This window comes from Lentilactobacillus raoultii (assembly GCF_900411375.1).
Lineage (GTDB): Bacteria > Bacillota > Bacilli > Lactobacillales > Lactobacillaceae > Lentilactobacillus > Lentilactobacillus raoultii.
The window spans coordinates 373675-427530 of sequence record NZ_LS422984.1; the positions used below are offsets into that span (position 1 = coordinate 373675).

The window sequence follows — 53856 nt, forward strand, 5'->3', positions numbered from 1 at the left end:
CTGGTAAATTTAATTTAACAGATCGGAGTCATTTTTTCACCCATTGGGTGAAAAAAGCCGCTGCCCAAATCATTAATTTGATCAGGTCAGCGGCCTCTTTTTATTTTTTTAGAGATTATCCAGGTTAAAAGTAATTTGATAATAGTGCAAAAGAAACGGCCGTTTTAATTTGACTGCGTCCTTTAAGATCTTTAAGCCAATTAGTTGGAAAAGTAACGGGTGCGTAAAGTAATGAAGCCAGCATAGAGGTGATCGAGCCGATTGTATCCGCATCATTGCCCAAGTTCACAGCCCGTTTAACTGCGACAAAATACTGTTCTGAATTAAATAAACACCAAAAAACTGAATTAAGTGTGTCAACAATGTAAGCTGAACTTTTGATGCAAGTACTTGGCTGACGTAAAAAATTAATGTCGCCTAATTGTTCAAAGTAAGTAACTTCATTTTTAAAAGTCGGCTTCTCCCGGTAGTAGGTTAGTGCTTCTTGAATCGCTCGTAGCATGGCGTACTTATTTGGATTTTGGATGGTCCGGATGATGACGTTGATTAAAATGCCAGAGGCGACTAAACTTCGAGGATGACGATGGGTTGTGGCAGTGAATTGATGAACCAAAGCGGCAACTTGATCGTCAAATTGATAATTTTGATGATCGGTTAAAATATAAAAGGCGAGTGGCATCATACGCATTAGCGCGCCATTACCATTATCCAATTCTTCAATGCCACCGCATAATTTTGGATCGACGCCGCTATCAAATCGCTTAATAGCTGCTTCAGTTGTTTTGCCAATGTCGAATGATTTGCCAAAGGGTGTATAGTCTCCAAAGTGATACCACTGGGAATAACGGGTCATCAGATCATTGAGGTTGAATCCAAGTGATAAGCTAACCAATGATGCAATAGATAACGACGTGTCATCTGACCAAGTCCCCTTAGGAACATCGAATGTCCGGTGACCGACCATGGTGTCAATCGGGTTCTCAAGTAGTTTTTCCCGCTTTTCGAATTGAAATGGAACACCAAGGGCATCACCCAAAGCGACAGCTGTTAAGGATTGAAATAATAGGTAGCTTGTAGAATACATGGAATTTACCTCGATACTTGTAATTTCTAATTAATAGCCGACATGGTTTTCTGGCAACGTCCAATTCTTAGTGCGTGGCGGCTATCTCTTTGATCCAGAAGGGGTAAGTTTTGGTTTCATATGAGACATCGTAAGTCTTGCTTCCTAGTTCCTCTCCGTCGATCTGGCCGTAGCGTGACTCATTCGTTTTTAGTTCGAAATGAACTCCAGAGAAATGATGAACAAATCTTAAATGAAGGTGCCGCTTTAATAATAGCATAAAAACAAATAGTGCGATTTGACGACGGGTGGGTTTTTCAACCACGATTAAGTCTAACGTATTTTTGTAAACAGAAGCTTGTGGGGCAATGTCAATGCCACCACCGAAATAGGCGTGATTCGTTGTGGTGACTAAAAAAGCATTTGGATAAATTTGGGTATCGCCATCTGGATGAGTGACTGTTAGTTTAAAGGGTTTGGCAGTCTGAACAGCGTGAATGACTGAAGCCCAATAAGCCAAGCCACTAAATCGCTGATAGTGTTTGACTAATGAGTGATTGGCGAGGTAGACGACCGTTGCGTCCAAGCCGATACCGAAATTATTAAGAAAATAGCCATCGGTTTGATTATCCTGATTGATAAAGTGACCAATGTTAATTTTGGTGGCTATTTGACAAGCGAGTAATTCTTCCAAGGCTTGCTGCCAATGACGAGGCACATTTAAAGCTCTGGCAAAATCATTTCCAGAGCCGATTGGAAGTAGCCCAATTGGAACCTGAGGGGTGTTAATTTGGGGGTGTTCAGTGTAAAATCTCATACATCCCAAAAGTGTTTCGTGAAGGGTCCCATCACCGCCGGCGGCAACCAATACCGCATCTGGATGATTAGTAGCGGTCACTTGATTAAGGATTTGCATAGCAATCGCAACGGCGTGACCGTCATATTCCGTGAAGTAGGCCCGGTAAGAAATTGATTTAGTTTTAAGAAATTTTTCGATTTTGGGCCAGGTCTTTCGGCCGTTATTTCCACCAGCAGTGGGATTGACAATAATAAAATACTCCATAGTTTAAGACCCCCATTACAATTTATTTTTTGAAAATATGTAAAAAAGAAGCTTGAAGATCGGCTGGTTACAGAATCCGATTCTCAAGCTTCTTTGTATATTAACCATTTTGGCTAATGAAACAATTAATGACTACCGTTCATAATGAGCATCGGCAAAATCATCGGATGACGCTCGGTTTTGTCATACAAAAATTCTTGTAAGTCATCAATAACCGCATTTCTAATTGAAGTCTCAGTGGCTTTTTTATTGTGCATGGCTTTTCTAATCGTCCTAAAGACGCGCTTTCTACCTTCATCGAGTAATTCACCCGACTCGCGCATATAAACAAATCCACGAGAAAGAATGTCCGGACCGGATTGAATTTCCTGATTATGGAGATTGATGGTGGCAACAACGACGACGATGCCTTCTTCGGAAAGAAGTTGACGATCGCGTAAAACAATGCTGCCAATATCACCAATCCCACTGCCATCGATATAAACGTCACCGGCTTGGAAATGGCCAGCTAAGCGAGCCGTATCTTTTGAAAGTGCTAAAACGTCTCCGTTTTGCATAATAAAACTGTGATCAAGTGGCACACCACATTGTTCGGCAAGTTCAGTGTGAATTTTTAACATTCGATACTCACCATGAATTGGCATGAAGAACTTGGGCTTCATTAAGCGAAGCATCAGTTTTTGTTCTTCTTGGCCACCATGACCAGAAGTATGAATATTGTTAACTTTACCATGGATAACGTTGGCACCGGCTTCTTCAAGCTTATTAATGACGTCATTAACGCTGGTTGTGTTACCAGGAATCGGGTTACTTGAAAAGATGACGGTATCGCCCGGCTGAATTGAAATCTGACGGTGAGTACCATTAGCAATTCGTGAAAGAGCTGCCATTGGTTCACCTTGGGATCCGGTACATAAAATCATGGTTTTATTAGCCGGTAGTGATTGTAACTGGTTAGCGTCAACAAAAGCGTCGTCCGGAATATCTAGATAACCCAATTCACGGCCATTAACAATTGCTGCATCCATACTACGTCCGAAGACAGCAATTTTACGACCACGAGCCAAAGCATTATCACAAGCCGTTTTGATTCGAGAAATGTTCGATGCAAAAGTGGCAAAGATAATTCGATCCTTTACCTGATCAAAAATATGGGAAATGGAATTACCAACCCATTTCTCAGATTTGGTCCATACCGGTTTTTCGGCATTCGTACTATCAGACATCAAGCAAAGAACACCTTCAGCACCCAAACGAGCCATTTCTTGTAAATCAGGCGGCTGATTGGTCACCGGTGTGAGGTCAAATTTATAATCACCGGTTTCGACAATCACGCCAACTGGCGTATGCACTGCAATCCCGACTGTATCAGGGATTGAGTGGGTAGTTCTAAAGAACGAGACCTTGGTCTTTCGGAATTTGAGGACGGATTTATCATTGATTTCATGGAGTTCTACAGAATTTAGTAAACCATGTTCTTCCAGTTTGTTTTTGATAAGTGCCATTGCTAATGGTCCCGCATAAATTGGGACGTTCAAAACTTTCATCAAGTAGGGAACCCCGCCAATGTGATCTTCGTGACCATGAGTAATCACAAGTGCTTTAATCTTATCTTTATTGTCAACTAAATATTTGTAGTCCGGAATCACGTAATCAACGCCAAGCAGATCATCTTCTGGAAATTTGATGCCGGCATCAATTAAAATGATTTCATCCTGAAATTGGACACCATAGGTATTTTTACCAATTTCACCAAGTCCGCCGACGCCATAAATTGCGGCCTCGTTATTTTTGACGTTCAGCTTCTTCATTTATTGTTGAACTCCGTTAGTTTGAAATTCGAATTGTTTTGTTCGTACTTCAAATGATCACCCTGAAGTGGTTCGACAAACTCAATGGCGTAATTGGTATTATCCTCCACGAGTCCGCGAGCCTCAACCTCTGTATCGGCCTCAAGATACAGAGTGCGGGTGGTTTCCCGACGTGGCGTTTGTTTTTGGTCGGGTTGATATAAAACTTTAAAAATCATAAAAAAACTCCTTTATTCATGTACTTTTTCGAAACGATTAGGTTTCTTTCCGAACAAGTGGTTGTGAGAACACAACTAATGTAGCTATTTTACCATAAGATAAAGAATAAGTATATCAACAGACTACGTTCACCCATTAAGAGGTGAATTCAGGTAGCAAAAGGGTGGTGGTGACGGTTGGCTCCTAGTCACCATCGGCCAAAATTGAGTAAGACATGTTAGAATTAAATTAGTGAAAAGGAATGGAGTCGATGAGCGATGATCTTGATAATCCAAATTATAATTGGGCTGATCGTGGCATTTGCGATTTATAATTTAAGCCATTATTTGTTCGTGACCAGGCCAAGTCGAAAACGGTTATTAATGGCACAACGGACAGTTAATAACGCAGTTGCCGAGGTGCTCAAACAGTTGGTCTCAGCGCAAAAATTAGCTCCGATTCGGGAGGAAGAACTTCATTCCGAAATGATTGCTAATATTTGGGGAAGGGGCGTCATGGCATTTGAATATCACTTGCCAATTGATCGGGTAAAGGTCCCAATTTCTGATATGAAAGAACTGTTAGCTGATGAACTAGCAAAATATGGTGATCAACATAAAATATATGCCCGTCGAAAGAAATCACCGGCCTTTGTGATTACCGATATTTGGCAGCTGGATGATCGATTGCACTTTGATGTGGCCTACTTAATTAATTTAACAACGGTTGAATACATTGATGATTTAAATCGGTTGCATTAGCGAGGTGAATGGTGTTGTTGGCGGTATTGGCCGGCTTCTTTTTGTCGATGAGCAATGATATCGAAAAGGGTTTTATCTTGAACTGGAAAATATAAGTTTTCTAAACTTTGAAGGAGGTCCATAATCTGTTGGCCTCTTTTTTCATTGCCAAAAAAGAGTTCCCAAATCGCAATGGTTAGCTGTTGACTAATGCGGCCGGACCAGCTTAAAAGCTGTTCATTTAGCGTATTAACTGAATTAATTAAGGATTTAGCAATTTTGTAAGCCTTTAGATTTAACTCGATTTGCAAAACGGTCAGATAAGCTGAAGCTAAAATGTCCGATAAATTGAAAGGATCATCAGTCTCTGAAATATATCGATGACAATTATCTTTGATCCGATTCATTATTTCTAAAATAACGGTCGGCTTCTTTTGGCCGGAAGCAATGGCTAACAAAATGTTGGCTAATTTGAGTTCTGAAATTGTCCAAACCTTGGTTTGAAGCATTTGTGACCAAAGAAGATCGACGTCTGGCGTGATTTGAATACTACCAGAATGGTAAGCATTTAGCAGAATGCTGCCGATGGTTGATACCCGTTTTAATGCGGGGTTGGAATTGTTTCGGTATTCGTGAATCAGTTTGCCCATTTGATGAAGATCCTGAACCAAATAGGCATGTCGGAAAGCAGCCATGGCAGTTTCAGATGAAGATTGCCGAAAATTATTTTGGATGAATTTGAATTCAGACGGTGAGACTGACAAATTATCCAAAATTGCTAAAAATTTAGTTGCACCTGGATAATCTCTAAAAAAATAAAAAGAGGCCGTTGACCTGATCAAATTAATGATTTGGGCAGCGGTTTTTTTCACCCAATGGGTGAAAAAATGACTCCGATCTGTTAAATTAAATTTACCAGAAAAAACCAACAAAAGGAGTCCTCTCTAATGACTTTATCGAAAATTCCGTTACAATTCAACTCTAAAATTGTGGTTCATACCGCCCGTCGCATTCAGTTAAAGTTAAGTGCGACCCACGTCTATCAAGCGGTTTTCCAGCGGATTCTCCTGAATATCCAGCAATTATAGGCAAAAGCAACTGAGCGTGGTCTAAAAAAATAAGATTTTAAAGGGGCTTATTTGGCGTGCTTTCAGCAGCTGGATAAAGCCCCTAATTCCTCAAAATGTGACGGTTAGTGACCAGTTAAGTTTTGTCAGCAATCAAAAGTGCCTGAAAAAATAAAAAATGGCCCTCAAAAGGACCAAATCAGGCAAATTTTAAAAGTAGAGATTATTCAGGTTGCACTAATATCACTTTCTCCATTTTCAAAGCGGAAAGCGAAGGATCTTGAAATAATCCCACTGTAAACTTCACTTTGAGTAAACCCCTTAATTTTTCTGATTTGTTGAACGGTTTGACCGATATTTTTCATTATAAAATCACCTTAATGTTTACTATATGCAACATTCTCTTAAAAGTTAACCCCTTTTTTAATAGTAAGATTCAAGTTAATTAATTAAAGGGATCGGGTGGTAAATGATGTCAATAATTACTGATCATCAATCTAATGTCCAATTAGTAAAAGATTTTGTCAGCAATTTTGTGAGTGCTTTCTGTGGCAACATGTTTTCAATCGCAATGGGATTAATGCTTTTGCACGAAACCGGGTTATCAATTAGTTTTGGTTTATCAATGATTATCGTTCCGCTAGTGGATATCTTGGGGTTGATCCCGATTGGCAATTTGGTTGACAGGTATCGGCATAAGCCAATTCTCGTCATTAATTTTGGCGTTCGAATTGGTGCCTTAATAGGCTACATGCTGATCATTAATCAATTTAACGGAACTGATAGATTAATGCCCACATTGATTTTTCTGATCATTAACTATACGACGGTTAGCATTAATAATAGTGGTTATCAGGCGTCGGTTCATGAGCTGGTCAACGAGGCACATATTCAAAAATTAAACGCGCTTTCCCAGTCAGCCACTTCAATGGCCATTATCTTTTCCCCATTAATCGCTGCACCCTTGTATGTCATTTTGGGATTTAAAACATTCTTAAAGTTTGAATTGATTGCCAATCTGTTCGCACTGATTGTTTTAGGAACGATGCGATTCAATGAAAAGAAAACGTTGGCAACTAATGAAAACAGGAAACGGCCAATGGTGTTGTTTAAAGAAGGGGTGTCCTTTCTGATGACAAGAAGGGAGTTGAGCGCGTTTGCAATTGGGGAAATGGTGATTAATGTCACTGCCCCCTTGATCAATATTGGTATCCCATTTATGGTGGTTCACCACCTGCATGCCGACAATTTGACATTAGGTATTTTTGAATCGGCGATCGCAGTCGGGCTGGTTATCGGCAATTTTGTTTTAACATTAGTTCCGACAATTAAGCGAATTGATTGGACGACCATCGGCGGCCTAAGCGCTTTTAGCATGGCTACAATTATCGTTGGCGTAATCTTTAATTTGCATTGGGACCTGTCGAGGTTACGAATTGTCGGCTCAGTTGTTTTAATTCTTATGGGGATTAGTTTGGCCATTCTAAATACACCAATGGCGACATATATCCAAAAGACGGTGCCCACAAAATTGTTGGGACGAGTTTCAATGACTCTAACGACTTTGGATATGGCTGTTATGCCACTTGGAACAGTTGGGTATACAGTTGTTTTTCAACAGTTTGCCAATGGCTTGATTTATGTTTTTAGCGGAAGCTTGTTAATGATCTATACTGGTTATTTTTGGCGACAATTAGCGGCTGTTTTCCCGGCTAAGAAACAGCTAGACCAAGTTAACCAGGTAAAAGCAAAAAGTTAATGAAGACTTTAATTTGATTATTAGTTTGATGGCTAATTTCCAGAAAAACAAATCAGATTAAACATTATTGAAATTTTTTTCATCGATGTGAAATTTGAAGGGCTATACTTACAAAAAGTAATCTGTTTGATGTGATATTGGCATCGTTAAAAAATTCACGGACTAACTAAAAAATCCGGGTAAGATCGAAAGTAAAGTTAAGCGTTACTTCTGATCCTATCCGGGTTTAGCTTTTAATAAATAAAGACCTCGTCATCTTCACGCTTAAATGGGTTGTCCTTATTAATGTGATCATAAAACAGCACGCCATGCAAATGATCAATTTCGTGTTGGCAAACAATGGCTGGATAATTTTTTAGCCGTACTTTATGTTCCCGGCCGTCAACATCCTGATAACGCAAGGTTATTCTGGCTGCTCGGGGAACGTATCCTGGAACGTCCCGATCAACAGAAAGGCATCCCTCACCTTCAGTTAGGGCCCCTCGTTGAACTGAATTAGAAACAATCACGGGATTAATAATGACATCTTTGAAAAGTGGGTGATCCTTTTCATTTTCATCATCGTTAGGGACCAAAACGGAGGCCATCATTTCAGAAACACCGACTTGGGGAGCGGCTAAACCGACACCGGCGCGGAGTTTATATTTTTCACACAATTCAGGATTTTGACTAACTTCAAGGTACTCCATTAAATCGTGGGCCAACTTTTTGTCGGCATCACTTAATGGGAACGTGACTTTTTTAGCTTCTTGGCGAAGAACGGGGTTACCGTCCCGAACAATATCATCCATTAAAAACAAATCAAAGACCTCCGAATAAATTTATCGCTAACGTTATTCTATCTTAATATTGGAAAAATTACTATAACTCTGGGAGTAGATTGATACCGGTGGCGTCTATTATAATTGATGATCAGTTTAAAGCGGTTATTTTGGCACTAAAAATCAAGCGATTAAAAAATGAATTAGACTGATTTTGGATCGAAATGTTATTGATAGGAATAGTCAAAATTTCACAATGTGTACTCGCACAAGCGATTTCAGACTTTATTTACAGAGAAAAAAGAAGTAAACAAAAAAACCTTTTTGAAAGCAATGTAAGGGCTTGCAAACTGACTGAAAAAATGCTAAATTTTAAGTGTGGTTTAGAAGTGATCTGTTTGTGCATCACCAGTTTAGTTTTACAGGAAAGGAAAGTGTTATCTATGGCAGCAAAGAGTAAGCATGTTGTTGATTTTGAACACATCAAATCGACGATGAGCGATCCATACAAGAAACCGGTTCAAGTCATTGACGAGTCCGGCAAAATCGTTAATCAGGAATTGTTTGACCAATTCAGCGACGATGAGCTGGTAACGTTAATGGAAAAGATGGTTTGGGAACGTGCCTTGCACGAACAAACGATGAACTTTTCACGTCAGGGTCGTTTAGGATTCTATGCGCCAACTTACGGTGAGGAAGCTTCCGAAATGGGAATTGCTCACGCAATGAAAAAACAAGATTACCTATTCCCTGCATATCGTGATCTCCCACAATTGATCCAACACGGTGCAACCGTTAAGGAAGGCTATTTATGGTCTAAAGGTCACTATCAATGTTACGACTATGTACGACGTGGTGTTCGTGCATGGATTCCTCAAATTATCATCGGTGCACAATATGTTCAATGCGCCGGTGCAGCATTGGGAATTAAAAAGAATGATGAAAAAGATACAGTTGCTTATGCCTTTACCGGTGATGGTGGAACTTCACAGGGTGACTTTTATGAAGGAATCAACTTTGCCAGTTCATTCCAAGCACCGGCTGTCTTCTTTGTTCAAAACAATGGTTGGGCAATTTCAGTACCGCGAAAGACACAAACGGCTGCTGAGACATTAGCTCAAAAGGGTGTTGCTTCAGGTGTTCCAGGTGTTCAAGTTGATGGGATGGATATTCTGGCAACTTATCTGGTAGCTAAGGATGCTCGTGATTTTGCTGCTTCTGGTAATGGCCCTGTATTGGTTGAAACTTTAACTTATCGTTTCGGTGCTCACAGTTCGGCTGGTGATGATCCAAGTCGTTATCGGACTAAGGAAGAAGAAAAACCTTGGTTTGATCGTGATCCACTTATTCGATTAAGAAAAGTATTAACAGACAAGAAACTTTGGGACCAAGAAAAAGAAGATAAGTTAGTCGCTCAATACAAGGATCAGTTCAAGCAAGATATGAAAGATGCTGAAGCTGCACCTAAGCAAAAGGTTAGTGACTTCTTGAAACACACATTTGAAGTACCTACCCCAGATGTTGCGGCCCAAATCAAAGAATTTGAAGCAAAGGAGTCGAAGTAATCATGGCTAAATTAACGTATATTAAAGCAATTACCGATGGGCTTGACCAAGTATTGCAAGATGATCCGAAGACCCTAATCTTCGGTGAAGACGTTGGTAAAAACGGTGGTGTTTTCAGAACGACCGTTGGCCTTCAAGATAAATACGGCACAGACCGGGTCTTCGATACCCCATTGGCTGAATCAGGAATTCTTGGATTATCAATTGGACTCGCATTAACCGGCTGGCGACCAATTCCAGAAATTCAATTTATGGGATTTACGATGGAAGCTGTTGATTCAATTGGTGGTCAAATGTCACGTAATCGTTTCCGAATGTCAGGAGACGTTTCGATGCCGATTACTATTAGAACGCCATTTGGTGGTGGTACCCATACCGCTGAACTTCACGGTGATTCATTGGAAAACCTGTTTGTTGGTATCCCAGGATTGCGGGTTGTGACACCTGCCAACCCATACGATGCTAAGGGAATGGTAATTTCAGCTGTTGAAAATAATGATCCGGTTCTCTTTATGGAAAACCTGAAATTATACCGTTCGATGAAGGATGAAGTGCCAGATGGCCATTACACCGTTCCGCTAGACAAAGCTAAAGTTGTTCGTGAAGGATCTGACATCACAGTGGTCGCTTACAGTGCTGAAGTTAATGAAGCATTGAAAGTTGCCGACAAATTAGAAAAAGAGAATATCTCGGTTGAAGTCGTTGATTTGCGATCATTATCACCAATTGATACTGAAACTATCTTCAACTCGATTGATAAGACTCATAAAGTAGTTGTTGCTCAGGAAGCTCAAAAGATGGCAGGAGTTGGCGCTCAAGTTGCTTCGGCAATTGCTGAAGATGATATTATGTCGCTTGATGCACCAATCGGTCGAGTTTCTGCTCCTGACAGTGTCTTTCCATTTGCGATGGCTGAAAACGATTGGTTGCCAAATGCAGACGATATCGAAGCCAAAGTACGTGAAATCTTAAACTACTAAAATTCTAAGTGAGAAAGGAAGTTAGATCCCATGGCTTATAAGTTTAAGCTCCCTGAATTGGGAGAAGGAATGGCCGAAGGCGAGATTGCGTCATGGTTGGTTAAACCAGGCGATAAAGTCAAAGAGGACGATCCGTTAGTAGAAATTCAAAACGATAAATCCGTCCAAGAGTTGCCATCCCCAGTTGCCGGTACTATTAAGAGTATTGATAAAGATGAAGGGCAAACAGCTGAAGTCGGTGATGTTTTGGTCACAATTGACGATGGCTCACCTGATACGGGTGATGAGTCAGCATCTTCAGCTCCGGCTTCGGCAGAAGCATCAGCTGCGCCTGAACCTGAAAAAGAAGCCGCACCGGCACCGGCTGCAGCTGCTGCGCCTGCTGCAACGGCTGCCCCTGCTGGTAATCCGACACTATCCAATCCAAATAAATTGGTTAAGGCAATGCCATCCGTTCGTCAATATGCTCGTGATAAGGGTGTTGACATTACGGCAGTTCCAGCAACCGGTAATCATGGTCAGGTCACAAAAACTGATATTGATAACTTTAATCCGGCCGCTGCACCAGCTGCTGCACCTGCAGCTTCATCGGCACAAGCCGAAACTGCTGCAACAAAAGCTACCGGTGGTCCAATCAAGCCTTACAAGTCAGCACAGCCTGATCTTGAAACCCGTGAACCAATGTCAATGATGCGAAAGATTATTGCCAAATCAATGCGGGAATCCAAAGATATTGCGCCTCATGTTACGTCATTTGATGACGTTGAAGTTAGTGCATTAATGGCTAACCGAAAGAAATATAAGGAAATTGCCAAAGATCGCGGCATTCATTTGACATTCTTGCCGTACATTGTAAAGGCATTGGTTGCTGTGATGAAGCAATATCCAGAGTTTAATGCCTCAATTGACGATACGACTCAGGAAATTGTTTACAAACATTACTACAATATTGGGATTGCCACTAATACAGATGATGGTTTGTATGTTCCTAACATCAAGAACGCCGATGCAAAGGGCATGTTTGAGATTGCTAAGGAAATTAGTGAAAACACTCAAGCTGCCTATGATAACAAATTGTCAGCCGATAAAATGAGTGGTGGTTCGATTACCATTAGTAACGTTGGCTCAATTGGTGGTGGCTGGTTCACACCAGTTATCAATCAGCCTGAAGTTGCAATTCTGGGTGTTGGTAAAATTGCTAAGGAACCGTACGTTGATCCTGAAGATGGCGAAATCAAAGTTGGCAATATGCTGAAACTTTCATTGAGCTATGATCATCGATTAATTGACGGTGCACTTGCTCAAAATGCATTGAACCTATTGAACAAGTTGCTTCATGATCCAGAGATGCTTTTGATGGAGGGATGATAGAATAATGGCTGATGTTCAAAAGAAAGAAACGGTGATCATTGGTGCCGGCCCTGGCGGCTACGTTGCCGCCATTCGAGCTTCAGAATTAGGGCAAAAGGTCACGTTAATTGAAAAATCTGATACTCTGGGCGGTGTCTGCTTAAACGTTGGCTGTGTTCCTTCCAAAGCATTGATTCAGGCTGGCCATCGTTTCCAAGAAGCTAACGATGCTTCGACGTATGGTATTACAACCCAACCTGCAACCATTGATTTCAAGAAGACGCAGGAATGGAAGCAGAAAAAAGTGGTTGATCGAATGACCAGCGGTGTCAAAATGCTTTTAAAGAAGCACAAGGTTGACGTCATTCAAGGCGAAGCGGTTCTTGACAGTGATACGCAGCTTCGGGTAATGCCCGTTGGCCCGCAACAATTTATGAGTGCCGATACCGGGTTAACCATTCAATTTGACAACTTAATTATCGCAAGTGGCTCTCATCCAATTGAGATTCCTGGATTTAAGTTTGATGGCCGAGTAATTGATTCGACTGGTGGTTTAAATCTACCAGAAATTCCAAAAGAGTTCGTAGTCATCGGTGGTGGTTATGTTGGAACTGAACTGGCTGGTGCTTACGCAAATATGGGGTCACATGTCACAATTATTGAAGGAACACCGTCAATTTTGGCTGGATTCTCAAAAGACATGGTTTCAATTGTTGAGAAGTCTTTGAAGAAGAAGGGTGTTGACATTATTACGAGTGCCACTGCCAAGTCTTCTTCACAGGATGCTAATAGCGTAAGTGTCACCTACGAAGCCGATGGTAAAGAAGCAACGATCAAAGCTGATTACTGCATGGTAACGGTTGGTCGTAAGCCAAATACAGACGATCTCGGACTAGAATACACCAAGGTTAAATTGAATGATCGTGGAATTGTTCAAACCGATGATCAAGGTCGAACTGACTCACCGCACATCTTTGCGATCGGTGATATTGCTTCTGGCCCAGCGCTTGCTCACAAAGCATTCTTCCAAGGTAAGGTTGCCGCTGGTGCAATTGCCGGTAAGAAGACGGCTAATGATTACGTTGGGGTTCCAGGTGTCTGCTTCACAGATCCTGAAATGGCCGTTGTTGGTTTAACCCAATCACAAGCAAAAGATCAGGGACTGGAAGTTTCAACAGCTAAATTCCCATTTGCCGGGAATGCTCGAGCTGTGTCACTTGATGAAGCTGAGGGCTTTGTTCGTCTGATTTATACCAAAGATGATAAAACAATTCTTGGTGGTGAAGTCGTTGGCCCTGGTGCCAGTGACTTGATTGCTGAGCTTAGCTTGGCAGTTAATGGTCGAATGAATGTTGAAGATATTGCATTGACCATTCATCCACACCCAACTTTGAGTGAACCAATTCAAGAAGCTGCGGATGTTGCGTTGGGGCTTCCAACCCACATTTAATGCTGAATTATCAGTTCATTACCAGTTGAAAGATTAAAGTTAAACGACTGATCGTCCTCGAGGCGGTGGGTCGTTTTTCTTTATATGTTATGTGTCATCATTATGGTTTAACATCCAAATAGGCCTTTATCTGTAATTTGAGATTTCTTATTTCACAAACTTTTGAAATAATTTATAATTAGAGTTGAAAACAATTTTTTGAAAAAATGATCTCATAGATAAACGATCGGAGACGGTTTCATGAATGAAAACTATTCGTATCCATTATTGGATGGTCTAAACGATAATGAGGTGATTAAGCTGGTCACTTTCTTTCAGCAGGTTGAGGCCGCTTATGAAAGGCCAAACGGCGTGAATCGACAGGCCTTTATTAACGCATACCGGACATTTACCACGATGATTCCTTCCAAAATGGAACAGAAACAATTAGCAGCTCAATTTGAGGAACGCTCCGGTTATAGTGTTTATCGAGTGGTTAAGCAGTCTAAACAACCTGGTAAAAATTTAAAAGTGAACGAGGCGTGATATGGAAACTAGTGAACTGGAACAAATTGATAAAACCGTTAAAGGATGGCTTCGGGAATCGCGTGACAATGTGTTACGAAAAATCGATACCCGTTTGACCGTTAATACCAAAACCAGTCGTCGTGACTTGGTAACTAATATTGATAAGCAAAATGAGAAATTTTTAGTTTCAAAAATACGAGAATTTGACCCAGATGCTAAAATTCTTGGAGAAGAGGGATTTGGTGATAAAGTGACTTCAAGTGAGGGTCGCGTTTGGATTATTGATCCAATTGATGGCACGATGAACTTTGTCAAGCAGCGCAATCACTTTGCCATTATGATTGCGTTGTATCAAGATGGCGTTGGCGAGTTGGGTTACATTCTGGATGTGATCGGCAACCGACTGCTTTCCGGGGGGCCAAAGCTGGGTGTCTTTGATAATGGTCAGCCACTTGCACCGATTGAAAACACATCATTAAAAGATGGCTTAATCGGGTTAAGTGGTCCAATGGTGTTAAACAATGATTTTAACATGGTCGATATTGCAGAAAAGTCTTTGGGAATGCGAATTTATGGCAGTGCAGGAATTGATATTATTTCGGTATTGCGTGGTGAACTGGTTGGCTACATTTCGTACCTTAAACCATGGGATTTTGGTGCTGGTAAGATCCTTTGTGAAACAGCCGGACTTGAGATCACAGCTATTGACGGCGGGCAACTAGGTATGTTATCATCAACAGCGGTATTATTAGCAACGCGAAATGCACATCGAGACGTTCTTACTATCGTTGGTAAGTGATTAGTCATACTGTGACGGGACCAGTGGTCACAGTTTTTTTATGCGAATCTCACAAGATGTGTCACATGCGAGTCTGATTTATTAATGAAGGGAAGCAAACAACTTGGATACAAAACTTAAAACACGGGATGACATCCGAAATATCGCGATTATTGCTCACGTTGACCACGGTAAGACAACTTTGGTTAATGAAATGTTGAAGCAATCGGATACTTTGGCTGCACATACGCAAATTGAAGATCGTGCATTGGATTCTAACGCCATTGAAAGAGAACGTGGCATTACGATTCTTTCGAAGAACACGGCCGTTAAGTATGGGGATAAACAGATTAACATTTTGGATACCCCAGGACATGCGGACTTTGGTGGTGAAGTTGAACGAATTATGCGCATGGTTGATGGTGTTCTACTGGTTGTCGATGCGTTTGAAGGGACCATGCCCCAAACACGGTTTGTGTTGAAAAAAGCGTTGGAACAACACTTAACGCCAATTGTTGTTATCAATAAGGTTGATCGTGAAGGCGCTCGGCCAGAAGAAGTTGTTGATGAAGTGCTTGATTTATTTATTGAATTAGGTGCTGACGAAGAACAGCTCGACTTTCCGGTTATCTATGCTTCAGCTATGAATGGCACTTCCAGTTATGATTCCGATGTCTCGACGCAGAAACATACGATGAAGCCAATTTTTGACACGATTATCAAGCGGATTCCAGCACCAATTGACAATTCTGATGAACCGCTTCAATTCCAAGTGGCCCTACTGGATTATAACGACTTTGTTGGTCGAATCGGGATCGGTCGTATTTTCCGTGGCCGGATTAAAGTAGGCGACAATGTCACGGTTATGAAACTTGACGGCTCTAAGAAGAACTTCCGAGTAACTAAGCTAATGGGCTTTATCGGTCTTAAGAAAGTGGACATCAATGAAGCCAAAGCCGGCGATTTAATTGCTGTTTCCGGGATGGAAGAAATTAACGTTGGTGAAACGGTGGTCTCACCAGATACACCCGAAGCTTTACCAATTTTAAGAATTGATGCGCCAACTTTACAAATGACATTTGGTACCAACACATCACCATTTTCCGGTCGTGATGGTAAATTTGTTACCGCACGTCAATTAGGTGATCGTCTTAAACGTGAATTGCATACTGATGTTTCCTTGCGGGTTGACGATACCGACCAACCTGGATCATGGATTGTTTCCGGCCGTGGTGAATTGCATTTGTCAATTTTAATTGAAACGCTGCGTCGTGAAGGCTATGAGTTACAAGCTTCTCGACCAGAAGTTATTTACCGTGAAATTGACGGTCAAATGTGTGAACCATTTGAATCAGTTCAGATTGATACGCCGGATGAATATACCGGGTCGATTATCGACACGCTTTCTCAGCGTAAAGCCGAAATGAAGAACATGGAAACAACGGATAATGGCCAGACACGTTTGACATTTTTGGCACCTTCACGTGGGTTGATCGGTTATTCAACTGAGTTTCTGTCATTAACTCGAGGCTATGGGATTTTGAACCATACCTTTGAGAAGTACCTACCAGTTATTAAGGGCTGGAATCCTGGCCGTAAGAAAGGGACACTGGTCTCAATGAACGCTGGTAAGGCAACGACTTACGCTATGATGGGAATTGAAAGTCGTGGTGAATTGCTAATTGATCCGGGAACCGAAGTTTACGAAGGCATGATTGTGGGTCAAAATAACCGTGAAAATGATATTACGGTTAACATTACTAAGGGTAAGAATTTGACTAACGTGCGGGCTGCCGGTTCTGATGATATGGCCCGAATCAAAACACCAACTCATCTCACACTTGAAGAGTCTTTGGAATTCTTGAATGAAGACGAATTGTGTGAAGTAACACCACATTTCATTCGACTCCGCAAGAAGATTCTGAATACTAATGCGCGTGAAAAAGAAGCTAAGAGAAGAAAACATGCTTAAGGCTTAAATATGGATTAAATCAAAATGTCGGGGCAATTTTTGCCTCGACATTTTGCGTTAGCAGCAAATTTGGTTAGTCTGTTTCATGTCAGTATCCCGATTACAGCCAGTGGTCCAACAATTTTTAAAATCTGGTATATCTTTTTGGAAGACACCAGTGGATAGGGCTGAGTATGCTATAATTAACACCAATGTTTACGGATATATTTTAAGGGAAAGTGGCGTGAAACTTCATGGGAAAAGTTCGTTTAAGACACCTGGATCTATTTATTTTTCTGCCATACATCATTCTCTGTGTGTTAGGGATTGTGATGGTCTATTCGGCCAGTGCAAATATTGGCATTCAAAATGGCGGTAGTCCTAAAAGTTACTTAATTAAACAGGTCATTTTTGTGATCATCAGTTTAATGCTGGTTTGTGTCACAACGGCTCTCAATATAAAAAAACTGCGCAGTCAAAAATGGCTTATCCGGATTGGTTACCTATTCATATTGGTATTAATCTGGCTACTGGTTATCGGCCAAACGGTTAACGGTGCAGCTGGGTGGATTCATATTGGCAGCATTAATATTCAGCCCGCGGAATTTGCTAAATTCTATTTAATTATGCTAATCGCAAATGCGGTTGCCAGTCATGAAGATGATTTACTGACATCAACGCGCAGCTGGTGGTATACGTTGCGGCATCCCTTATTCATTACAGCCATCATGCTGCTTATGATTTTCCTTCAACCGGATGTGGGGGGTGCCGCGATTAATTTCACGATTGTGTTCGTCATTCTGATTGCAAGCGGCTTTTCTTGGAAGCGCAGTGTCCTTTACCTAACGGGATTAGTTGCGGGCGCTTTTGCTTTTATGATGCTTGTATTGGTTCCCTTATCGGAGAGTGGTCACATTCACAGCTATCAATTGAGCCGAATTACAGCGTTTGTTAACCCGTTTAAACACGCCACTGGTGTTGGCCAACAACTTGTTAATTCTTTTTATGCCATTAGTAATGGTGGCTTATTTGGATCGGGACTTGGAAACAGTATTCAAAAAACGGGTTATCTGCCGGAGCCAAACACTGATTTTATTATGGCGATTTTAACGGAGGAATTGGGGGCTGTTACAACTGTTATTGTGATGGCCATCCTGGCGTTACTCATTTTTAGAACGGTTTTAATTGGCATTCGAAGCAACAGTCCTTATCAAAGTTTAATTTGCTATGGGGTTGCGACTTATTTAACGGTTCAGGCATTATTTAACATGGGTGGTGTCGTTGGGTTGCTTCCCATTACCGGTGTGACGTTTCCGTTTGTGAGTTATGGTGGTTCCAGTATGATTACACTGTCACTTTGTATTGGGATGGTCTTAAATATTAGTGGCCGCCAACGTTTTGAACGAGAAGCTTATCAACCGGCGACAAATTAACTTACTTAAGAGGGGGATGATCATTTGGCATTTGAAGTTCAACTGACGACCGGATTAATTATTTATTTACATTCGATTAAGTATGTTCGAAACTTGCGGAATTTTGGTCGTTTGTCCTATGTTTCAAAGCGAATGCGGTATGCTGTCATTTACGTTGATGCTGACGATAAAGAGACCGTGATTAAAAAATTGCAATCACTTAATTACGTCAAACAAGTGGTGCCTTCCAAGTTAAATGAACTGGTAAAAGAAGTTCAGGGAAAGGATCCAACAGCGCTGGATCGAAAGTTTGACGAGGATTTTGAAGATTAATGAGGAAATAAAATGCGAATTATCTCTGGAAAATACGGTGGCATTCGTCTAAATCCGGTCAAAAGTGACCGAACCCGGCCAACCACCGATAAGGTTAAAGAATCGTTATTTAGTATGACCGGTCCCTATTTTAGCGGTGGCTGCATTTTAGATCTGTTTGCCGGTTCGGGAGCGGTTGGAATTGAGGCAGTTTCGAGAGGCATGAACCGAGCAGTGCTGGTAGATCGTCAGTTTCAAGCGATTAAAACAATTAAAGATAACGTCCAAAAGATTCACGCTGAAGATCAATTTGAAATTATTAAAGGGTCTGCAGAAAAAGTTATGCAAAATCTTTCAAAACAGCACCAATTATTTGATATGGTCTATTTAGATCCGCCTTACAAAGCACAAAAACTCGTAGAAACGTTAACATCATTGATTGATCTGAAGTTGTTGGCAGAAGGGGCAGTTGTTATTTGTGAAACTGATAATCAAACTGAGTTGCCGGACCAATTGGCAGCGTTAGACAAGACCAAGCAAAAAAATTATGGACTAACGAATTTAACGATTTATCATTTTCAAACGAAACGGGGTTAGGTTATGGTAAATGCATTGTATGCTGGTAGTTTTGATCCAATCACTTTCGGTCATATCGATGTGATTCGACGAGCGGAGACGATATTTGACAAAGTTTTTGTTGCAGTCAGCATCAATACTCATAAACATGCGCTATTTACAACTGAAGAGCGAGCGGCCTTTATTAAACAGCTCTTTCAAGAAGATCAGCAGATCAGTGTCTTAACCTCAAGAGAGCTGACAGTTCAACTAGCCAAGCAACTTGGCGCTAAAGTGCTGGTTCGCGGTGTTCGCGGAAGTGGTGATTTGGATACCGAAATGTCAATTGCGGGGTTAAATCAAGGATTAGCACCGGAGATTCAAACGGTCTTTTTACCGACTGCCGGTCAATATCGTGATTTATCCTCAAGTATGATTAAAGAAATTGCCGCATTTCATGGTGACGTTTCCAAGTTTGTCCCGCCAATTGTGGCTAAGGCGTTAAAAAATAAATTTTGATAAAAGAGTGGAAGCCAGATGAAGAAGAAGGGAATTAAAAAGTACGTCCTGGGGATCACTGCCGCAATTATTTTGTTGGCGGCGGTTTTTTGGCCCTTACCGAATTATATTGAGGGGCCAGGCGATGCTTCAGATTTAAGCCGGATTGTAAATATTAAACATCATCCTGATAAGCGGAAGGGAATGTTTATGTTGACGTCGGTCAGCATTGCTCAAGCACGTCCGTTAACCTATTTATATGCTAAGTTAAGCCCTTATTACTCAGTAGAATCGGATGATAGTGTCACGGACGGTCAAAATATGCAGGAATATGATAAAGTTCAGCGTTTTTACATGGAAAGTTCTATTGGTGAGGCCATTTATACGGCTTATAAACATGCTAAACAACCGGTAAAACGGACGTATAAGGGCATCTACGTTCTGGATATTCAGAAAAAGTCAAAATTTTATCCACAGTTAAAAGTTGGGGATGTCGTCGTTAAAATTGACGGGCACCAATTTAAAAATGCGGCCGGCTTTGTTAACTATGTTCGTAAAAAGAAAGTGGGCCAACAGTTAACCATTACTTATAAGCGTGGCCACAAAATGCATCGGATTACCAGGCCGCTTATTAAAATTGCCAATCATAGAGCAGGCATCGGGATTACGTTGACTGACGATGTGAAGGTTCATACAAAGGTACCGATTAAAGTTAATCCTGGCCAGGTTGGCGGGCCATCTGGCGGTTTAATGTTTTCACTTCAAATTTATGGTCAACTAACCAACCAGGACTTGCGCCATGGAAAGAAAGTTGCCGGTACCGGGACGATTGATTCCCTTGGGCAGGTTGGTGAAATTGGCGGTATCGATAAGAAAGTGATTGCTGCTAAAAAGAATGGGGCAACTATTTTCCTTGCGCCTTATCTAAAGCCGACTAAAACAATTTTAAAGTACGAACCCGGGCATTTAACTAATTATCAACTGGCTAAACGAACTGCCAAAAAATACGCACCAAAGATGAAAGTTATTCCAGTTAAAACCTTTAATCAGGCAGTTTCCGTATTACAAAAACAATAATAAAACTTTTTTCAAAAGAGCTAGCCATTTGTTAGCTCTTTTTTCGTATATTAAATATTGAAGGGAGGGACAGTATGAATAGGATTCGCGAGTTTATTGATGATCATCTTTATCAGGTTTTAATTAGCGCCGCTGCTGTAATTGTGATCTTAATTGTGAGTGTCCTTTTATTAACAATTGGACATTCTTCAAAACCATCACAGGAAGATGCAACAGCATTGGCGACATCAAGCACGTCAATGTCGGCTTCAACTGATCAGCAGGCTTCAGGCAGTCAAAGTGCCTCAAGTATGGCTAGTGCAACCGATAATTCCCAGAGCGGCAGTCAGCGGCTTTATGTTGATGTTAAAGGAGCCGTTAAAAATCCGGGCGTTTATGAAGTTAACGCGAACATGCGGGTTGTCGATGCGATTAATTTAGCTGGTGGGTTTAACCGTTCAGCTGACAAGAAGCAAATTAACCTGGCACAAAGATTAACTGACCAGCAAGTTGTTTACATTCCGATTAAAGGAGAGATTAAGGGAAATCGGGCACTTCGATCAACGCCTAACCAGACCCCTGCTCAGGAAACTGTAGAAAGCTCAGCAACACCATCCGCTTCCGAAAGTAGTTCTGATGCCGGTGTGACGACTGGTTCAACTGATGGTTCGGCTAAGGTTAATTTAAATACTGCTGATAAGACCAAGCTACAAGAATTAAATGGTATCGGTGATAAAAAAGCTGATCAGATCATTGCCTACCGTCAGTCTCACGGCCAGTTTAAAAGCATTGAGGATTTAAAAAACGTGCCGGGCTTTGGCGATAAAACGTTTGATAATTTAAAATCTTCCATTTGTGTGTAGCTGAAATGCCAAAATTGAGATATGATTTATTTCATGGAAGGTGAAAAAATGGATAGTCGAATTAAATGGGATCAATATTTTATGATGCAGGCGGTGCTGTTGGCTTCTAGGAGCACATGTGAACGGTTATCAGTCGGCGCAGTTATTGTCCGCGACAAACGGATTATTGCTGGTGGGTACAATGGCTCAGTTGCCGGTGATGACCACTGTATCGATGTTGGCTGTTATTTGGTGAATGGTCATTGTGTTCGGACCATTCATGCGGAGATGAATGCGATCTTACAATGCGCTAAGTTTGGTGAATCGACGGATAATGCGGAGATTTACGTGACTGATTTTCCGTGCCTGCAATGTACGAAAATGCTGTTGCAGGCTGGTATTAAGAAGATTAATTATTTGCGAAATTATCATAATGATGATTATGCCCAAAAATTAATTAAATTAAAGAACATCGCACTCAACAAAATTAAATTAACTCACGACGATATGGATCGCATACCATTCAAGTCCTATTTATCTGATTAATTATTGGAAATTGGCTTATTTTTCCCGCTGCTTTGATGCTCTTTCTTAGTATTTTGCTATTTGGAAATTTAATTATCGGTAGTATTTTACTGGTTATTCTAATGAGTCGGCTTCTTTTACTAGGATGTCCCAAATATACTATTATGACAGTCGTATTAGGTGGGGTGTTTTTAGTTAATGTTCAATTAACTAAGGGGAGTGATAAACCGGTAATTGGAACAGATTGTTGTGAAACAATCAAAGTGTATCCGGATATGTTGATTAATAGTGGCGGGCAATTTAGAACGACGACCATTTCGCAGGCAACTGGGAGGAAAACCATTTATTATGGTCGCTTCCAATCCTTAAATCAAAAACGGCAGATGATTGACTCATCACACCCGTTGTTGATTTCAATCAAAGGTGAGCGAAAGGCGATTGATTCAGCCACAAACGTTAATCAATTTGATATGCGGGATTATGATCATCATCAAAAAATTTATGAAGAATTTTTTATTACCGATTTGACCACTGTTCGACCAGAACGACAGCTTTCATTAATTGACCGGTTCCATGTACTGCGGGCGAACTTTGATCACTATTGTCAACGGTTGCCCAAGACTTTACGGATCTATGCAATGGGACTGATTAGTGGCAATCGGGAAAGTGATTTTTTTACGGAGATGACGGGAGTCCAGCAACTGGGATTATTACACTTATTTAGCATTTCTGGAATGCACGTCTACTATTTTTTGGGAATTTTAACCCAGTTGTTTTCACTAATGGGCCTTGGCAGGAAGCCACAAGCCATCATTAAGTTGGGATGTCTTGGCGGATACTTTATTTTTTCAGGTAGTTCGCCCGGCCTTTTACGGGCTGTTATTATGGCCGGCTTAATGATCATGGCTCAGTTTTGGGGCTTTAAATTATCTCAATTAGCTGCTTTAAGTTTAACGTTAATGATTAATCTATTGCTTTTTCCCGAAGCCATGTTTATGATGAGCGTCCAACTCAGTTATGGACTGGCATTTGGGTTGATTGCTGCTGGAAATATGGGCTATTTTAAACAGACTGTCTTATTAAACCTGCTATCATTACCGATCCTTCTATTTCACTTATATGAATGGCATATTCTCAGTTTAGCGGTGAGTCTGATTGTTTTACCACTATTTGGAAAAACCATTTTTCCACTCGTTATCTTGGGATTGGGGTTAGGTATGATTGACAGAAGTCTGACGCTTCCAATAGAAGGACTGTTAGGGTTGTTTAACGGGTGTTTGAATATGATCGGTCAATTACCTGGGATGCTGGTTTTTGGTAAACCACCCCTGGTGATAACGTTACTAATGCTTGGGTTAACGGTCTTTATCATGATTCATTCGAGTAAGTTTTGCCGAGTTGCGTTAGTGGGACTTTACCTGGGGACATTTATTTGGATTCATTACCCATTTTCCGGCGAAGTGACGATGTTTGATGTTGGCTAAGGAGATAGTTTCCTGATTCGAACCCCGTTTAATCGCTCGGTGACTTTAATTGATACTGGTGGTAAAGTTGGTTTTAAACGGCCTAAATGGCAGCAGGGACCAAAGATTTATCAAGCTAGTCGATTATCGATTAACTATTTGAAGAGTATTGGCATTTCCAAGATTGATACCATTTGTATTAGTCATCAAGATTCAGATCACTGCGGAGATTTACCAGCTTTTATCAAAGAGATGCAGATTAAGAGAATTTTAATTCCAATGGGCATGCAAGAAAATCCCAACTTCATTAAGCGGTTAGCAGGAAAAAGTCCGAAGACATTATTGCTGCCGGTTAATGATGAATCACGAATAGCTGACCTGCCGCTAACTGTTTATCATCCATACTTGCCCGGAAAAGGTGAGAATCACGACTCGGAAGTACTTGGTGGGCGTTTAGGTGGCCTTAATTGGCTATTTACAGGAGATTTGGACCGGTCAGGGGAATTGGAGACATTACAACGACATCCTGGTCTTAAAACGGACGTGATCAAAGTTGGCCACCACGGTAGCCGGACAGCGTCAGATCCCAGTTTTATCTCTCATATTTGTCCACAAATTGCGTTAATTTCTGCCGGTCGTAATAATCGTTATCATCATCCAAATATTGAGACCTTGGAAACACTAAGAAAGGCTGGAGTTAAGATTTTGAATACACAGCAAATGGGTATGGTAAGATATATTTATCAAAATAATACCGGGCATTTCGAATCGATATTGGAATGCCATAAGGGGAAAAACAGATGAGTTTTTCACAATTAATGAAGCAACTAAAACAAGGGCATTTGGACCCAGTTTATTTGATTTCCGGTGATCAATCCTACTTATCCGACCAGATAAAACAAGCTTTTACCAAACTCATCCCAGAGGCAGAGCGTTCAATGAACATCGGCATTTATGATATGGAAGAAACGCCGATTTCCAGTGCCATTGAAGATGCCGTTTCGGTTCCTTTTTTCGGTGAACGTCGATTGGTTATGATTAACCGCCCTTATTTTTTAACTGGGTTACGTGTTAAAGCCAAGGTGACCCATCACGTCGAAGACTTTTTGGATTATTTACAACATCCCGAAAAATCAACGATACTAGTGATTTTCGCACCCTATGATAAATTAGACGCACGAAAGAAAATCACTAAAACGCTTAAAAAGGTGGCAACAACGGTCGAAATTGGAAAGCTAAGAGAACACGAAATCAAAACAACTGTGAAACAACGCATCAAGGCGGCCGGATATACCATTGATGAGAACGTTCTGGAACGAATGATGCAGTTAACAGGCGGCCAATTAACGGCGATGATGAATGATCTGCCCAAATTGTTTCTATACAATAAAGAATCCAAGCAAATTACGTTAGCCTCGGTAAATGGCCTTGTCAGTCCTTCTATCGAGCAAAGCGTCTTTGATTTGGTTAACAGTGTCTTGGAAAAAGATGTCAAAGGTTCTATGGAAATTTATCGGAATTTACTTTTGGAAAACCAGGAACCCATTGGGATTAATGCAGTACTGATCCAACAGTTTCGCTTATTGATTCAAGTCATGATTTTAAAGCGTCATGGATACGCACAGGGGGATTTGGCCGCTAGTTTGAGGGTTCACCCATATCGGATTAAATTAGCTTTACAAACGGTTCGACACTTCAGTTATCAGGAATTGCGAAATGCCTATTTGGGACTTGTTGAAACGGAAAGGGAAATGAAATCGTCAAATCGGTCCCCTGAGCTTTTGTTTGAATTGTTTCTGTTGAAGTTTACGCGTCACGATGTTGCCTAGATCTGACATCATAAAAAGGTCTGGTTTACCGGCACCCGATTGTGGGTACTGATAAACCAGACCTTTTGGTTGTTATAAAAAAGCTGCTAGTAGATATAAGTTACTAACAACTGAAATGATTTATTTAGCTAAACGAGCTGTTAAACGTGACTTGTCACGTGCGGCTTTGTTGGCTTTAATTAATCCTTTTGATTTAGCACGATCAATCGCACTGATGGCGTTGATATAAAGCTCTTTGGCATCATCGGAACCGTTCAGTTGAGCTTTTTCAAACTTCTTAACGGCTGTTCTGTAAGTGCTCAATTGAGCTGCGTTACGACGCTGTGCTTTTTCATTTGTTTTTACTCGTTCAATAGCTGACTTGATAATTGGCAATGAATTCACCTCCAGAAAAGATTCTTGGTAAAATTATTAAATTTCAACAAGCATCATTATACAGAACTAGCGGGCTGATTGCAAGCACAACAGATGCAAAATAGAAAAGAATTCCTTGTGTTTTGTGGTCAAATTCGTTATACTGAATTTTGTGTGTTACACGACCTTCGACTTAGTTTGTCGGTACCACTGCCGCTGACTCAGTCGTTGGAATATTTAAGAAAAGGTGGAAACTAACTATGGCTGTTACACAATCAGAAAAGAATGACTTAATTAAGAAGTACGCGCGTCATGAAGGTGACACGGGTTCCGCAGAAGTTCAAATTGCAATTTTGACTGCTGATATTAATGAAATTAATATTCACATGAAAAATCATCGTAAGGACTACCATTCACAACGTGGTCTGATGAAGAAGATTGGTCATCGTCGTAATTTATTGGCATATTTGCGTAATAAGGACGTTACCCGGTATCGGGAATTGATCAAGAGCTTAGGCCTGCGTCGTTAATTAAAAAATCATTCGGGGACAATTTATGTTGTCGGATATTTAAAAGGGATCGTAAACAAGACAATTGTTTTTGTTTACGGTCTTTTTGTATGGCCTGAAATGGGAAAAATTCGGTAGTTTGACAAAAATATGGTAAACTAGTAACAGCTGAATTCGAACGTAAAAAAGATTGAAATTATTTTTGAGGTGAAACATGAAAAACGCAGTAAAAATTATGGCCATTGGTGGCGTTCGCGAAAATGGTAAAAATATGTATGCGATCGACATCAATGACGGGATTTATATTTTGGATTGCGGGCTTAAATATCCTGAGAATGAACTCTTAGGAATTGATGTCGTAATCCCGGATTTTAGTTATTTGGAAGAAAACCGTGACCGAATTGTCGGCGTCTTTTTAACCCACGGGCATGCTGACGCCATTGGTGCAATCTCATATTTTCTAAGTGAATTTGATGTGCCGGTATTCGGATCAGAAATGACCATTGAATTGGCAAAATTAAATGTCGCTGACTCCGAAGAATTAAAGAGCTTTGATGATTTTCACGTTGTGAGTGACCGTTCAGAAATTGATTTTAACGATGTCAAGGTCACCTTTTTTAAAACGACACACTCTATTCCTGGATCACTGGGAATTGCGCTTCATACATCAGAAGGGGCAATTGTTTATACTGGGGACTTTAAGTTTGATCAGACTGCTGCTCCTATGTATCAAACGAATTACTCTGCATTGACCCGGCTGGGTGATGAGGGGGTCTTGGCATTACTTAGCGATTCAGGGAATGCTGAAAATCCTGCTGCCAGTGCTTCCGAAAAGAAAATTGGCGAATACATTACCGAAACTTTTCACTATCATGATAGTCGGATCGTTGTTGCCAGCGTGGCCTCCAACATTTTAAGAATGCAGCAAGTCTTTAATGCGGCAGCTGAAACGGGTCGACGTGTCTTTTTAACCGGGCATGATCTGGAACGGATTGTCAAAACGGCGTTGCGGCTCCATACGTTAAAATTACCTGAGAAGGACTTGTTGATTGATTCGGTTAAAGAACTAAACCAACTAGCTCCGGACAAGGTTGTTATTATTCAGACCGGCAAAATGGGTGAACCAATTAAGGCAATTCAAAGAATGGCTAATAAGGAACAGGGCGACATTAATATCGAGCCCAATGATTTGGTCTTTATTACAACAACACCGTCAACAGCGATGGAAACGACGGTTGCCAAAACAAGAGATATGGTTTATCGAGCTGATGGTGAAGTTGAGATGATTTCTGATCAAATGAACTCCTCGGGTGATGCCAGTCAGACTGATCTTCAATTAATCATGAATTTATTGAAACCCAAATTTTTAATCCCAGTTTCAGGAGAATATCGGTTACTTGAGTCTCATGCGCAATTAGCTAAACAAATTGGCTATACGGACAAACAAATTTTTATTCCGGAAAAGGGCGATATCGTTTCGGTTAATCAAAATGAAATGTGGATTAGTGGGAGCGCACCAGTTGCTGATACGATGATTGATGGTATCGGAATTGGTGACATAGGTAATATCGTTTTACGGGATCGAAAGGTATTGTCTGAAGACGGAATTTTTGTTGCCGTTGTTACGATTGATCGAAAGAAAAAACGAATCATCTCGCAACCTAAGTTGACTTCACGAGGCTTTGTTTACGTTAAAGCAAATAAAGATTTGATGAAAGAGGCTGCCGGAATTATTGAAAAAACGGTCAAGCATAATCTAGATCATAAAGAATTCGACTGGAGTAATTTAAAACAGGATGTTCGCGAAACACTTAGTGATTATTTGTATAAACAAACCAAACGCCGACCTGTGATCCTACCGGTGATTATGGAAGTTAATCAACACCATAAGCGGTTCGGCAAGAAACACGCGAAAAAAACGGCTAAAACTGCTGCCAAGCAGGAAAAATAACTGATAAAAATAAAACAATCAGAGGTCGAGACAAGGTAGCATCTGTTTTGATCTCTGATTTGTTTTGGTATTGCTAAGACGACAATCAAAGGTGGAAGCATTGATGATGAAACTTTCCAAAAATGATCAGGTCATCCTGTGGAGTGCAGAAGAAGATCTTCGCGATCAAAAATATCATCAAGTATTGAACAAAATGCACCATTTGGAAGAAAAATATCCGGATAACGGTCAAATTCAATTACTAATGGCCCAGGCACTTTTTAAGCTTAAAAAATTATCAGAAGCTTATCAAATTGTTTTTTCCTATCGTGAAAATTTATCTGAATTTCCAGAGTATTTAACTGAAATATTTCAGATTTTACTGAAAAGTCATGCGTTCATGCTGGTCAGAGAATTACTTGCAACTGGTATTAAAGATGACTCAAGTGATAATTGGCTTCAAAAAATTGATAGGGAAGAATCAATTTACCGAGAAAGGTTTGGGCAACAACTGGCTGAACAAACAAAAGCGTTTGCACATTTGGGCGCTCTGGATGCTTACCAGCAGGTTCACATGATTGATAATGGCTTGAAATTACCATTGGCAGAATACACGACTGCAGCCAAGGCCATCTTATCGGATCCATTTGGGTGGCAAGTGACTAAGACCCAAATTTTACTGGAATTAAAAGCGGTTGGCAGCAATGCATCTGTTAGTCTAAGCTGGTTGGATAAACAAAGCTATCAAGTCACAATAGATAAGTTGAAACCGCTGAATCAGTATCCTGAATTAGTTGAAGCAATCAGAGAGGTTGATCAGCTTTATGCGGCTGAGGATCCGATTAAATACCAATTGATTGAAAAAGAATTGTTTACCCAAAGTAGCTATATCTATCCATTTTTTGACAAAGTCATTCAAGAACCGGCATTTTGGGTTAAGATGATTGCAGCAGATTTGTTTGGTGACCAATTGGAACCAGTAGGAGAGACTCAACGGAAAATGGTTGCTTGGATTAAGCAGATTCATCAGGCTGAAAGTTTTATGAAATTTGTTTAAGCAAAAAATATTTCGAGAAAACGATCATATTCTGTTTACAAACAATTTAAGTATCGATATAATACTTAAGGATTCTTCAAAATTAGACTGCTTTGTCTTTTCCAGAAGATGTAGTATAATATCACTTAGAAATGCATTGATGCGAAATTGATGTAATTTTCGAAAACAACAGGAGGTTTCATTAATGGCAAAAGAACATTATGAAAGAACAAAACCCCATGTAAATATTGGTACTATTGGCCATATTGATCATGGGAAAACTACTTTGACTGCTGCAATCACTAAAGTATTAGCAGCTAAAGGCCTTGCAAAGGCTGAAGATTATGCTGATATCGATGCAGCGCCAGAGGAACGTGAACGTGGGATTACCATCAACACCGCGCACGTTGAGTACGAAACCGAAAAGCGTCACTATGCGCATATCGATGCTCCAGGACATGCCGATTACATTAAGAACATGATTACCGGTGCCGCTCAAATGGATGGTGCTATTTTGGTTGTTGCGGCAACTGATGGTCCTATGCCACAAACTCGTGAGCATATTTTGCTTGCCCACCAGGTTGGTGTTGATTACATCGTTGTCTTCTTAAACAAGACTGATTTGGTTGACGATGATGAGTTGATTGACTTGGTTGAAATGGAAGTTCGTGAATTACTTTCAGAATACGATTATCCTGGTGATGATGTTCCAGTTGTCCGTGGATCTGCCCTTAAGGCACTTGAAGGCGACAAGGAACAAGAACAAGTCATCCTTGATTTAATGGATATCGTTGACGAATATATTCCAACTCCAGAACGTGACGACAGCAAGCCATTCTTGATGCCTGTTGAAGATGTCTTCACTATTACTGGTCGTGGAACAGTTGCTTCCGGCCGTATCGACCGTGGGGTTGTTAAGATTGGTGACGAAGTTGAAATCGTTGGTTTAGTTGACGATGTTTTGAAATCAACTGTTACTGGTTTGGAAATGTTCCGTAAAACCCTTGATGAAGGTCAAGCCGGCGATAACGTTGGTATTCTTCTTCGTGGTATTGATCGTGACCAAGTTGTTCGTGGCCAAGTTTTGGCTGCACCTGGTTCAATTCAAACTCACAAGAAGTTTGAAGGTCAAGTTTATATCTTGACTAAAGAAGAAGGTGGCCGTCATACGCCATTCTTCTCAAACTATCGTCCACAATTCTACTTCCACACAACTGATGTTACTGGTGTGATTGAATTGGAAAAGGGCGTTGAAATGGTTATGCCTGGTGATAACGTTACCTTTAACGTTGATTTAACGAAACCGGTTGCCATTGAAAAAGGAACCAAGTTTACCATCCGTGAAGGTGGTCATACTGTTGGTGCCGGTATTGTTAGTGACGTTAAGGACTAATTTCACTAAATAATATCCAAAAGCTGTGAGGCATGTTCCTCGCGGCTTTTTTTGTTGAAAGAATACGGGTGTTACCAATGTTGGTCAAAGGGTTTGGCAGCGTTATTTGACATGCGTAATGGACGATTTTAAATCGGCTCGCCAATGTTTTAGCTGCTAAAAGTTGCCAGTGTTTAAACACTTACAGATAATTTAACATTTTACATTTTGTTATTAATACGTTAAAATAACAATGTTATGCAATAAAGAATTGTAAATAAAGTTTGTCGTCTCGGAGGAAAAAAGATGTCTGCAAAATGGGAAAAGAAGGGTACCAACGATGGTGAATTAACTTTCGAAATTGGTACTGATTCTATTAAAAGCGGCTTAGACCGTGCATTTAAGAAAAATAAAAAAAATATTCGAGTTCCTGGATTCCGTAAAGGAAAAGTTCCTCGTGCCATTTTTAATCAAATGTATGGTGAGGAAGCTTTATATGAGGATGCGTTAAACATTCTATTGCCTGATGAATACTCAAAGGCTGTTGAAGAAGCGAAAATTGAACCGGTTGATCAACCTAAGATTGATGTTGAATCAATGGAAAAGGGTAAGCCTTGGGTAATTAAGGCTAACGTTACAGTCAAGCCCGAAGTAAAACTAGGGACTTATAAAGGCTTGAGTGTTCCTAAACAGAACACTCGGGTTTACCAGAAAGATGTTGACGCTGAACTTGAAAAGAAACGTCAAAATGAAGCTGAACTAGTTTTAAAAGAAGGCAAAGCAGCTGAAAAGGGCGATACTGTTGTCATCGACTTTGACGGAACCGTTGATGGTAAACCGTTTGACGGAGGCAGTGCCAAAAATCATTCATTAGAATTGGGCTCTAATTCATTTATCCCCGGTTTTGAAGATCAATTAGTTGGTCATAAGGCCGGCGATGAAGTTGACGTTAAAGTGACCTTCCCTGATGATTATCAAGCAAAAAATCTTCAAGGTAAGGAAGCAATTTTCAAGACTAAAATTCACGAAGTTAAAACAAAAGAGTTGCCAAAATTAGATGACGACTTTGCTAAAGATGTTGATGAAGACGTTGACTCTCTCGATGAGTTGAAGGAAAAGATCAAAGAAGACCTTAAGACTCAAAAGAAGAACGAGGCGCGCGAAGCAACCGAAGATGCCGCAATTAACCAAGCGGTTGATAATTCTGAAGTTAAAGATATTCCTCAAGCAATGTTAGATGAAGACATTCAACGTCAGATGGATCAATATCTTGCCGGTATGCAACAACAGGGCATCAATCAGCAAATGTACTTCCAATTAACCGGAACTAAACCGGAAGACTTGAAGAAGCAGTTTGCTGACGGTGCTGAACGACGGGTTAAAACAAACCTTGTCCTTGAAGCGATTGTTAATGCAGAAAAGATCAATCCAACCGAAGATGATATTAAGGCTGAGGTTAAAGATCTTGCTTCTCAATATGGGATGAAAGAGGACGCCGTTCGAAGTGCTTTAACCGATGACATGTTGAAACATGATATCGGCATTAAAAAGGCAATTGACTTGATTGTTGATTCTTCAAAGCAGGATGCGAAGGCAAAGGAAACTAAGAAAGACGATACTGAAGAAGACAAAGCTGAAAAGTAATCGTCACTTGTCCAAAAGATCCGTTTTTAATAACGGGTCTTTTTTTGAAGGAAGACTAAATGAGACCTAAGGGAGTTGGGAGCATCAAAGCATTTGACCTCTTTGAAATCCTTCTGATTGCATTTTCACTATTATATGTTAAAGTTACGTATAGTTGAAGAATGATGCGAACCAATTAATCACAACTGGATTGGTTGGCGTTAGTCTTCATTGTTTTAATTAGAATTAACTTCCAACTCTTATGGAGGAGTGAATATATTGTTCGAAGATAACGAATCAAATGGACCAATCACCTGTTCTTTTTGTGGTAAAACTCAGGATCAAGTGAAGAAAATTGTTGCTGGTCCAGGTGTTTACATTTGTAATGAATGTATCGACTTATGTAAAGAAATTATTGATGAAGAATTAGCACCTGAAAAGACATCTAAGGATTTACTAAAGGTTTTAACACCTGCCCAAATTCTGGATAAGTTAAATCAATATGTAATTGGTCAAAGCAATGCAAAGCGCACTTTGGCCGTGGCCGTTTATAATCATTACAAACGGGTAAACGAAATGATTAGCGAGCCAAACGATGACTTGGAACTTCAAAAGAGTAACATTTGCGTTATTGGACCGACTGGATCCGGTAAAACTTATTTGGCTCAAACGTTAGCTAAGATTTTAAACGTACCGTTTGCGATTGCTGATGCGACGACTTTAACCGAAGCTGGTTACGTTGGTGAAGATGTTGAAAACATCCTGCTGAAACTATTGCAAAATGCTGATTATGACGTTGAAAAAGCTGAAAAAGGCATTATTTATATCGACGAAATTGATAAAATTGCCAAAAAATCTGAGAACGTTTCGATTACACGAGACGTTTCAGGTGAAGGTGTTCAACAAGCACTCTTAAAGATCCTTGAAGGAACAATTGCCAATGTTCCGCCTCAGGGTGGCCGAAAGCATCCTCAACAAGAATTCATTCAAATTGATACCACTAACATCTTGTTTATTGTCGGTGGTGCATTTGATGGGATTGAAGGCATTGTAAAGAGTCGTTTGGGAGACAAGACTATCGGTTTTGGAACGGATTCTGATGAGGCTAAAAACGTTAACTCTAAGAATATCATGCAATCCGTCATTCCAGAAGACATGTTAAAATTCGGATTGATTCCTGAATTCATCGGTCGACTGCCAATTCTGACGGCTTTAGATAAACTTGATGAGCATGATTTGGTTCGGATTTTAACGGAACCAAAAAATGCTTTGGTTAAACAATATAAAAAACTGATCGAACTTGACGGCGCTGAACTAGAATTTCAACCAGCAGCACTTCAAAAAATGGCACAGTTGGCCATTGCTCGAAATACTGGTGCCAGAGGACTTCGCTCAATTATTGAGGATGTCATGCGTGATATCATGTTTGATTTGCCAAGCAGACATGATGTTTCAAAAGTCATTATTACACCAGAAACGGTTACAGATCATACTGAACCGCAACTTGTTTTAAAAAAGGCATCGTAACAAAGGGGAGTCTGATGTAAACTCTAATCAGTTTACCGTCAGACTCTTTTTTTATGCGTAAATGAAGAAAGGAATGGATGAAATGGACGTGCATCACGTTAACTTAACGATTAGCGCGGTTTCTGCGAGCCAGTATCCGAATACTCAGTTTCCTGAAATTGCTTTTGTTGGCCGTTCCAACGTTGGTAAGTCGTCATTGACGAATGTTTTAATTAATCGAAATGGTTATGCCAGAACGTCGAGTCAACCTGGAAAAACTCAAACGCTTAATTTTTATAACATTGAAGACAAACTCTTTTTCGTTGATGTACCAGGCTATGGCTATGCAAAAACTTCTAAAGCGAATCGCGAAAAGTGGGGCCACATGATTGAAAATTATTTGACCCAGCGAGATCAATTAAAAGGGGTCATCACATTGGTGGATGGTCGTCATGCACCAACCAGTGATGATGTTTCAATGCATGATTGGTTAAAATACTATGGCATCGATATTTTAACTGTAGCGACCAAAATGGATAAAATTGCGCGTGGTAAGTGGAACAAGCAAGCTTCAGTGATCACTAAAACGTTGCATTTAGAAGCAATGGAACCGTTAATTTTATTTTCTGCATTGACCAGGCAAGGGAAAAATGAAATTTGGCAATGGATTGAAGGGAGAATGTAATCGTGAATTTTGATGATTATCAAAGAGCGGCTAATCGTACTCTAATGGGGAAGGAACAAGTCTTAACCAACTGTGCTTTGGGACTAACAGGAGAATCCGGTGAGGTGGCCGACTTGGTTCGTAAGTACACGTTTCAAGGAGCTGAGTTAGATAAATCCCATTTGACAAAAGAATTGGGTGACGTTTTATGGTATTTATCGCAAATTGCTGAGTGGGCGGACATTTCCTTTGATCAAGTTGCGACCGAAAATATTAAACGATTGCAGCAGCGCTATCCGGCAGCGAAACATCATTTAAATCAAGTTAAACCATAATAATTAGCGTCTTACTTTGGCCAAACCAGGTAAGACGTTTTTTGTTGATTGAATGGTGTTAAAAAAATGTGAAGGTAGGCAGTGCCGACTGCTAATCAGCTGAATAAGTGGAGTTTTAATGGCCCAAATGTATATTAAACCTAATATTTTCAAAAATAATGAATAAAACGCAAAAATGGTTGCAATTAATGAATATAGGTGTTAACCTCATTACTAATTGATAATTCAGAAATTCGAGGGATAGATAAATGACAGAAAATAAAAAAGTAATTTTAGCTTATTCAGGTGGTCTTGATACCTCAGTTGCAATCGCTTGGTTGAATGATAAAGGATACGATGTGGTTGCTTGCTGTATCAATGTTGGCGAAGGAAAGGACCTTGATTTTATTAAACAAAAGGCCCTGAATGTTGGGGCAGTTGAAGCTTACGTCATTGATGCATTGGATGATTTTGCTGATCACTATGCGTCCGTTGCATTGAAAGCTAACGCAATGTATGAAGGGGCGTATCCGTTAATTTCAGCACTGTCACGGCCATTAATTTCAAAAGCGCTGGTTGATTTGGCCCATCAGGAGCATGCTCAAGCGGTCGCACACGGATGTACTGGTAAAGGAAACGATCAAGTTCGTTTCGAAGTAGCTATTCACAGCCTGGATCCCCAATTAGAGGTTTTAAGTCCGGTTCGGGATTGGCACTGGTCTCGTGAACAAGAAATTGATTACGCCAAGGAACACAATATTCCGATCCCAATTGATTTGGATTCTCCTTATTCAATTGATGCAAACATTTGGGGACGGGCTAACGAAGCCGGTGTGTTGGAAGACCCATGGCACAGTGCCCCAGAAGATGCTTTTGCAATCACCAACCCGTTGACAGAGACTCCTGATAAGCCAGCTGTCATTGAACTGACTTTCAAAAAAGGAGTGCCGACTGAACTGAATGGTCAGCCAATGAAATTTTCCGAGATTATTCAACAATTGAATGATCTTGCCGGGGAACATGGCATTGGTCGAATCGACCATATCGAAAATCGACTGGTTGGTATCAAATCACGTGAAGTTTATGAAGCACCGGCAGCAACAGTTTTACTTAAAGCTCATAAAGAGTTGGAAGATTTGACATTTGAACGTGACTTGGCTCATTTTAAGCCGACTGTTGAGAAACAATTAAGCGAACTGGTATATAACGCACTGTGGTTCTCACCACTAATGGACGCACTAAATGCCTTTATTGACCAATCACAGAAAGTTGTTAACGGGGTTATCAAGGTTCAGTTGTTTAAGGGCAATGTCACTGTCCTTGGACGTCAATCAGCTTCCTCACTTTACGACAAAGATTTGGCAACCTACACAGCTGCGGATTCATTTGATCAAGAAGCCGCCAAGGGCTTTATCAAACTTTGGGGTCTGCCAACTCAAGTTTATTCTCAAGTTCAGTTAAAAAATAAGCAATCCCAATTTGTTAAAGCTGTCGCAAAATCGCAAGCCAAGGATAAGGTTGCAATTCAAGGACAATATTCTTCTCATATGGGGGCTAAAAAATAATGAGCACCAAAAAACTCTGGGGCGGTCGCTTTCAACAGCAGGCTTCAAAATGGGTTGATGAATTTGGAGCTTCCATTTCATTTGATCAGCAGTTGGCTGATGAAGATATTGAAGGATCACTGGCTCACGTTAAAATGTTGGGATATACAAAGATTTTGGATGCTCAAGATGTTGACCAAATTGTGAATGGCCTTGAAGCGTTACGTGAAGAACTTCATGAAGGTAAATTACATTTTACTGTTGAAAATGAAGACATTCATATGAATATTGAGGCACTGTTAACCGAAAAAATTGGGCCGGTGGCCGGTAAACTTCATACGGCACGTTCGCGAAATGATCAAGTGGCAACTGACTTTCATTTATATCTGAAAAACCGCCTGCCAAAAATCATTGATGAAATTACAACGTTGCAAAAAACACTGGTTTCTATGGCAAGCCAAAACGTGGAGACAGTCATGCCTGGTTATACGCATTTACAGCACGCTCAGCCGATTTCATACGGCCATTACCTAATGGCTTATTACCAAATGCTGAAACGTGATAAAGAGCGGTTTAAGTTCAATATGACACATACGGACATGATGCCACTCGGTGCGGCTGCTTTAGCAGGGACCACTTTTCCGATTGACCGGGAATACACCGCTAAAGAATTGGGATTTGGCCAAATTTACGCTAATTCTCTGGATGCGGTTTCGGATCGGGATTTTGCCTTGGAGTTTTTAAGCAATAGTTCAATTTTAATGCTTCATTTATCTCGGTTCTGCGAGGAAATCAGCATGTGGGTCAGTCATGAATTTAAGTACTTGGAATTAAGTGACGCCTATACAACCGGTAGTTCGATTATGCCGCAAAAAAAGAATCCAGACATGGCCGAACTGATTCGTGGTAAAAGCGGTCGAGTATACGGCCATTTAATGGCGTTGTTGGCAACAATGAAGTCTCTACCATTGGCGTATAATAAAGATCTTCAGGAAGACAAAGAGGGCGTTTTTGACACAGTAAAAACGCTGTTGCCATCACTGAAGGTTTTTAATGGGATGATTAAAACAGCTCGTCCCAATGTTGAGCGTATGAAGCGGGCAACCGAAAATGACTTTTCAAATGCCACTGAATTGGCTGATTATCTGGCAGCAAAGGGAGTGCCCTTCCGAGAAGCCCATGGGATTGTTGGCCAATTGGTATTAAAAGGATTACAAACTCATCAAAATCTTCAGGACATGTCTTTGGCCGATTTGCAGCAGGCATCTCCTAAAATTGAAGCTGATGTTTACCACGATCTTAAATCAGAGGTGGCGGTCGAGCGTCGACATTCGCTTGGTGGAACAGGTTTTGACCAGGTAAAAAAGCAGATAGAACAGGCTAAAAAAGAATTGGGTGACTAACAAGCCATCATTTTAAAAATGGTGATCATTTATCGAATTAGCCAAATCTAATTACAGCTTAAAAGATCCCGTGCGATCAACACATTGACGTGCTGATTACACGGGATTTCCCTTTGCAAGTTTAATGATGAAAAATTCAAAAGATGAATTTGCGTCCCAAACTGTTTTCGAATTGGATTCAACAATTACATCAATTAGGGGCGATCCTGTTCCGGATGCTTCTTCTCTTTCTTTTTCTTATCTTTGTCGTTTTTCTTGTGTTTTAAAAACTTATCACGTTTATCATCGTCAATATTCATTTCAGCAAACTTGCCGAAGATGGCGTCTAGGTCATCCTGTCGATTAACTTTGAGTGACATTTCGTTCATCTCCTTATCTCTACTTCGAGAACATCATATCAAAATTAAGGCCGAAAGTCACTTTTCATAGATTGATTTCGGTTTTTAAAGTTGCTAAGGGCTTAATACTTGAATAGAAATGGTTAGTGAATGATCTTTTTAACTGTATATATACATTAATTTTGATTATTTCTGAATAAATACAACTAATTTTTATTTTTTATTGCATAAACAACAAAATAGGGGTAATATATTCTGTATTATCAGTTTGGGAGAGGAAAAGTTAATGAAAAAGAAATGGAAAGCAATTGTTCAAATTGTATTAATGGTTGCCACATTAATGGCAATCACTTTAAGCCAAACAAGTCCGGCTTCGGCTGCGGATAACTCGTTACAACGGGTTAAACAGCGTGGTGAGCTGATTATGGTGACCAGTCCAGATTACCCGCCATATGAGTTTCAAGTTAATAAGGGCGGCAAAAGTCGAATTGTTGGGATGGATATCGATGTGGCCAAAAAAGTCGCTAAAGATTTAGGTGTTAAATTAGTGATCAAAAGTATGAATTTTGATTCGCTGTTAGTAGCAATTCAAACTGGAAAAGCTGATATGGCAATTGGTGGGATTAACCCAACCAGCGAGCGTCGCCAAAGTGTCGATTTTTCAGATATTTATTATTCAGGCGGTCAAAGTTTTTTGATTAATTCCAAAGATGTTAATAAGTATAAAAGTGTTAAAAATCTTCGGGGTGCCACAATCGGAGCGCAAACCGGGACTTTACAGTATGGATTGGCAAAGAAGAGAATTCCTGGTGCGACTGTCAAGGGGATGGATAAATCAACCGACTTGGTACTGGCATTAAAGACCAATAAAATTGACGCACTGGGAATTGAAAAGCCAAGTGCGGAAGCTTATGTCAAAAATGATCCCAGTCTTAAGATGATTCCTTCAGGCTATCATCTTAATAAGAACGATGTCGGGGCCGCCATTGCATTTAAAAAGGGTTCCACCAGTTTGGTGAATGCTGTTAACAAGAGTATTGTTCAAATTAAAAAGCACCACTTAACTGACAAGTATTTGGCGGGTGCCGGAAAATACATGAAGGTTAATACAGTTAATACATCAATGTTTCATTATTGGACCTACTTTGCAAAAGGGGTCGAATATACCATTCTAATTTCGGTTGTTTCGACTTTCTTCGGCGTGTTGCTGGGAGTTATCTTGGCACTAATGCGATTTAGCAAGCAAAAATGGTTGCGAGGACTGGCAATCAGTTATACCGAATTTATTCGGGGAACGCCTTTGATGGTTCAGGTTTTGTTTGTTTACTTTGGGATTGGCGTGGTTGTTAATATTCCAGCGTTGATTTCTGGTATGATTGCCGTTTCACTTAATAGTGGGGCTTACGTTGCCGAAATCATTCGTGGTGGGATCAACTCAGTTGCTAAAGGACAAACTGAAGCAGCAGAAAGCTTGGGATTAACTAAACGGGACATGATGCGTTACGTAATTTTGCCGCAAGCTTTTAAAAATATCTGGCCGGCTTTGGGGAATGAATTTATTTCGTTAATTAAGGAAAGCTCAATCGTTTCAATTATTGGTGTTACTGATTTAATTTACCAGTTGAACATCGTCCGAGCTGATACTTACCGGGGCGTCATGCCAATCTTCGTTGCCATGGTTCTTTACTTCTTAATGACGTTCTTATTAACCAGACTACTGAACTACTACGAAGGGAAGATGAAACATGCAGGATAATGTAATTGAAGTAAATCAGTTGAGCAAAAAGTTCGGCAATAATACAATTTTAAAGAATATCAGTGGCACAGTTAAATCTGGTCAGGTGATTTGTGTCATTGGTCCTTCGGGTGCGGGCAAAAGTACTTTCTTACGATGCTTGAATTTATTGGAAAAGCCTACGACCGGTGAAGTTAAATTCAAAGGCACGGATCTGACCCATGTCACCGGAAAGCAATTATTGGATTTACGAGAACGAATGGGGATGGTTTTTCAAAGCTTTAACTTATTCCCTAATATGACCGTTTTAAAGAATTTAATGTTGGCACCGATGCGGGTCAAGCAGATGAGTGAAGAACAGGCTAAGGAAACCGCGATGCATTTATTGGGCCAAGTCGGCCTGAAGTCAAAGGCAGAAGCCTATCCAAGTAGCCTTTCTGGTGGCCAACAGCAGCGGGTGGCAATTGCGCGAGCTTTGGCAATGAATCCGGAAGTGATGCTGTTTGATGAGCCGACCAGTGCTTTAGATCCGGAAATGGTTGGTGAAGTATTGGAAGTTATGCAGGAACTTGCCAATGAAGGAATGACGATGGTTGTCGTCACACATGAAATGGGTTTTGCCAAGTCAGTTGCCAACCAAGTCTGGTTTATGGCTGATGGGTTTATCCTTGAAAAAAGTTCGCCGGATGAGATGTTTGAAAATCCACAAAATGAACGGGCTAAAGATTTTATTAGTAAAATTATTGAAGCCAAGTAATGGACTAAAAATAAGTCAATGGTTAATCTATTGACATTTAAGTTAACAGAAGTCGCATCCTTAAATAACTAAAAGGGATGTGGCTTTTTCATTTCATTCAGGTGTGATATGATGCAACTTAAGCCAATTATTGAGCTTGAATATTTGAAGCAAACGTACATTCGAGTTATACTTTTAAGAGTAGAGATTGAATAAAGGAGTGAACATTTTTGGCAAGCGAGTATTTGGAACATAAATTATCATTACTGCCGGATTTACCGGGATGTTATTTAATGAAGGACATCAACGGCAAGATTATTTATGTTGGAAAAGCTAAAAATTTGAAGAATCGTGTTCGCTCATATTTCAAAAGCAGTCACGAAGGAAAAACCGCCCGATTGGTTTCTGAAATTGCTGACTTTGAAACGATCATAACTTCAACTGATAAGGAGGCATTCCTGCTTGAAATTACCTTAATTCAAAAGCATCGCCCTTACTTCAATATCAAATTAAAGCAGGGACATAGTGGATATCCCTATATTAAAATTACGAATGAACGAGATCCCCAGATTAAGATCGTTAACACGCTGCTTAAGGATGGCGCTTATTACTTTGGGCCCTATCCAAATGTTTATGCGGCAGAAGAAACGGTTAATTTTCTTCAAAAGGTTTATCCACTTCGTCGATGCAATGGCTTTCAGAACCGTCCCTGCCTCTATTATCATATGGGTCAGTGCCTGGGGGCTTGTTTTAAGGTGGTACCAAAGGAAGTATACGATCGCCAAATTAAACGAATTAAATCGTTTTTGAATGGCAATGTGGGTCATGCCAAGCAAATGTTAACCAAGCGGATGCAGGACGCTTCGGCAAAAATGGAATATGAGCGGGCTGCAGAAATTCGTGATTTGATTAAATATATTGAAATTACGGTTGAAAAGCAGAAAATTATTTCTCATGATAATACACCGCGAGATATTTTCAATTACTATATGGATAAGGGTTGGTTATCAATTCAAGTCTTCTTTATTCGCCAGTCGCGTTTAATGAAACGTGAAAAACGACTTTTCCCGATTATTACTGATCCGGAAGAAGAAATGGTAAGTTTTATTTCTCAGTTTTATAAACAAAAGAATCAGTTATTACCAAAGGAAATTTTAGTCCCCAATTCATTGCCGACAGATGTGGTTAGTTCCGTCGTCGAGAATGTCCCTGTCAGAACGCCCCAGCGTGGTCAGAAACGTGACTTGCTGGAAATGGCCGGCAAAAACGCCCAACTGGTGCTTGAAGAAAAATTTCGATTGTTGGAACTGGATGAAAGTAAAACTACCGGTGCAATGAAAGAATTAACGGATGCCATGGGAATTCCGGAAGGCCACCGGGTAGAGGCGTTTGACCACTCGCATATTCAGGGAGCAGATTTAGTCTCGGCAATGGTGGTCTTCGTGGATGGTCAGCCCAATAAAAATTTGTATCGAAAATATAAGTTAAGGACGGTTGACCACGCTGATGAAGCTGCCAGTACCAGAGAAGTGATTCGGCGACGCTATACGCGATTGCTAAAAGAACATGCCGAAATGCCTGATTTAATTTTGATGGATGGTGGCACGATCCAAATGAATGCGGTTAAGGATGTTCTTGAAAACGAACTTGGACTTGATATTCCGGTTGGCGGCATGGTTAAAAACGAACATCATCAAACTGCGGATTTGTTGTTTGGTGACAGTGATACGCCGCTTCACTTGGATCCTAAAAGTCAGGGGTTTTATTTGCTTCAACGGATTCAAGATGAAGTTCACCGGTTTGCAATTACGTATCATCGTAAGGTGCATACTAAAAACTCGCTGGGATCACGATTGGATTCAATTAGTGGAGTCGGCCCTAAAACTCGAAATAAGTTGTTGCGAAAATTTGGCTCACTTAAAAAAATTTCTGAAGCCCCAATCGCGGATTTGAAAGGATTAGGGATTTCGGAGACGGTTGCGCAAACAATTAAGTTCTCATTAAGTAAAATTGACGAAGAACGTAAGGTTGTTAATTATCAGGATAAAAAGATCATCAATTAGCTTCAGATTTCTTAATCTTTTGTTCTTTTTTTCAGTTTTCTTTGACCTTCCGATGTAAACTCGGTATACTTCAAAAGGTATTAGTTTAGATGCGTTTTGAAGTTAAGGATTAAGCTGAAATGGTGATAAGATGTTTGTAGATCAAGTAAAAATTAATGTCCAGGCCGGAAATGGCGGTAACGGAATCGTTGCCTTTCGACGAGAAAAATATGTTCCTAACGGTGGACCGGCTGGTGGTGATGGTGGTCATGGCGGAAATGTTATCTTTAAAGTTGATTCAGGGATGAATACGTTAATGGATTTCCGTTACCATCGAAAGTTTAAGGCTGATAATGGTCGAGATGGTGGCAATAAGTCAATGACCGGTCGGAGTGCCGAAGATCTGGTAGTTCCGGTACCGGAAGGAACAACTGTCACGAATACCGAGACGGGTGAAGTCATCGGCGACTTGTTAAAGCCGGATCAAGAATTGGTAGTTGCCAAAGGTGGCCGAGGTGGTCGTGGCAATATTCATTTTGCCAGCGCAACCAACCCGGCACCGGAAATTGCTGAAAATGGTGAACCAGGTCAGGCAGCTTCTCTGAGCCTGGAGTTAAGGGTTTTAGCCGATGTTGGCCTGGTTGGGTTCCCGTCTGCTGGGAAATCAACCTTGCTTTCAGTGATCACAAGTGCTAAACCTAAAATTGCGGGCTATCATTTTACAACACTTGTCCCAAATCTTGGGATGGTTCGGTTGGATGATGGTCGGGATTTTGTGGTTGCTGATTTGCCTGGCTTGGTAGAAGGTGCTTCAAAAGGCGTCGGCTTAGGATTTCAATTTTTGCGACATGTTGAACGGACACGAGTGATTTTGCATCTCGTAGACATGTCCGGTATTGAGGACCGTGATCCTTATGAGGATTACCAGGCGATTAATAAAGAATTGGTTGAATATGATCCAACCATTTTGCAACGACCGCAAATTGTCGTCGCTACTAAAATGGATTTACCAAATGCTGAAGAAAATTTAAAGGCTTTTAAGAAACAACTGACGGGTAAACAGTCAGCGAAGGATGATGGTCGGGTTCCAGAGATCCTGGCGATTTCATCAGTGACTCATTCAGGCTTGACCAAGTTAGTGAACCAAACGGCTGAATTATTAGAACAGACGCGATCACAAGCAGAGAAACAGCCTCAAACCACGTCAGCTACTAAAGAATATGACTTTGATGAATCGACGACACCAGCCTTTCAAATCTCGTTTGATAAAACAATTGATTCTTGGGTTATTTCCGGGAAAAAGATTGAAAAACTGTTTCGAATGACGGATACAGCTCATGATCAAAGTATGTTAAGATTTGCACGCCAAATGAGGGGAATGGGCATTGATGATGCACTAAGAAAAGCTGGCGCAAAAGATGGTGATACGGTTACCATCTTGGACTTTTCATTTACGTATGTCGCATAAGAGAATGTTGATTAGAAAAGTAATTTAATTTAGGACAGGGAAGATTTTAATGCAACAAGTTCGCTCACAACCAACAGGAAAAAGACTTAAGAAGAGCCGATATATTACCGGTTTTGACGGTATTCGGGCACTCGCTGTCGTGGGGGTAATTGTTTATCATTTATTGCCTTATAATCTACAAGGCGGGTACCTCGGCGTGCCAACGTTCTTCGTTGTATCGGGTTATTTGATTACGGATTTATTATTACAAGAGTGGGAGCAAAATGGCAGCATTGATTTTTGGGGATTTTACGCCCGAAGATTAAAGCGTCTTTACCCGGCTCTGGTATTTATGCTGGTGGGGACCGGCACGTACATAACCCTCTTCGAACGATCGCTTTTAACCAATTTAAGATCGATTATTACGACCAATATGCTGTATTTGTATAACTGGTGGGAAGTCGGTCATGGTCAAAGTTATTTTGATCGTTTTAACGGAGAATCGCCTTTTACCCACTTATGGTCGCTTTCAATTGAAGGCCAATATTATTTAATTTGGCCATTGATTTTAACTGCATTGATTTTAATTGTGAAGAAAAAGAGGACCATTGCTTATATTTTAATGGCCTTTGCTGTGTTATCAGGATTATTGATGGGATTCTTATATACCGGTCCCAATACCTTAAATCGGGTTTATTATGGGACCGACACCCGGATGTTTTCGATTATCTTTGGTGCACTGCTAGCGATTATTTGGCCGTCGACGCATTTAAAGAAAACTATTACAACAGGCTCCAAGTGGACATTGAACATGATTGGGTTATTATCAATTGCTGTTATGGCACTGATGTTCTTTGAGTTGTCGGGACAGAGTACCTTTACCTATCGTGGCGGAATGTTCATTATGGCAATTGTTTCAACGACACTGGTAGCTGCTTGTGCGCATCCTGGCGCAAATATTAACCGGTGGTTAACCAATCCAATTTTTGCCTGGATTGGTACTCGGAGTTATGGTATTTATTTATATCAGTTTCCTGTGATGATTTTTTATGAAATGCGGGTTCGTGACATTGCGGCTCACCCGGTTTTAAATGCATTAACGGAAGTCGTTTTAATAATGGTGATTAGTGAATTATCCTATCGGTATATTGAACGACCGTTACGGCATTATCATTACAAGAAAATTGGGCAATTCATTGTGAAATTTGTTAAACCTAATTCACCATATGGGTTTAAACGATTATGGTTGGTTCCTGCTTTGGCACTGATTGGCATTTGCCTTTACGGAAGTGCAATTGCACCGACCAAAGAACAAAAAAGTGCGCTTCAGGAAAACATTTTAAAGAACCAGAGTCGGGCAAGCGTTCATAACAAGGCGGCTCTGGCAAAACAAAAAAAAGCCAAGAAATTGGCCGAAAATAAACGAAAAATGCGGGCTTTGTTGAATAAGAAGCTGACGCGTCGGCAATATTTAATTGCCAAGAAATATCATTTGAATAAGCAGCAGTATTTAATTGCCGCTCATCAGCCGTTAACGGCGGTTGGTGACTCCATTATGGCCGACAATAGCCATGACTTGCAGACTGTATTTAAACAAGCGTATGTTTCTGCAAAGGTTGGTCGACAGGTTTGGCAGGCCGGTGATGTTTTAAGGTCACTTAAAACACAGGGTGAATTGGCACCAAATGTTTTGATTAATTTGGGAACCAATTCGCCGATGACCTCAGCGCAAGTGGCTAAGGTTGTCAAAACCATTGGCAAGGGACATCGCATCTTTTGGGTTAATACGCACGTGCCAACCCGAAATTGGGAAACTGAGGTTAACGCAACGCTTGGTAAAGCGGCCAAAAAGTATCATCATTTTTATGTGATTGATTGGCACGATTACAGTGTTGGCCGTTCGGAGTGGTTCTGGCAGGATAATGTTCACCCGAACCCACAGGGAAATGTCCGTTATACGCATTTAGTTGCGAAGGAAATTGCCCAAACATTGGCTAAAACTCATTAATTTAATAACCACTCAAAAAGTGACTTGGACAATTTTTGATTTGTTCAAGTCACTTTTTGGAATTTTTAATTTTGAGATGATGACTCTATGAGAGTTTAATTTGTAAGGATCGACTTGGTGCGGCAGCGGCTTTTGCGCCTGAAGCCTTAAAAGCGGGTCCAAAATGAATGATCAGTTTCGTTGCAGGCTGCTGAGCGTAATGATATAAATAACCATTCAGGACGAATCGCTGCGATTGGCCAGAAGCAAGATGTTGGCCGGCTGACGAATCCGTGAGTTGGTTTGAAGTCTGAAGTGTCTGACCACGATTTGTTTTAACCGAAGCGGCGCCGTTCAAAACGATACTAACAGGTTGATTATTTGTTATTCGATAATTAACGACAAAAGTATAATAAGTATCTGGGACGGTAGGTAGGTTTAACGCTTGAGAAGCTGCCTGCTTTGCGGCCGCTGTTTTAGCTGTATTTTTTAAGACGCGCACATTTAAGATTTGATAACTGATCCTGTGCTGTTCTAAGTCAGCCACTGAATGATTTTTATCATTTTGAACTAATTGCTGCTTAGTACCGAATCGATCGTATCGAAACTGATGATTGTTGGTTAAGTGACCACTTTTAACGTAGTTCTTATTTTGAACTTCCTTTTTAGGCACCTGATAGTGGTAATGACTCAGATCGCTGCTGGACTGACTTGAAGTAGCAGACGATTCATCATTAGCCATTTTGGCACTTAATGCGGCTTTCTCTTTACGTTGGTGATTGCTATGGTGTGTTCCTTGGCAGCCGGCTAATCCCAAAGCAAGTATGGCAGTGACGGCGAAAATTAGTTGATGTTTTTTCATTTTTTTACCCCTAATAAAAAACAATTGATTTATTAACAATTCTAAACCCAAAAACAAGTTGGCGGTTAGTTAATGTTCGCAAATTTGTTTGGGGAGGTAGCGCTCTGGTTCTAGTTAAAAATTGATCTAAAGTGATGGTTGCCGTGCCACTTTTAGATTTAGCTATTGAAGCCAGAAAAAGGGCCCCCTTGGTTTTGGTTAATTGATTAACTGGAACAAAATGATCTTCTTTTGCTAATAAAAGTGTGAATTTTCGATTCAAAGTCGCGGTGGCACGGTAAAATTCATCCAGATTCACGAAGACCCTCTCCTTTATCTAATGAATATTTTACCTAAATTATGATACAATTGAAATTGCTTTTCAGTGATTGAATCCAAAATTGCTGACCGATTAAAAGAGTTAAGGAAACGATAAACAATGCAAATTGAATTTTTAGGAACCGGAGCTGGTTCTCCGGGAAAGTTTCGAAATGTTTCAAGTCTGGCTTTAAAATTACTGGATGAAATCAATTCAGTTTGGTTGTTCGATGTTGGTGAAGGGACTCAACACCAAATCTTACGATCAACGATTCGTCCCAGAAAGATTGATAAAATTTTTATTAGTCATTTACATGGTGATCATATTTTTGGCCTCCCAGGTCTATTGAGTAGTCGTTCATTTCAAGGTGGAACCGAGCCGTTAGATATATATGGGCCAAAAGGGATCAGAGAATATGTCGAAGTTAGTTTGAAAATTTCGGCAAGCCATTTAACTTATAAAATTCGCTTTCATGAATTAACCAGTAAAACGAATGGCTTAATTTTTAAGAGTGATAAATTTTCTGTTTATGCAGCGCCGTTAGATCATGGTATTTTAAGTATTGGATACCGGATTGTTGAACATGACCATCCTGGAGAATTAATGGTGGATAAATTAATCAAGCTTCATGTTCCTTCTGGGCCAATTTATGGTCGCTTAAAGGCTGGTGAAACGGTTACTTTGGATGATGGTCGAGTGATAGACGGGCATCAGATGATTGGTCCGGCTCAACCAGGCAGAATCGTGACTATTATCGGAGATACCAGGAAAACGGAAAATTCGGTTAAATTGGCTCAGAATGCTGATGTCTTGGTTCACGAAAGTACGTTAAGTAAAAGTGAAGCTAAGTTAGCAAGGAGTCACTATCACTCAACTAATGTTCAAGCTGCCCAAATTGCTAAAAAGGCTCATGTCAAGAAACTGCTACTTAATCATATTTCAGCACGCTATACAGGGAAGAGTGTGCATGAACTTGAAAAGCAGGCTCGCGCGGTTTTTCCAAATACGAAGGTTGTTAAAGATTTTGACGTGTTTGATATTCCGTTTCACAAGTTTTAAAACCAGATTTGCATGATGAATTGATTGACATATTTGTCATGGGAACTGTCGGTAGCGGTAGTTTAGGGCTAAGGAGGGTTTTCTTTGAAAAAACAAATCACAACAATTGTTAGCATTATTTTAGTGATTTTAATTGCTATTTTTGCAATGCTGAATTTAGAGAAAGTTAATGTGAGCTTTGGCTTTACTGAAATTAATATTCCGTTGGTCTTTTTGATTTTAGTTTGTTTATTGATTGGCGCATTAATTATTTTCCTGTTTTCTTCTGCCCAAAACCTCAAAAAGAATCGAGAGTATCGTGAATTACAGCAACAAAGTTTAGAACGACAGCGTGAGTTAACGGCTGAAATCGACCAATTACAAGAGAGTTTGAAGAACCTTGAACTTCGATTAAAAAACTCTTCTGGAAAGCAGGAAATTGGTGCAAAAGATCAACAAATAAATGAACTTGAATCAGAAATCGAAAAATTGTCTAATAAGTTGTCATCTCAAAAGTAAGGTAGCGTGTTTTTTATATGATTGATTCAAAATTTAAGTGGCAAACTGATCAGCATGTTGATCAAGAACAGGTTCAGAAATTTAGTGGTGCTTTAAAAATTCAACCGCTGGTAGCGAAAATTTTACTTCAAAGAGGAATTAAAACACTCGAAGCGGCCCAAGATTTTTTAACCCCGTCAGCCAAGGATTTTCATGATCCGTATTTGATGCATGACATGGAAAAAGGTGTCAAACGGATTCGTCAGGCCATTGAAAATGAAGAGCAAATTACTATTTACGGCGATTACGATGCGGATGGCATTACTAGTACTACGATTATGTACGAAACGCTGACTGATTTAGGGGCTAACGTTGATTACTATATTCCAAATCGATTTTCAGACGGTTATGGGCCAAATGCTGATGCTTATCGCAAAATAATTAATGGTGGTACGACTTTAATTATTACAGTTGATAATGGTGTGGCGGGGAATACAGCGATTGATGTCGCAAACTCGTTAAATTGTGATGTTGTTGTCACCGATCACCATTCATTACCGGAAAAGCTTCCCAGCTCATATGCGATTATTCATCCTCGGGTAAAAAGTTCAGACGGTCATGGATATCCATTTGGTGACTTGTCTGGAGCCGGTGTGGCCTTTAAAGTTGCTCAAGCATTGATGGAGGAGTTGCCGGTTGACTTAATTGATGTAGCAGCAATTGGAACAATTGCTGATGTGATGTCACTAAAGGATGAAAATCGAGCCGTTGTTAAATTTGGACTAAATGCGATTCAAAATACTCAGCGGCCTGGATTGATGGCGCTGATTAAAGTGGCTGAAATTGATGTGGCTAAGTTGGATGAGCAGGATATTGGCTTTGGACTGGCACCCAGGCTTAATTCACTTGGAAGAATTGGTGATGCCGGCGTTGGAGTAGAACTACTTTCAACGTTTGACGAACAGCGGGCAACTGAATTAGCCGAGTTTGCCAATCAACAAAACGATCGCCGAAAGTCATTGGTAGATCGAATTTATCAGCAGGCAATCCAAATGGTGGGGTCGACGGTTGCCGAAAAGACGTTGGTAGTTGTTGGTGATAATTGGCATCAAGGCGTTCTAGGAATTGTTGCCAGTAAATTGGTGGAGAAGTATAGTCGACCAGCCATTGTGCTAACCTCTCAAGAAGAAAGTAATGAATTAAAGGGGTCCGGACGAAGTGTCGATTCATTTGATCTCTTTAAGGCAATTGAACCGATTCGTGATCAAACTGTGGGCTTTGGTGGGCACCATTCTGCTATTGGTTTAACAATTGCCAAGGATAAAATTTCCGTACTCAAAGACCAGTTAAAAAAAGCGGCCGAGGATCAACAGCTGGACCTAAGCCAAAAACCGTCTATAAAAATTGCGGCGCAGGTAACGGCTGATCAGGTGAATGATCAATTTATTCAAGATTTAAAAGTATTGGCGCCATTTGGCCAAGATAACCCCAAACCGATTTTTGAAGTCAACTATGACCAGCTTAGCGATGTGCAGACGATGGGGAAAAACGGTGATCACCTCCGCTTTAAATTGTTAAAAAATGGTCATCAGTTGCCAGCAGTGGCTTTTGGAATGGGAGCGGTCGCTTCAAATATAAGTGACGGCGCACTAAAGGTTGCTGGCGAACTCACCGAGAACACTTGGAATCACCGTACTACCATCCAATTGATGGTAACGGATTTGCTTCAAGCACCGTTGCCGGTTGTTGACGAGCGAACACAGCAGCTTCATAAGCAAATGTTTGTCCGGCAGGGGATTTATGTTTTTTTCCATGCTAATGTGTTAACACAGTTAAAGCCTTATCTAAATGATGACTCTTCTGCTTTGATGTATAACCAAGTAGACCCAGAGGCAACTTCTGGTAAGAACTTATTTATTGTTGATTGTCCAGATGCCATTGCTGACTTGACAACGTTATTACGTGACAGCCACCCAAAGACAACGGTCTTTTATCTTTACAAGAAGCACTTAATCTCAAAAATGGGGATGCCAGATCGAAATTCTTATGCTAAACTATTTAAGTTCGTTAAAACTCATCCAAATTTAAATATCGGGACTCATTTGCAGCCACTAGCTCAACAGCTGAATTTGGCTTCAAAGACAGTCGTTTTTATGATCCAAGTTTTTTTGGAGCTGGATTTTATCAAGATTCGCAATAGGATTATTAATTTGAATCCAAATTACCTTTCAAAGGATTTAAAATCTGCACCTAGTTATCATTTGAGAGAAGAACAATTAGAGACTGAGAAGAAGCTGCTGGTCTCTAATACGAAAGAATTAGTCAGTTTTGCCAAAAACTATTTGGACAACTGATGAAAGGAAGAAAGAATATGTCAATCGATTTCTCTAAGTATATTGCATCCTATCCTGACTTTCCGGAGCCTGGCATCCTGTTTCGGGACATTTCACCTCTGTTGGAAGATGGGGAAGTGTATCGGGCAGCAACCGATCAAATTGTCCAGTTTGCAAAGGATCGCAACGTTGAAATGATCGTGGGCCCCGAAGCACGTGGCTTTATTGTGGGATGCCCGGTTGCTTATAAACTGGGGGTTGGTTTTTCGCCAGCTCGTAAAAAAAATAAGCTTCCTGGTGAGACTATTGAAGAGAGTTATGGATTAGAGTATGGAAAATCGTCATTATACTTGCGTACAAACGCTGTTAAGCCGGGCCAGCGGGTTTTGGTTACCGACGACTTATTGGCGACTGGTGGCACCATTGACGCTACAATTCGGTTGGTTGAAAAATTAGGCGGAGTTGTGGTTGGTACCGCCTTTTTGATTGAACTAACCGAACTTAAAGGTCGAGAAAAAATCAAAGACTACGATTTCTTTACATTGCTGAAGTATTAATTTAAAACCATGTTTGATATTTTCAACAGATAGACTTTTTGACGGTGGATGGGAGTTTAGACTTTGTAGTTTCCAATTTTTTCGAGGCCGTGGTTTATTTTGATTCGCCAAAGCCTTTTGTTTCATTGGTTAAACTTGGTAAGTGATAATTAATAATTTACAATTGGCTCCAGAATTGATATAATACTATCTGTTGTGGAGAGTTGGCAGAGTGGTAATGCACCGGACTCGAAATCCGGCGAACCGGTTTTGCGCCGGCGCGCAGGTTCAAATCCTGTACTCTCCTTATTTTGAGATAGTAGATCATTTTAAAGTCTTGCTAATCGTTGCATTAGCAGGGCTTTTTGCTTTGTAAGAAGTGATAAAAATATTTTGAAATGATTTTTTAGTGCCTAATTAATAATTTTGAGGACGCCGGGATGCTTTTTAAACACTTATAAAGCTTATTGTATTAACGCTTACATACAGAGAACCGGAACAAAAAAATTAGAAATTTCCGAGTGCTCAAGAGCCCTTTTGCTTTTTTGTTATATCTTGTGATGACATAAAGAAAGTTGTTATGGTAAAAAATGTTGCTTACTTAGTGATTTTTACCCAGAAGCAATGATATTGTTAGCGTCATATTCTTAGAGGTTTCTAAGACAATCATGATTGGACGAAAAAAATTCGAAGTTGCCGATTATGCTGATGACATTCTAGGATTTGTTATAGTGGATCGCTACAATCTTTTTTGAGATAATTAAAAAAGCGCTGATTCAATGGACAAAATTTGTCTAAAGAATTCAACGCACTTATCATGGTTATTATTTTTCTGGAGTTAATTTTGCTTTTATAAAGCCAACTAGGGCGGGGATTAGTGAAATGACCACAATTCCAATGATAACCATTGAGAAGTTGGCTTTAATAATTGGGATATTGCCGAAGAAATAGCCAGCACCACAACAGATTGCGACCCAAGTAAAGCAGGCGGAAAGATTATACTTAACAAACTTAGTGTATGGGAAATTACTGGTTGCGGCAACAAAGGGGATCAGTGTTCTAATAATTGGCATGAACCTTCCAAGAAAGATAGCCATTGCACCGTACTTATTGAAAAAAGTTTGGGCTTTATTCAAGTCTTGTTCTTTAATAAATTTTCCGAGGACTTTGTGACGTGGAATAAGTTCACCAAATTTTTTACCAAGAAAGAAGTTTAGGGAATCACCAGCAGCCGATGCAACAAGAAACAGGATTAAAAATAGTACGATGTTTAAACCATATGTTGCATTTGCTGCCAAGGCAGCTGCTGCGAACAGTAACGAATCTCCAGGTAAAAAAGGGAAAATAACAATTCCGGTTTCAATGAAGATAATGGCAAACAAAATGAGATAGGCTGAATTACCAAAGGTATTAACAATATTAACTAGATGATCATCGATGTGTAGGATAAAATCGACAAGGGTACTCACAAGATCATTCCTTTCGATTGTTTTATATATGATTTTACCAAATTAATATATTTTTTTATAATTAAAGGTGTACCTTAACTAAAAAACAACTTTTGAAAGTGTCCATTTGGCGGAAAAATAAGAATTTTTATTAATACGGTTTCAACAGGTTAAATTTTAGTGTAGGGATACCAAGGGCTTACAGATAAATTGACGATAAAAAATAGAGCTGTCAGATAAGGCCGATTTTGAAGGGATGAAGTAGATATGAATTTAAAAGTTGGTATGAAGGTTAAGGGAGTTGTTACTGGGATTCAACCATATGGTGTCTTCGTTGATTTGGGTAATCAAAATCAAGGTTTAATTCATATTTCGGAATGCCAAGCTGGTTACGTGGAGGATCTCGATCGTTTATTTAAAGTGGGACAGACAGTCATCTCGTTAATTATTGATATTGATGAGTATACAGGGAAAATCAGCTTATCAACTCGCAGTAAGGAAGTTAATATTGATGTTTTGAAAGAATCTGTTGTCAGTCAATTTTCTCGGCATCATTATTGGACAAATTATCGATTAGATCTTGGCTTTTCTACACTTTCAAAGAAACGCGGGGAGTGGCTAAGGGAAGCTGAAGAATTTTTTTCCCGGATTTAAAATTGAACTGCAACGCTGAGCCAGGTATACAAATAGGCCATAGAGACCTACGCTTGATAGTGACTAAACAACTCAAGAAAGGACTTCTCTATGACCCAGATCAAGCATACTACT

Annotated in this window: 51 protein-coding genes, 1 tRNA gene and 1 pseudogene; 41 read left to right on the forward strand and 12 right to left on the reverse strand. The window is 40.2% G+C overall.

The annotated features are described in order from the left end of the window. Positions 1 to 124: 124 nt before the first annotated feature. The 4 genes from ED605_RS03495 to ED605_RS03510 form a co-directional block, all read right to left on the reverse strand. Positions 125 to 1084 (reverse strand): ADP-ribosylglycohydrolase family protein, encoded by a 960-nt coding sequence (locus ED605_RS03495; RefSeq protein ID WP_121977509.1) that lies wholly within the window; start codon positions 1082 to 1084, stop codon positions 125 to 127. A gap of 67 nt (positions 1085 to 1151) precedes the next feature. Further along, the gene (locus ED605_RS03500) at positions 1152 to 2126 is read right to left on the reverse strand and encodes a diacylglycerol/lipid kinase family protein (protein WP_121977510.1); all 975 of its coding nucleotides are present in this window, start codon (positions 2124 to 2126) and stop codon (positions 1152 to 1154) included. A gap of 125 nt (positions 2127 to 2251) precedes the next feature. Next, entirely contained in the window at positions 2252 to 3937 is a 1686-nt protein-coding gene (rnjA, locus tag ED605_RS03505) for a ribonuclease J1 (RefSeq protein WP_121977511.1), read from the reverse strand. Further along, a complete protein-coding gene (locus ED605_RS03510; protein ID WP_121977512.1) occupies positions 3934 to 4155 on the reverse strand; it encodes a DNA-directed RNA polymerase subunit epsilon in 222 nt (73 codons plus the stop codon). The genes rnjA and ED605_RS03510 overlap by 4 nt, the downstream gene beginning before the upstream one ends. Positions 4156 to 4413: 258 nt before the next feature. Here ED605_RS03510 and ED605_RS03515 point away from each other — a divergent pair, with 258 nt between their 5' ends. Further along, a complete protein-coding gene (locus tag ED605_RS03515) occupies positions 4414 to 4896 on the forward strand; it encodes a hypothetical protein (protein ID WP_121977513.1) in 483 nt (160 codons plus the stop codon). On the opposite strand, the gene ED605_RS03520 is transcribed toward ED605_RS03515, so the two are convergent. After that, positions 4893 to 5807 carry a DNA-binding protein gene (locus tag ED605_RS03520; protein WP_121977514.1) on the reverse strand — a complete coding sequence of 305 codons (915 nt, stop codon included), beginning with the start codon at positions 5805 to 5807 and terminating at the stop codon, positions 4893 to 4895. The two genes, ED605_RS03515 and ED605_RS03520, sit on opposite strands and share 4 nt — an antisense overlap. 15 nt (positions 5808 to 5822) lie before the next feature. On the opposite strand from ED605_RS03520, the gene ED605_RS14545 reads away from it, so the two are divergent. Further along, positions 5823 to 5963 carry a hypothetical protein gene (locus ED605_RS14545; protein ID WP_162919736.1) on the forward strand — a complete coding sequence of 47 codons (141 nt, stop codon included), beginning with the start codon at positions 5823 to 5825 and terminating at the stop codon, positions 5961 to 5963. Positions 5964 to 6172: 209 nt separating this feature from the next. On the opposite strand, the pseudogene ED605_RS03525 reads toward ED605_RS14545, so the two are convergent. After that, positions 6173 to 6307: pseudogene (locus tag ED605_RS03525) on the reverse strand (helix-turn-helix domain-containing protein); the annotation flags it as partial. Positions 6308 to 6411: 104 nt separating this feature from the next. Here ED605_RS03525 and ED605_RS03530 point away from each other — a divergent pair. Beyond that, positions 6412 to 7701, forward strand: a complete 1290-nt coding sequence (locus tag ED605_RS03530; RefSeq protein ID WP_121977515.1) for an MFS transporter — start codon at positions 6412 to 6414, stop codon at positions 7699 to 7701. A gap of 233 nt (positions 7702 to 7934) precedes the next feature. On the opposite strand, the gene def is transcribed toward ED605_RS03530, so the two are convergent. After that, positions 7935 to 8501: a peptide deformylase gene (gene def / locus ED605_RS03535; RefSeq protein WP_121977516.1), complete on the reverse strand. Its 567-nt coding sequence runs from the start codon at positions 8499 to 8501 to the stop codon at positions 7935 to 7937. A 404-nt stretch (positions 8502 to 8905) separates the two neighbouring features. Here def and pdhA point away from each other — a divergent pair, with 404 nt between their 5' ends. From pdhA to holA, 17 genes are all read left to right on the forward strand, one after another. Further along, positions 8906 to 10027: a pyruvate dehydrogenase (acetyl-transferring) E1 component subunit alpha gene (gene pdhA / locus ED605_RS03540; RefSeq protein WP_121977517.1), complete on the forward strand. Its 1122-nt coding sequence runs from the start codon at positions 8906 to 8908 to the stop codon at positions 10025 to 10027. A gap of 2 nt (positions 10028 to 10029) precedes the next feature. Beyond that, entirely contained in the window at positions 10030 to 11007 is a 978-nt protein-coding gene (locus ED605_RS03545; protein ID WP_121977518.1) for an alpha-ketoacid dehydrogenase subunit beta, read from the forward strand. A 30-nt stretch (positions 11008 to 11037) separates the two neighbouring features. Then, positions 11038 to 12375, forward strand: a complete 1338-nt coding sequence (locus ED605_RS03550) for a 2-oxo acid dehydrogenase subunit E2 (RefSeq protein WP_121977519.1) — start codon at positions 11038 to 11040, stop codon at positions 12373 to 12375. Between the two features lie 7 nt (positions 12376 to 12382). Then, entirely contained in the window at positions 12383 to 13807 is a 1425-nt protein-coding gene (gene lpdA / locus ED605_RS03555; protein ID WP_121977520.1) for a dihydrolipoyl dehydrogenase, read from the forward strand. A 240-nt stretch (positions 13808 to 14047) separates the two neighbouring features. Then, entirely contained in the window at positions 14048 to 14332 is a 285-nt protein-coding gene (locus ED605_RS03560) for a UPF0223 family protein (protein WP_121977521.1), read from the forward strand. Position 14333: 1 nt separating this feature from the next. Further along, entirely contained in the window at positions 14334 to 15113 is a 780-nt protein-coding gene (locus ED605_RS03565; RefSeq protein ID WP_121977522.1) for an inositol monophosphatase family protein, read from the forward strand. Positions 15114 to 15216: 103 nt separating this feature from the next. Beyond that, positions 15217 to 17064: a translational GTPase TypA gene (gene typA / locus ED605_RS03570; protein ID WP_121977523.1), complete on the forward strand. Its 1848-nt coding sequence runs from the start codon at positions 15217 to 15219 to the stop codon at positions 17062 to 17064. A 233-nt stretch (positions 17065 to 17297) separates the two neighbouring features. Continuing rightward, on the forward strand, positions 17298 to 18476 hold the full coding sequence (locus tag ED605_RS03575) for an FtsW/RodA/SpoVE family cell cycle protein (protein ID WP_121977524.1): 1179 nt from the start codon (positions 17298 to 17300) through the stop codon (positions 18474 to 18476). A 24-nt stretch (positions 18477 to 18500) separates the two neighbouring features. Then, positions 18501 to 18788 carry a DUF2129 domain-containing protein gene (locus tag ED605_RS03580; protein WP_121977525.1) on the forward strand — a complete coding sequence of 96 codons (288 nt, stop codon included), beginning with the start codon at positions 18501 to 18503 and terminating at the stop codon, positions 18786 to 18788. A gap of 12 nt (positions 18789 to 18800) precedes the next feature. Continuing rightward, a complete protein-coding gene (rsmD, locus tag ED605_RS03585) occupies positions 18801 to 19364 on the forward strand; it encodes a 16S rRNA (guanine(966)-N(2))-methyltransferase RsmD (RefSeq protein WP_121977526.1) in 564 nt (187 codons plus the stop codon). Positions 19365 to 19367: 3 nt separating this feature from the next. Further along, the gene (gene coaD / locus ED605_RS03590; protein ID WP_121977527.1) at positions 19368 to 19841 is read left to right on the forward strand and encodes a pantetheine-phosphate adenylyltransferase; all 474 of its coding nucleotides are present in this window, start codon (positions 19368 to 19370) and stop codon (positions 19839 to 19841) included. Between the two features lie 18 nt (positions 19842 to 19859). Continuing rightward, positions 19860 to 20897 (forward strand): SepM family pheromone-processing serine protease, encoded by a 1038-nt coding sequence (locus ED605_RS03595; RefSeq protein WP_121977528.1) that lies wholly within the window; start codon positions 19860 to 19862, stop codon positions 20895 to 20897. A gap of 74 nt (positions 20898 to 20971) precedes the next feature. After that, on the forward strand, positions 20972 to 21739 hold the full coding sequence (locus ED605_RS03600) for a helix-hairpin-helix domain-containing protein (protein ID WP_121977529.1): 768 nt from the start codon (positions 20972 to 20974) through the stop codon (positions 21737 to 21739). A 48-nt stretch (positions 21740 to 21787) separates the two neighbouring features. Further along, positions 21788 to 22264 carry a ComE operon protein 2 gene (locus tag ED605_RS03605; protein ID WP_191981336.1) on the forward strand — a complete coding sequence of 159 codons (477 nt, stop codon included), beginning with the start codon at positions 21788 to 21790 and terminating at the stop codon, positions 22262 to 22264. Between the two features lie 164 nt (positions 22265 to 22428). After that, positions 22429 to 23727 carry a ComEC/Rec2 family competence protein gene (locus ED605_RS14920; protein ID WP_306419362.1) on the forward strand — a complete coding sequence of 433 codons (1299 nt, stop codon included), beginning with the start codon at positions 22429 to 22431 and terminating at the stop codon, positions 23725 to 23727. Positions 23728 to 23742: 15 nt separating this feature from the next. Then, complete coding sequence (locus ED605_RS14925; protein WP_306419365.1) at positions 23743 to 24510, forward strand: ComEC/Rec2 family competence protein; 768 nt, start codon at positions 23743 to 23745, stop codon at positions 24508 to 24510. Continuing rightward, on the forward strand, positions 24507 to 25535 hold the full coding sequence (holA, locus tag ED605_RS03615; RefSeq protein ID WP_121977531.1) for a DNA polymerase III subunit delta: 1029 nt from the start codon (positions 24507 to 24509) through the stop codon (positions 25533 to 25535). The genes ED605_RS14925 and holA overlap by 4 nt, the downstream gene beginning before the upstream one ends. A gap of 120 nt (positions 25536 to 25655) precedes the next feature. Here the strand turns inward: holA and rpsT are convergent, their stop codons facing one another. Then, entirely contained in the window at positions 25656 to 25910 is a 255-nt protein-coding gene (gene rpsT, locus ED605_RS03620; RefSeq protein ID WP_121977532.1) for a 30S ribosomal protein S20, read from the reverse strand. A gap of 239 nt (positions 25911 to 26149) precedes the next feature. On the opposite strand from rpsT, the gene rpsO reads away from it, so the two are divergent. The 10 genes from rpsO (at position 26150) to argH (ending at position 37790) form a co-directional block, all read left to right on the forward strand. Continuing rightward, positions 26150 to 26419 carry a 30S ribosomal protein S15 gene (gene rpsO / locus ED605_RS03625; RefSeq protein ID WP_121977533.1) on the forward strand — a complete coding sequence of 90 codons (270 nt, stop codon included), beginning with the start codon at positions 26150 to 26152 and terminating at the stop codon, positions 26417 to 26419. Positions 26420 to 26612: 193 nt separating this feature from the next. Beyond that, a complete protein-coding gene (locus tag ED605_RS03630; protein ID WP_121977534.1) occupies positions 26613 to 28349 on the forward strand; it encodes a ribonuclease J in 1737 nt (578 codons plus the stop codon). 103 nt (positions 28350 to 28452) lie between these two features. Further along, positions 28453 to 29385: a hypothetical protein gene (locus ED605_RS03635; protein WP_121977535.1), complete on the forward strand. Its 933-nt coding sequence runs from the start codon at positions 28453 to 28455 to the stop codon at positions 29383 to 29385. Positions 29386 to 29569: 184 nt separating this feature from the next. Continuing rightward, positions 29570 to 30757 (forward strand): elongation factor Tu, encoded by a 1188-nt coding sequence (gene tuf / locus ED605_RS03640; RefSeq protein ID WP_121977536.1) that lies wholly within the window; start codon positions 29570 to 29572, stop codon positions 30755 to 30757. Positions 30758 to 31042: 285 nt separating this feature from the next. Continuing rightward, positions 31043 to 32380: a trigger factor gene (tig, locus tag ED605_RS03645; RefSeq protein ID WP_121977537.1), complete on the forward strand. Its 1338-nt coding sequence runs from the start codon at positions 31043 to 31045 to the stop codon at positions 32378 to 32380. Between the two features lie 258 nt (positions 32381 to 32638). Beyond that, on the forward strand, positions 32639 to 33886 hold the full coding sequence (gene clpX, locus ED605_RS03650; RefSeq protein WP_191981337.1) for an ATP-dependent Clp protease ATP-binding subunit ClpX: 1248 nt from the start codon (positions 32639 to 32641) through the stop codon (positions 33884 to 33886). Positions 33887 to 33968: 82 nt separating this feature from the next. Next, on the forward strand, positions 33969 to 34550 hold the full coding sequence (gene yihA / locus ED605_RS03655; protein ID WP_121977849.1) for a ribosome biogenesis GTP-binding protein YihA/YsxC: 582 nt from the start codon (positions 33969 to 33971) through the stop codon (positions 34548 to 34550). 2 nt (positions 34551 to 34552) lie between these two features. Beyond that, positions 34553 to 34864 (forward strand): nucleoside triphosphate pyrophosphohydrolase family protein, encoded by a 312-nt coding sequence (locus tag ED605_RS03660; protein WP_121977539.1) that lies wholly within the window; start codon positions 34553 to 34555, stop codon positions 34862 to 34864. Between the two features lie 248 nt (positions 34865 to 35112). Then, positions 35113 to 36408 carry an argininosuccinate synthase gene (locus ED605_RS03665; protein WP_121977540.1) on the forward strand — a complete coding sequence of 432 codons (1296 nt, stop codon included), beginning with the start codon at positions 35113 to 35115 and terminating at the stop codon, positions 36406 to 36408. Then, positions 36408 to 37790, forward strand: coding sequence for an argininosuccinate lyase (gene argH, locus ED605_RS03670; protein WP_121977541.1), 1383 nt, complete (start codon positions 36408 to 36410; stop codon positions 37788 to 37790). The genes ED605_RS03665 and argH overlap by 1 nt, the downstream gene beginning before the upstream one ends. A 194-nt stretch (positions 37791 to 37984) precedes the next feature. Here the strand turns inward: argH and ED605_RS14550 are convergent, their stop codons facing one another. Beyond that, positions 37985 to 38149: an SPJ_0845 family protein gene (locus tag ED605_RS14550; protein ID WP_162919737.1), complete on the reverse strand. Its 165-nt coding sequence runs from the start codon at positions 38147 to 38149 to the stop codon at positions 37985 to 37987. Positions 38150 to 38414: 265 nt separating this feature from the next. On the opposite strand from ED605_RS14550, the gene ED605_RS03675 reads away from it, so the two are divergent. From ED605_RS03675 to ED605_RS03695, 5 genes are all read left to right on the forward strand, one after another. Beyond that, positions 38415 to 39884 carry an ABC transporter substrate-binding protein/permease gene (locus ED605_RS03675; protein WP_121977542.1) on the forward strand — a complete coding sequence of 490 codons (1470 nt, stop codon included), beginning with the start codon at positions 38415 to 38417 and terminating at the stop codon, positions 39882 to 39884. Further along, positions 39874 to 40620, forward strand: coding sequence for an amino acid ABC transporter ATP-binding protein (locus tag ED605_RS03680; protein ID WP_121977543.1), 747 nt, complete (start codon positions 39874 to 39876; stop codon positions 40618 to 40620). Before ED605_RS03675 ends, ED605_RS03680 begins: the two co-directional genes overlap by 11 nt. A 209-nt stretch (positions 40621 to 40829) precedes the next feature. Further along, on the forward strand, positions 40830 to 42662 hold the full coding sequence (gene uvrC / locus ED605_RS03685) for an excinuclease ABC subunit UvrC (protein WP_121977544.1): 1833 nt from the start codon (positions 40830 to 40832) through the stop codon (positions 42660 to 42662). Between the two features lie 130 nt (positions 42663 to 42792). Next, positions 42793 to 44109: a GTPase ObgE gene (gene obgE / locus ED605_RS03690; protein ID WP_121977545.1), complete on the forward strand. Its 1317-nt coding sequence runs from the start codon at positions 42793 to 42795 to the stop codon at positions 44107 to 44109. 49 nt (positions 44110 to 44158) lie between these two features. Next, positions 44159 to 46096, forward strand: coding sequence for an acyltransferase family protein (locus tag ED605_RS03695; RefSeq protein WP_121977546.1), 1938 nt, complete (start codon positions 44159 to 44161; stop codon positions 46094 to 46096). 85 nt (positions 46097 to 46181) lie between these two features. Here the strand turns inward: ED605_RS03695 and ED605_RS03700 are convergent, their stop codons facing one another. Both ED605_RS03700 and ED605_RS03705 read right to left on the reverse strand, forming a co-directional pair. Beyond that, positions 46182 to 46937, reverse strand: a complete 756-nt coding sequence (locus tag ED605_RS03700; RefSeq protein ID WP_121977547.1) for a hypothetical protein — start codon at positions 46935 to 46937, stop codon at positions 46182 to 46184. 10 nt (positions 46938 to 46947) lie between these two features. Continuing rightward, positions 46948 to 47235, reverse strand: a complete 288-nt coding sequence (locus ED605_RS03705; protein ID WP_121977548.1) for a hypothetical protein — start codon at positions 47233 to 47235, stop codon at positions 46948 to 46950. Between the two features lie 120 nt (positions 47236 to 47355). Here ED605_RS03705 and rnz point away from each other — a divergent pair, with 120 nt between their 5' ends. The 5 genes from rnz to ED605_RS03730 all read left to right on the forward strand — a co-directional run bounded on the left by rnz (position 47356) and on the right by ED605_RS03730 (position 51947). Then, entirely contained in the window at positions 47356 to 48294 is a 939-nt protein-coding gene (gene rnz / locus ED605_RS03710) for a ribonuclease Z (RefSeq protein ID WP_121977549.1), read from the forward strand. A gap of 84 nt (positions 48295 to 48378) precedes the next feature. Continuing rightward, positions 48379 to 48792 (forward strand): LapA family protein, encoded by a 414-nt coding sequence (locus tag ED605_RS03715; protein ID WP_225419034.1) that lies wholly within the window; start codon positions 48379 to 48381, stop codon positions 48790 to 48792. A 17-nt stretch (positions 48793 to 48809) separates the two neighbouring features. Continuing rightward, positions 48810 to 51125, forward strand: coding sequence for a single-stranded-DNA-specific exonuclease RecJ (recJ, locus tag ED605_RS03720; RefSeq protein WP_121977550.1), 2316 nt, complete (start codon positions 48810 to 48812; stop codon positions 51123 to 51125). A gap of 17 nt (positions 51126 to 51142) precedes the next feature. Continuing rightward, positions 51143 to 51661, forward strand: coding sequence for an adenine phosphoribosyltransferase (locus ED605_RS03725; RefSeq protein WP_191981338.1), 519 nt, complete (start codon positions 51143 to 51145; stop codon positions 51659 to 51661). Positions 51662 to 51858: 197 nt separating this feature from the next. Continuing rightward, positions 51859 to 51947 (forward strand) — tRNA-Ser (locus ED605_RS03730). A gap of 517 nt (positions 51948 to 52464) precedes the next feature. On the opposite strand, the gene ED605_RS03735 is transcribed toward ED605_RS03730, so the two are convergent. Beyond that, entirely contained in the window at positions 52465 to 53109 is a 645-nt protein-coding gene (locus tag ED605_RS03735) for a VTT domain-containing protein (RefSeq protein WP_121977552.1), read from the reverse strand. Between the two features lie 246 nt (positions 53110 to 53355). On the opposite strand from ED605_RS03735, the gene ED605_RS03740 reads away from it, so the two are divergent. After that, entirely contained in the window at positions 53356 to 53742 is a 387-nt protein-coding gene (locus ED605_RS03740; protein WP_121977553.1) for a CvfD/Ygs/GSP13 family RNA-binding post-transcriptional regulator, read from the forward strand. The last annotated feature ends 114 nt before the right edge of the window (positions 53743 to 53856 follow it).

Bases quoted from the DNA above. Each gene is read 5' to 3' on its own strand.
- ED605_RS03665 (WP_121977540.1), top strand. From the start codon at position 35,113: ATGACAGAAAATAAAAAAGTAATTTTAGCTTATTCAGGTGGTCTTGAT.
- rpsO (WP_121977533.1), top strand. From the start codon at position 26,150: ATGGCTGTTACACAATCAGAAAAGAATGACTTAATTAAGAAGTACGCG.
- ED605_RS03560 (WP_121977521.1), top strand. From the start codon at position 14,048: ATGAATGAAAACTATTCGTATCCATTATTGGATGGTCTAAACGATAAT.
- ED605_RS03740 (WP_121977553.1), top strand. From the start codon at position 53,356: ATGAATTTAAAAGTTGGTATGAAGGTTAAGGGAGTTGTTACTGGGATT.
- coaD (WP_121977527.1), top strand. From the start codon at position 19,368: ATGGTAAATGCATTGTATGCTGGTAGTTTTGATCCAATCACTTTCGGT.
- ED605_RS03695 (WP_121977546.1), top strand. From the start codon at position 44,159: ATGCAACAAGTTCGCTCACAACCAACAGGAAAAAGACTTAAGAAGAGC.
- ED605_RS03725 (WP_191981338.1), top strand. From the start codon at position 51,143: ATGTCAATCGATTTCTCTAAGTATATTGCATCCTATCCTGACTTTCCG.
- ED605_RS03530 (WP_121977515.1), top strand. From the start codon at position 6,412: ATGATGTCAATAATTACTGATCATCAATCTAATGTCCAATTAGTAAAA.
- ED605_RS03565 (WP_121977522.1), top strand. From the start codon at position 14,334: ATGGAAACTAGTGAACTGGAACAAATTGATAAAACCGTTAAAGGATGG.
- ED605_RS03510 (WP_121977512.1), bottom strand. From the start codon at position 4,155: ATGATTTTTAAAGTTTTATATCAACCCGACCAAAAACAAACGCCACGT.
- rsmD (WP_121977526.1), top strand. From the start codon at position 18,801: ATGCGAATTATCTCTGGAAAATACGGTGGCATTCGTCTAAATCCGGTC.
- ED605_RS03495 (WP_121977509.1), bottom strand. From the start codon at position 1,084: ATGTATTCTACAAGCTACCTATTATTTCAATCCTTAACAGCTGTCGCT.
- ED605_RS03575 (WP_121977524.1), top strand. From the start codon at position 17,298: ATGGGAAAAGTTCGTTTAAGACACCTGGATCTATTTATTTTTCTGCCA.
- tig (WP_121977537.1), top strand. From the start codon at position 31,043: ATGTCTGCAAAATGGGAAAAGAAGGGTACCAACGATGGTGAATTAACT.
- ED605_RS03675 (WP_121977542.1), top strand. From the start codon at position 38,415: ATGAAAAAGAAATGGAAAGCAATTGTTCAAATTGTATTAATGGTTGCC.
- ED605_RS03630 (WP_121977534.1), top strand. From the start codon at position 26,613: ATGAAAAACGCAGTAAAAATTATGGCCATTGGTGGCGTTCGCGAAAAT.
- yihA (WP_121977849.1), top strand. From the start codon at position 33,969: ATGGACGTGCATCACGTTAACTTAACGATTAGCGCGGTTTCTGCGAGC.
- holA (WP_121977531.1), top strand. From the start codon at position 24,507: ATGAGTTTTTCACAATTAATGAAGCAACTAAAACAAGGGCATTTGGAC.
- tuf (WP_121977536.1), top strand. From the start codon at position 29,570: ATGGCAAAAGAACATTATGAAAGAACAAAACCCCATGTAAATATTGGT.
- ED605_RS03600 (WP_121977529.1), top strand. From the start codon at position 20,972: ATGAATAGGATTCGCGAGTTTATTGATGATCATCTTTATCAGGTTTTA.
- lpdA (WP_121977520.1), top strand. From the start codon at position 12,383: ATGGCTGATGTTCAAAAGAAAGAAACGGTGATCATTGGTGCCGGCCCT.
- ED605_RS03595 (WP_121977528.1), top strand. From the start codon at position 19,860: ATGAAGAAGAAGGGAATTAAAAAGTACGTCCTGGGGATCACTGCCGCA.
- argH (WP_121977541.1), top strand. From the start codon at position 36,408: ATGAGCACCAAAAAACTCTGGGGCGGTCGCTTTCAACAGCAGGCTTCA.
- rnjA (WP_121977511.1), bottom strand. From the start codon at position 3,937: ATGAAGAAGCTGAACGTCAAAAATAACGAGGCCGCAATTTATGGCGTC.
- ED605_RS03500 (WP_121977510.1), bottom strand. From the start codon at position 2,126: ATGGAGTATTTTATTATTGTCAATCCCACTGCTGGTGGAAATAACGGC.
- ED605_RS03680 (WP_121977543.1), top strand. From the start codon at position 39,874: ATGCAGGATAATGTAATTGAAGTAAATCAGTTGAGCAAAAAGTTCGGC.
- ED605_RS03700 (WP_121977547.1), bottom strand. From the start codon at position 46,937: ATGAAAAAACATCAACTAATTTTCGCCGTCACTGCCATACTTGCTTTG.
- recJ (WP_121977550.1), top strand. From the start codon at position 48,810: ATGATTGATTCAAAATTTAAGTGGCAAACTGATCAGCATGTTGATCAA.
- ED605_RS03550 (WP_121977519.1), top strand. From the start codon at position 11,038: ATGGCTTATAAGTTTAAGCTCCCTGAATTGGGAGAAGGAATGGCCGAA.
- rnz (WP_121977549.1), top strand. From the start codon at position 47,356: ATGCAAATTGAATTTTTAGGAACCGGAGCTGGTTCTCCGGGAAAGTTT.
- ED605_RS03635 (WP_121977535.1), top strand. From the start codon at position 28,453: ATGATGAAACTTTCCAAAAATGATCAGGTCATCCTGTGGAGTGCAGAA.
- obgE (WP_121977545.1), top strand. From the start codon at position 42,793: ATGTTTGTAGATCAAGTAAAAATTAATGTCCAGGCCGGAAATGGCGGT.
- ED605_RS14545 (WP_162919736.1), top strand. From the start codon at position 5,823: ATGACTTTATCGAAAATTCCGTTACAATTCAACTCTAAAATTGTGGTT.
- pdhA (WP_121977517.1), top strand. From the start codon at position 8,906: ATGGCAGCAAAGAGTAAGCATGTTGTTGATTTTGAACACATCAAATCG.
- ED605_RS14550 (WP_162919737.1), bottom strand. From the start codon at position 38,149: ATGTCACTCAAAGTTAATCGACAGGATGACCTAGACGCCATCTTCGGC.
- ED605_RS03545 (WP_121977518.1), top strand. From the start codon at position 10,030: ATGGCTAAATTAACGTATATTAAAGCAATTACCGATGGGCTTGACCAA.
- ED605_RS03515 (WP_121977513.1), top strand. From the start codon at position 4,414: ATGATCTTGATAATCCAAATTATAATTGGGCTGATCGTGGCATTTGCG.
- ED605_RS03605 (WP_191981336.1), top strand. From the start codon at position 21,788: ATGGATAGTCGAATTAAATGGGATCAATATTTTATGATGCAGGCGGTG.